Below are 44,079 nucleotides of genomic sequence, written 5' to 3'. Positions count from 1 at the left end.
TCGTCGAGGGTCCCGACGTCGAGGGCCAGGACGTCGAGGGCCAGGACGCCGAGGCTCAGGACGTCGAAGGTCAGGACGTCGAAGGTCAGGACGTGGATGGCCAGAAGCTGGACGGCCGGAGTGCCCACCAGCTGAGCGAGGACGGCCGGCTCTCGCTGGCGTCGCTCCTCGGTTTCTCGCCGGCCCAGCAGTTCTTCCTGCCGTACAGGAACATGCAGCAGACGGCGTGCGCGGTCGCGGGCGGCAACTCCCTGCCGGCCAGCTGCCCGTCCCTCGTCCACAGCGCGTAGCGGATCACCGCTGACGGATCACCAACCCTCCAGCCCGGGCGGGCGCCGCGTTCAGCGCGGCGTCCGCCCGCAGGCGTTCCGGGCCGCTCCAGGACGAGGTAGGCACCTGCGGCGGCAGGTGTTCGGGTTGTCCCACATACGGGAAACCGAACGGACCGGAAACCGAACGACCGTTGCCCACCCGGCACGTGATCCGGTCCGATCACAGGTCATACTTCCGGCATGGCGCCGCGTATCCCCTCCCCGGTCGACTGGCTCGTAGCGGGAGTCGTCGGACTGTTCGCGGTGGCCGAAGAGATCGGCGAGCGCACCGCCGCCCCCGACCGGCAGGAGGCGGCGTGGTGGATCGCCGCCGGGGTCGCCGCGGCGGTGCTCGTGCTGTTCCGCAGGCAGGCGCCGTTCGGGGTGCTCTCCGCGTACACGATCGCGAACGTCGCCGGGTTCCTGCTGGTCGCCGACGTGGCGGCGGCGTGGCAGTACTACACGCAGCTGCTCCTGCTGTTCACGCTGCTGAGCGAGGTCCGCCCGCGTGACCGGCGGGCGGTGACGGGGCTGGCGATGACCGGCGTCTTCGTGGCGGCGATGCTGGCCGCGTCCTCGAACTCGCCCGGGTGGGGCGACGTCGCGGTGGCCGTCGTCATGAGCACCGTCGCGGCGGGCGCGGGCATCGCGGTGCGCCGCTACCGGGCGCTGGCCGTGCGGGCGGCGGAGCGCGGCGAGCTGCTCGCCCGCGAGGCCGTCTCCGCCGAGCGCGCCCGCATCGCCCGCGAGCTGCACGACATCGTGGTCCACAGCGTGAGCGTGATGACCATGCGCACCGGCGGGGTCCGGCTGATGCTGGGGCAGGAGCGGGCGCCCGAGCGGGAGATCCTGGCCACCGTCGAGGCGACCGGCCGGGAGGCGGTGGAGGAGCTGCGGCTCATGCTCAACCTGCTGCGCGGGCCCGAGAGCGACGGGACCGTGCCGATCGCGGGGCTCGACCGGCTGGACGAACTGGTGGACCAGGTACGCGCCGCCGGCCTGACGGTGAAGACGGAGATCCACGGCGAACCGGTGCCGCTGCCGCCCGCGCTGGACCTGTCGGCCTACCGGATCCTGCAGGAGGCGCTGACGAACACGCTCAAGCACGCCGGGCCGGCCGACGTGACGGTGACGGTCGGTTACCGGCCGCGCGAGCTCACGCTGGAGGTGGTGGACCGGGGGCCGTCCGGCCCGCCGCCCCGGCCGGGTGAGAGCGGCTACGGGCTGGTCGGGATGCGCGAGCGGGTGGCGATGTTCGGCGGGACTCTCGCCGCGGGGCCGGTCCCGGAGGGCGGGTTCCGGGTGCGGGCAGTGCTGCCGGTGTGAGCGTCCCGTGCCGGAAAACTTCTGGCGGCCGTGTCGATCCGGCGCGGAGGCGTTCGACGCGTCGGTGAGACGAAAGAACGGCACCCTGAAAGGACGCTGTCATGCAGAAGATCACCACCTACCTGTGGTTCGACCACCAGGCCGAGGAAGCCGCCACCTTCTACACCTCGCTCTTCGCCGGCTCCCGGGTGCTGGGGGTCCAGCCGGGGCCGGACGGCAGGGCGATGATGGTCACGTTCGAGCTGGCGGGGCAGCGCTATCTGGCGCTCAACGGCGGTCCGGCCCACACCTTCAACGAGGCGATCTCGCTGCTCGTCGACTGCGAGTCGCAGGAGGAGGTCGACGAGCTGTGGGGCCGGCTCACCGAGGGCGGCGAGGAAGGTCGGTGCGGGTGGCTGAAGGACCGCTACGGCCTGTCCTGGCAGATCATCCCGAGGGAGCTGCCCGAGCTGCTGAGCCACCCCGATCCCGAGGTCGCGGGGAAGGTGGCGCAGGCGATGATGGGCATGAGCAAGATCGACGTGCGGGCGCTGCGCGACGCGGCCAAGTCCTGACCCTCGGGGGGCCGGCGGGCGAGCCGCCGGCCCCGCGCCGGGTCAGTCGACCGCCATCTCGCCCAGCAGCGACCAGTCGTCCTGCGGGATCGTGGTGTTGACGATCCGCGGCGTCTCGGCCAGGTGCGGCGGCAGGTCCTGCTGGGCCTTCCTGAAATGGTCCGACTGGACGTGCGCGGCGCCCGCGTCGGCGTCCTTGAACGCCTCCACCAGCACGTACTCGTTGGGGTCGTCCAGGCTGCGCGACCAGTCGAACCACAGGCAGCCGGGCTCGGCGCGGGTGGCCCGGGTGAACTCGGCGGTGACCTCGGCGAACCGGTCGGCGGACTCGGGCCGGACGCGGAACTTCGCGGTGATGAAGATCATTTGGTCTCTCTCGTTACGGTACGGGGTCCTCACCGATGGTAGGGCGGGCGAGCCTGATCAGCCCGGCTCGCGGGTGGCGTGCTCCGGCGGGACGGTCGGCTTCGGCGTCGGGCCGGACCGCTTGGGCGACGGGGTCGACGTGGGCGTCGGCGTGCCGACCGGCGACGACGGCAGGCCGGAGAACCTGCCCTGCCGCGCCATCACGGGCACCGCCATCCGCACCGCGCCCGCGTCGCGGAACGTGAACGTCATCGGCACGTAGTTGCCGAGGATGCCGCTGGCCATGCCGATGGGCTGGTCGGGCCGGGTGGCGGCCTCGTAGGGGCGCAGCTCGACCGGCCCCACCAGCCGGACGGTCCCGCCGCCCTCCACGGTGACCCGCTCCAGCAGGTCGGGCCGGTCGCGGTTGCTGATCAGCACCGCGTACAGGGCCTGCTGGCCCGCGGGCGACGCGGTGGGCGACGCGGTGGACATCTCGCCGAGCAGGAACGCGTCGCGTACGTGCACCCCCTGCACGTCGCCGTTCGCCCCGTCGTTCCCCGGGCGGTTCAGGCGGGCGGGGTCATCGGGGTCGACCGAGCTGGAACAGCCGGTCGCCGCCAGGACCAGTGCGGCGGCGCAGGCGAGCAGCCGCGCTGACATGCCAGTGGACATGATTGGCCGCTACCCGGGCCCTCCTCGGTGAACCGCGCCCCGGCACGATCATGACGGAAACCGGGGACAACCGGGAGCCGCCGCCTACCGCGCCGCCGCCGCCCCGCCGCGAGGTTTCGCGTCACGCCGGGACGGGCACGCGTCGTCTACGCTCGGCTCACGAGCCGGACCGAGGTTGAGGGGGAATCTCCGTGACTGGCGAACTCGCGGGAGTGGCGGGGCTGCTGTACGAGTTCGGGCTGCTCAAACGCTACAAACGCACCGGCTGGCTGGTGGCCGGGGTGCGCGATCCGGAGAGCATCGCCGACCACTCCTTCCGCACCGCCGTCATCGCCGGGATGATCGCCAAGCTGGAGGGCGGCAACCCGGAACGGGCCGCGTTCATGAGTCTCTTCCATGACACGCAGGAGACCCGCATCACCGACATCCCGTACATCGGCAAGCGCTACCTCAAGCCCGCCTCCAACGAGGAGGTCACGGCCGACCAGACGCGCGGCCTGCCCGGCGAGGTGGCGGAGATGGTGAGCGGCGCGGTCCGGGAGTACGAGGAGAAGGACAGCCTGGAGGCGGTGTGCGCGCGTGACGCCGACAAGCTTGAGTGCCTGATCCAGGCGGTCGAGTACCGCGAGCAGGGCAACCAGAACGTGCAGCCGTGGATCGACAGCTCGCTGGCCGCGCTCAGGACCGTCACCGGCAAGCGCCTGGCGGAAGAGGCGCTGCGCACCGGCACGCTGAAGTGGATCACGCCGGTGCTCAACGGCGACTGATCGCGACACGCGAAAGGCCCCGGTCCTTGCTCACTGACCGGGGCCCTGTCGCGCTTGATCTCCCAGGATCTCCATGACACTTCATATCACGAAATTTCTTCGTACGAGTCAGAATGCGGGATATGAGGTGAAACTCCCGAAATTAAATCGGTTGTGATCGCGCGCGCCGGTCTGCTGAGCTGAGCGGCGGAACGGCATCCCGCGAGCGAGGAGCAGAAATGCGAGCGACTTTCATGTCCACCCAGCTGAAGACTTCCTTCTACGCACAGGACATGACGCTCCGTGAAAACACTCAACCTCGGGATCCTCGCGCATGTCGACGCCGGTAAGACGAGCCTGACCGAGCGGCTGCTGCACGCCGCCGGGGTCATCGACGAGCTCGGCAGCGTCGACCAGGGCAGCACCCGCACCGACACCCTCGCGCTCGAACGCCGGCGCGGCATCACGATCAGATCCGCCGTCGTCTCCTTCCCCATCGGCGACGTGACGGTCAACCTGATCGACACGCCGGGCCACCCCGACTTCATCGCCGAGGTCGAGCGCGTGCTGGACGTGCTCGACGGTGCCGTTCTGGTGGTCTCCGCCGTCGAGGGAGTGCAGGCCCAGACGCGCGTGCTCATGCGTACGCTGCGGCGGCTCGGCATCCCCGCGCTGATCTTCGTCAACAAGATCGACCGGCGCGGCGCCGCGTACGGTGAGGTGCTGGACGCCGTCAGGGCCCGGCTGGCCCCGTCGGGCGTCGCCATGTCGGCCGTCACCGGCCTCGGCACCCGCGCCGCCGCCGTCACCCCCGCCGCCGACCCGCGCCTGGCCGAGCTGCTCGCCGACCACGACGAGACCCTGCTCGCCGCGTACGTGGACGACCGGCCCATCACGGACCGGCGGCTGCGCCAGGCGCTCACCCGGCAGGCGCGCGACGGTCTGGCGCATCCGGTGTTCTTCGGCTCGGCCATCACCGGGGCGGGCGTGCCCGCGCTCATGGACGGCATCCGCGACCTGCTGCCCGCCGCCGAAGGTGACGCGTCGGGGCCGCCGTCCGGCGCCGTGTTCAAAGTCGAGCGCGGGCCCGCGGGGGAGCGGCTCGCCTACGTCCGCATGTTCTCCGGCACGCTCCGGGTCCGCGACACCGTCCCCGGCCACGGCAAGGTGACGGCGATCGGGGTGTTCGACCGCGGCACCGCCGTGCGCGCGGACGCGGTCGGCGCCGGGCGGATCGGCCTGCTGTCGGGGCTCGGCGGCATCCGCGTCGGCGACTACATAGGCGACTACATCGGCGACCAGTTCGCCGATCAGCACGCCGACCACGCCGCCGACCACGCCGCCGACCACGTCATCGATCACCACGCCGATCGTGTCGCCGATCGCGTCGGCATTCGCGTCGGACCGGCTCGCGGCCGGGTGCGCCGCCACTTCGCGCCGCCGTCGCTGGAGACCGTCGTCACGCCCGTCCGGGCCGCCGACCGGGGTGCCCTGCACGCCGCGCTCACCCAGCTCGCCGAGCAGGACCCGCTGATCGGCCTGCGGCAGGACGACGTCCGGCAGGAGACCTACGTCTCCCTGTACGGGGAGGTGCAGAAGGAGGTCATCCAGCAGACGCTGGCCGAGGAGTTCGGGCTGGACGTGACGTTCGAGGAGACCACCACGATCTGCGTCGAACGCCCGGCAGGCACCGGCGCGGCGGCCGAGTTCATCGCCCAGGGCGGCAACCCGTTCCTCGGCACGGTCGGGCTGCGCGTCGAACCCGGGCCGATCGGGTCGGGGGTGACGTTCCGGCTGGCGGTCGAGCTGGGGTCGATGCCGTACACGTTCATGCGCGCCGTCGAGGAGACGGCGCGGCAGACGCTCCAGCAGGGCCTGCACGGCTGGGAGGTGATCGACTGCGCGGTCACCCTCACCCACACCGGCTACTGGGCGCGGCAGAGCCACTCCCACGGCGTGTTCGACAAGAGCATGTCCAGCACCGCCGGCGACTTCCGCAACCTGACGCCGCTGGTGCTGATGGACGCGCTCAAGCAGGCCGGCACCCGCGTGCACGAGCCGTTGCACCGCTTCCATCTGGAGATCCCCGCCGACCTGCTGGGCGGGGTGCTGCCGGTGCTGTCGCGGCTGCGCGCCGTCCCGACGGGCTCGCGGCCGCACGGCGACACGTACCGGATCGAGGGGACGGTGCCGGCGGCGCTGGTGCACGGGCTGGAGCGGGCGCTGCCGTCGCTGACCCGCGGCGAAGGCGTCCTGGAGACCGCCTTCGACCGCTACCAGCGGGTGCCGGGGCCGCCGCCCGCCCGCCGCCGCATCGGCCACGACCCGCGTAACCGGAAGGAGTACCTGCTGCACGTGGTGCGCATGGTCTAGGCGGACCCGGAGCGCGCGGGGGCCGGTGTGGACCGCCACGGCAGCTGGTACGCCCACTGCCACGCGGCCTCGATCGGCCCCCGGCTGAACCGCCGCAGCCAGAGCGTGGACAGGGCCATGAACAGCGCGCAGATGGCCAGCCACGCCACCGGCACCCACCAGGGCCGCAGCCAGTCGAGCCGGGCGGCCAGCCCGAGCCCCCAGCCGTAGCAGAGGGCCGAGGCGACCACGTTCTGGAAGACGTAGCAGCTCAGAGCGGTCCTGCCCACGTTGGACAGGCCGCGGCGCAGCGGCCCCGGCGCGGCGTCCCGGCGCACCAGCGAGGTGATCAGGGCGAGCAGGCCCAGCGCCACCAGGGGCGGCAGCAGGTACCGGTCCACCAGGAACCAGCCGGAGCCGGCGAACGTGGTGACCAGGTTGAGCGGCAGCCCTGCGCCCAGGCCGATCGCCATGAGCCTGCGCCGCAGCGCCGCGCCGCGCTCGGTGCCGTCGAACACGCCCGCCCGCAGCAGCCGGGCCCCCAGCAGGAACAGCACGACGCCCAGCGGCACGATGAACACCGCCTCCGCCCGGTACACCCCGGCCAGCTCGATCCGGGACGCCACCTGGTCCAGGTAGGACCCCTCGGTGAACAGCGACCCCGGCGAGGATCCGGCAAGTGAGGCGCCGCTGTTGAGGAGCGCGGCCGTGGCCAGCCCCACGAACAGCACGAACAGCGACCCGACGGCCGCCATCCAGGCGGTCACCACCCGGTCGCTCCGCCCGATCAGGTAGGCGACCACGATCGCGGTCACCCCGTACCCCATGAGCACGTCGTACTCGAAGACCAGCACGTAGTGCAGCAGCCCCTCGGCGAACAGCAACGCCGCCCGCCACAGGTAGCGCCCCGGCCAGCGCAGCCCGCGCCGCCGGGCCGAGCGGTACTGCAGCTCCAGCCCGACGCCGAACAGCAGGGTCAGCAGCGCCAGGAACTTGCCGTTGGCGAGGAAGCGCAGGAACGACTCCACCGCCCCCGCCTGCCCCAGCGCCCCCGCCAGATCGGCGGGCCCGCCCGGGCTGGTGAAGATCCAGATGTTCGTGCCCAGCGTGCCCGCGATCGCCGCGCCCCTGAGCACGTCCAGTGCTTCGATCCTGTTGCCTGTCACCTTTCCACGATGCCGTCGCCCAGCGGGGAGAAGGTCCTCACATGGGCTGATCTCGGATACATCGATGGATGTATCCGGGGCAGCCGTCAGGCATGAGACTCGGGAACCGGGACATCCGGCCGGCCGGCGGCGGGCTGGGCTGCCTGATCATGATCATCGTGTCGGTCGTGCTGTCGGTGCTGCTGACGCTGATCCTGAATCTGCTGCTCTAGTGGATATGTCCTAATCTGTGTGCGTGATTCGCTCTGCCACCCCTGCCGACGTGCCCGCCATCCACCAGCTGATCCGTGAGCTGGCCGCATACGAGAAGTCGCTCGACGAGGTCGAGGCCACCGAGGAGCAGCTGCGCCAGGCGCTGTTCGGCCCCGAGCCCAAGGTGTTCGCCCACATGGCCGAGAACGACGACGGCGAGGTGGTCGGCTTCGCCATGTGGTTCCTCAGCTTCTCCACCTGGACCGGCACCCACGGCCTCTACCTGGAGGACATCTACGTGCGCCCCCAGCATCGGGGCGGCGGCCACGGCAAGGCTCTCATGACCGAGCTGGCCCGGATCTGCCTCGAGCGCGGGTACGGGCGCTTCGAATGGTCCGTGCTCGACTGGAACGAACCAACGATCAACTTCTACAAGTCCATCGGCGCCATCCCCTGCGACGAGTGGATCCGCTACCGGCTCAGCGGCGACGCCCTGGAGCGGTTCGGCAAGTCGTAGCTACCGGCCCGTGGACGGCGAGGCGTACAGGTTGTCGAGGCCGAGCGGGGGCGGGGGCGGCAGCGGTCCGGCGTGGCCGGCCTGGAAGGCCTGGAGCTGGTAGGCGACGAAGCGGCGGGAGGCGGCCATCGCGGCCTCGGACGACTCGGTGACGATGCCGTTGTTGGCCAGGAGCAGCAGCACGAGGTCGGCCAGGTCGAAGTCGGGACGCAGCCGTCCGGCGGCCTTGGCGCGACGGGTGAGCTCGACGAAGCCCCGCTCGGCGCGGGCGCGTTTGTCCTCGTAGTCCAGGGCCTCGGGGAACGCGGTCAGGAAGGCGGCGGTGAACCCCCGGTCGGCGGCCTGCATGGCGCAGAGCGTCTCGATGACCGTGCGGAAGGCGCGCCACGGGTCGGGGTCCTCCAGGGCGTCGTCGACGGTCGAGGCGCAGGCGGAGAGCTGGTCGGCGAACACCTCCGCGACCAGCGACTCGCGGGTGGGGAAGCGCCGGTAGAGGGTCGCGACGCCGACCCCGGCGCGGCGCTCGATCGCCGCCGTCGGCACGTCGAGCCCGCGGGCGGCGAACGCCTCGCGGGCCGCCTGGAGGATGCGGTCGCGGTTGTGCCGCGCGTCGGCGCGCAGCGTTATCCGAGAGGAACGGGCAGGCACTCTTCTCACATTAGCGCCAAATGGAGCACCCCCTCCGGTTGCGGCCTAGTGTCGGGCCTGACACCCGAGGAGGACCAGTGAGCGAGATGCGCGCCGCCCGTTACGACAGGTACGGGCCCCCGGAAGTGCTGTACGAGGCCATGGTGCCGAAACCGGTCGCCGGGCCGGGCGAGGTGCTGGTGCGGGTGCACGCCGGCAGCGTCAACGGGGGCGAACTTGCGGCCCGCGCCGGACGGCTCCGCCCGCTGACCGGCCTGATGAGCCGGGGCTTCCCGAAGACCCTCGGCATGGACTTCGCCGGAGAGGTCGCCGCCCTGGGCTCGCCCATGCGCGGCCTCGCGGTGGGCGACCGGGTGTGGGGCGGAGGCCGGGCGATCAGCTCCGCGGCGGCCGAGTACGTCGTCGTCCGCCCGCGCCACCTGGCCCTCGCGCCCGCAGGGACGGACCTGGTCGAGGCCGCCTCCCTGCCCGGCGTGGGCACGACCGCGATCACCGCGCTGCGCGACCGGGCCGGGCTCAGGGCGGGGGAGCGGCTGCTGGTGCGCGGCGCGAGCGGCGGCGTCGGCAGCGTCGCCGTCCAGCTCGGCCGGGCGTACGGCGCGCACGTCACGGGGCTGGCCAGGAAGGGCAACCTCGACTTCGTACGGGACCTCGGCGCCGACGAAGCCGTCGACTACGCGACCACGAGCCCCGGCGACCTCGGCCGGTTCGACGTGATCCTCGACACCGCAGGCACCGCCCTGAGCGCCTACCGCCGGCTCCTCACACCCGGCGGACGCATGGTGACGATCAGCTTCGACCTCGGCCGCCTCGTCCCGTCCCTGGCCTCCATCCTGGTCTCCACCGTGTACGGCTCGCGACGCGTACGGTTCTTCAGCGGGAACCCCACCCACGAGCTCTTCGCCGACCTGACGCGGCTCGTGGAGAGCGGGGCGATCCGGCCGGTGGTGGACACCGTCCATCCGCTGGCGGACATCGCCGAGGCGCACCGCGCGCTGGAAGCCGGCGGCGTCCGCGGGAAAGTCGTCGTCCGGACCGTGGGCGCGGCCGGCTCCCAGACCTGAACCACGAGCCGGGGATCCAGGGCGGGACGCGAGAAGGCCCGCAGACCTGGCGGGCTGCGGGCCTTCTCGGAAGTCACATGCCGGTGCCCGCGTGCACCCGTTCCGGCTGGCGGCCGGTCTGGTACATCTCCTCCGGCCCCTCACCCAGCTCGCGGTGCGTCTCCTCGATGCGGAGCGCCACGCCCATGGCGAAGAACGTGGGCGCCCACTCGCCGATGAAGATCCCCCAGCGGTCGGCGCGAGCCAGATCCGCGCCTTCGTAGTTCTTCGACATCATCCAGCTGGCCAGGGCCAGGCCGACGGAGCCGATTCCTGCCAGATACATGTGATTTGACTTGATGCCCATCTTGTGGAGCATTTTGATCATGATGTCCCCCCTTGCTGTGAATGCTGTTCCCCTGTCCCGAGCGCCGTAACCTCGGCCCGCGCCGAGAGGGTGCGCAGGGCTTCCAGCAGCTCAGGGGGGTCGTCGACGGTGAAATCGGCGTCGAGCGCGAGGATGTGCAGCGCCAGCCGCATCGGGGTCTCGCCGCCCGCGTGCACGACGCACGTACGGTCGCCGGCGCTCTCGACGAGCACCGATTCCGGCAGGTGCGGGGCGATGGCGGAGGCGGGGGCGTGCACCGTGACCCGCGCCCGGTGCCGCATCAGCGCCGTGTCGACCCCCTTAGGCACCATCGACGCGGGCGGCGCCTCCCGGGGGGTGAAGCGAGGGCCGCCGGGTGTCCGGAGCGCGATCCGGTCCACCCTGAAGGTGCGCCAGTCGTCCCGCTCCACGTCCCAGCCGATCAGGTACCACCGCCGCCCGGTGTGCACCAGCCGGTACGGTTCCACGTCCCGCATTCGTACGGACCCGTCGTGCGTCCGGTAGTCGAACCGCAGCCGGTGCCGGTCGCGGCAGGCGGTGGCGACGGCGGTCAGCGTCTCGGCGGGGACGGCCGGCCCGCCCGGCGCCAGGGACACGGTGGCCGCGTGCAGCGCCCGGACCCGGCGGCGCAGCCGGTCGGGCAGCACCTGCTCCAGCTTGGCCAGGGCGCGCAGGGACGTCTCCTCGATGCCCTCCACCGCACCGGCGGTGCGCAGCCCCACCGCGACCGCCACCGCCTCCTCGTCGTCCAGCAGCAGCGGCGGCAGCTCGGCCCCGGCGCCCAGCCGGTAACCCCCGGCCAATCCGGGCGTGGCGTGGACCGGATAGCCGAGGCCGCGCAGCTTGCCGATGTCGTAGCGGACGGTCCGGGGGCTGACCTGGAGGCGTTCGGCCAGCTCGGCGCCGGTCCAGGCGGGCCGGGTCTGCAGGAGCGACAGCAGGCGCAGCAGCCGCGCGGAGGTTTCCAGCATTTGGCGATTTTCCCGGAAAAAGCGGCAAAAAGCTTGCCACAATCCTTGGGACGGTTCATCTATGACCATCAGGGAGTTCCACCTCGACATCCCCCAGGCCGACCTCGACGACCTGCGCGAGCGGCTGAGCCGGACCCGTTACCCCGTACAGACCCCGGGCGCCGGCAGCGAGCGCGGCGTCACCGTGGCGGAGCTGCGCGAGCTGGCCGGCTACTGGGCCACCGGCTACGACTGGCGGGCGCACGAGGCCGAGCTCAACGCCCACCCGCAGTACGTCACCGAGATCGACGGCCAGGACATCCACTTCCTGCACGTGCGCTCGCCCGAGCCGGACGCCACCCCGCTGATCCTCACCCACGGCTGGCCGGGCTCGGTCGTCGAGTTCCTCGACGTGATCGGGCCGCTGACCGACCCGGAGGCGCACGGCGGGGACCCGGCCGACGCCTTCCACCTGGTCATCCCGTCCGTCCCGGGCTTCGGACTCTCCGCCCCGCTGACCGGCACCGGCTGGACGCTCGGCCGGATCGCCCGCGCCTGGGCCACGCTGATGGCCAGGCTCGGGTACGAGCGGTACGGGGCGCAGGGCGGCGACTGGGGATCCGGGATCTCCCGCGAGCTGGGGCTGACCGACGCCGAGCACGTGATCGGCGTGCACGTGAACTACCTCATGACGTTCCCGTCGGGCGACCTGGGCGAGGTGAGCGAGTCCGACAAGGCGCGGCTCGCCAAGCTGGAGGAGTTCACCGGGGACATGGGCGGCTACATGGCGATCCAGTCGAGCCGGCCGCACACGCTCGGGTTCGGGCTGGCCGACTCGCCGGCGGGGCAGCTCGCCTGGATCGCGGAGAAGTTCCGCGAGTGGACCGACCGGCCGGTGGACCGCGACCGGCTGCTCACCAACGTCAGCCTCTACTGGCTGACGAACACGGCCGACTCGGCGGCGCAGATCTACTGGGAGTTCTCCCACGCCTGGTCCATGCCGCAGCCGTCGCCCACCCCGCTCGGCGTCGCGGTGTTCCCGCACGACATCGTGCTGCCGATCAGGAGGCTGGCCGAGCGGACGGACAAGGTGGTCCACTGGACCGAGTTCGAGACCGGCGGCCACTTCGCCGCGATGGAGGAGCCGGAGCTGCTGGTCCGCGACATCCGGGCCTTCTTCAGGAGCGTTCGTTAACGGCGTGTTTCCGGCGTGACGCTTGTGTATCGCCTGTTGCCCGGGTGAGTCACCCGTAACGAACGCACAGCGCCGATCCGCCTCTGTGCGTAACCCCGGGTTCCTACGTTCGAGTCAGCTCAGAACGTAGGAGGAATGATGGCGCGCTGGATCGCCGAGTGGCATCCCGACGACGCGGCCTTCTGGCGGACCACCGGCCGGAAGGTCGCCCGGCGCAACCTGGTCTTCTCGATCCTGGCCGAGCATCTCGGTTTCACCGTCTGGACGCTGTGGAGCATCGTGGCCGCCCGGATGGGCGCCTATGAGTTCACCACCGACCAGCTGTTCTGGCTGGTCGCGCTGCCGAACCTGATCGGCTCCGTGCTGCGGGTGCCGTACACGTTCGGGCCGGCCAGGTTCGGCGGACGCAACTTCACCGTCGTCAGCGCGCTGCTGCTGGTCGTGCCCGCCGTGCTGCTCGGGGTCGCGGTGAGCAGCCCGGACACCCCGTACTGGATGTTCCTGCTGATCGCGGCCACGGCCGGGGTGGGCGGCGGCAACTTCGCCTCCAGCATGGCCAACATCACCTACTTCTACCCGCGGAGCAAGCAGGGCGTCGCGCTCGGCCTGAACGCCGCCGGGGGCAACATCGGCGTCAGCTCGGTGCAGCTCGTCATGCCGCTGGTGATCGGCGCGTTCGGGCTGGCCGCCGCCGGGTGGTTCTGGCTGCCGTTCGTCGTGGTCGCCGCCGTCTGCGCCTGGTTCTTCATGGACAACCTCACCAGCGCCAAGGCCAGCCCGCGCGAGCAGCTCGCGGTGGCCGGCAAGGCACAGACGTGGGTGATGTCGTTCCTGTACGTGGGCACGTTCGGCTCGTTCATCGGCTACTCGACCGCCTTCCCCCTGCTCAGCACGAGCCTGTTCCCGGACGCGCCGTGGGCCGCGGTGGCGTTCGCCGGGCCGCTGATCGGGTCGCTGATCCGGCCGGTGGGCGGGTGGCTGGCCGACCGGCTCGGCGGGGCCCCGGTGACGTTGTGGAACTTCGCGGCCATGGGCGGCGGCGTCCTGCTCGTCTGGGCGGCGTCGGGATCGGGCAGTTTCTGGCTGTTCTTCCTCGCCTTCCAGACGCTGTTCCTGACCGCCGGGATCGGCAACGGCTCCACCTACCGGATGATCCCCGCGATCTTCCAGGCCAAGGCGGTGGCGGAGAAGGGCGACGACGAGGCGGCGCTGCTGCACGGCAAGCGGCAGGCGTCCGCGGCCATCGGCATCATCTCCGCCGTCGGGGCGCTCGGCGGCTTCCTCATCAACCGGGCGTTCGGCATGTCGTTCGCCGCCACCGGCAGTCCGGCGGGCGCGTTCCTCGCCTTCGGCCTCTTCTACGCGAGCTGCGCCGCCCTGACCTGGTGGTGCTACCTGCGCACCGTCGGCGTCTCGCGGGTGGCCAGCCTCGCCCACGCGAGGGTCTGACCGGATGGCCGAGCCGGTGAAGACCCACTGCCCGTACTGCGCGCTGCAGTGCGGGATGGCGATCAGCGCCACCGCGTCCGGGATCACGATCACGCCGCGGACCGACGTCCCTGCCAACGCGGCCGGAGCCCTGTGCCAGAAGGGCTGGACCGCCGCCGACCTGCTCACCAACGGCGCCCGCCTGACCAGCCCGCTCCTGCACGGGCGGCCGGTGGACTGGGACGTGGCGCTCGGCCACGTCGCCGACCGGCTGTCCGCCATCAGGCTCGAACACGGCCCCGACGGCGTGGCCGTGTTCGGCGGGGGCGGGCTCACCAACGAGAAGGCGTACCTGCTGGGCAAGCTCGCCAGGGTCGCCCTCGGCACCAGCCAGATCGACTACAACGGCCGCTTCTGCATGTCGTCGGCCGCCGCCGCCTCGATCAGGGCGTTCGGCATGGACCGCGGCATGCCCTTCCCCGTCACCGACCTGGCCGGGGCCGACGTGGTGCTGCTGGCGGGCGCCAACCCGGCCGAGACCATGCCGCCGTTCGTCCGCCACCTGGACGGGCCCCGGCTCATCGTCGTCGACCCGCGCCGCACCGCCACGGCCAGGCTCGCCTGGCTGCACCTGCGGCCCGCGCCCGGCACCGACCTGGCGCTCGCGCTCGGCCTGCTGCACCTGGCCGTCGCCGAGGACCTGGTCGACGCCGCGTACGTCGAGGAGCGCACGAGCGGGTTCGACGCCGTACGGACCTCGCTCGCCGCCTGGTGGCCGGAGCGCGTCGAGCGGATCACCGGCGTGCCGGTGCCGCGGATGCGCGAGGCCGTGCGCGCGCTCGCGTACGCGAAGAAGGCGTACGTGCTCACCGGGCGCGGCGCCGAGCAGCACGCCCAGGGCACCGACACCGTCACCGCGTTCGTCAACCTGGCGCTCGCGCTGGGCCTGCCCGGACGGCTCGGCTCCGGGTACGGGTGCCTCACCGGGCAGGGCAACGGCCAGGGCGGCAGGGAGCACGGGCAGAAGGCCGACCAGCTCCCCGGCTACCGCAGGATCGACGACCCGGCGGCCCGCGAGCACGTCGCCGGCGTGTGGGGCGTCGACCCCGGCGACCTGCCGGGTCCTGGGCGGTCGGCGTTCGAGCTGCTGGAGGCGCTCGGCACGCCGGCGGGGCCGAAGGCGATGCTGCTGTTCGGCTCCAACCCGGTCGTGTCCGCGCCCGACTCCGCCCGGGTCGCCGAGCGGATCCGGTCGCTGGACCTGCTCGTCGTCTGCGACGTGGTCATGTCGGAGACGGCGGCGCTGGCCGACGTGGTGTTCCCCGTCACCCAGTGGGCCGAGGAGACGGGCACCATGACCAACCTGGAGGGCCGCGTGCTGCTGCGCCGGCAGGCGGTCCGGCCGCCGCCCGGGGTGCGGAGCGACCTGGAGGTCATCGCCGGGCTGGCCCGCAGGCTCGGCCACGACTTCGCCGACGAGCCGGGCAAGGTGTTCGAGGAACTGCGCCGCGCCAGCGCGGGCGGCCCCGCCGACTACTCGGGCATCACGTACGACCGCATCACGGGAGAAACGGAAGACCCCCGGGAAACCCGCGATGAGGGAGACATCCCGTACGGAGGAGAGGTCCGGGACCGCGCGGATGTTCGGAGTGGCGCGGACGTGCCGGGCGGCGGGGAGGTCCGGGACCGCGCGGATGTTCGGAGTGGCGCGGGCGTGCCGGGCGGCGGGGAGGTCGGGGACCGCGCGGATGTTCGGAGTGGCGCGGGCGTGCCGGGCGGCGGGGAGGTCGGGGACCGCGCGGATGTTCGGAGTGGCGCGGGCGTGCCGGACGAAGGAGAGGTCCGGGACCGCGCGGGGGTTCGAGGTGGCGGGGAGACCGGGCAGGGCCGGGAAGTCGGGGTTTTCTGGCCGTGTCCCGCGCCGGGGCACCCCGGGACGCCGCGGCCGTTCCTCGGCTCGTTCGCCACCCCCGGCGGGCGGGCCAGGTTCGTGCCGGTCGAGCACCGGGGCCCGGCCGAGGAGATCGACGACGACTACCCCGTCTATCTCACCACGGGCCGCGTGCTCGCGCACTACCAGAGCGGCGCGCAGACCCGCAGGATCGCCGCCCTCGCCGCCGCCGTGCCCGAACCGTACGTGGAGCTCCACCCCGATCTGGCCGGGCGGCTGGACATCGGGGCGGGGGACCTGGTGCGGGTCACCAGCAGGCGCGGCCAGGGACAGGGCGTGGCCAGGATCAGCGACGCGATCAGGAGCGACACCGTGTTCATGCCGTTTCACTGGGAGGGGGCGAACCGGCTGACCAATCCGGCGCTCGACCCCACGTCCCGGATGCCGGAGTTCAAGGTCTGCGCCGTACGGGTGGAGCGGGTCACATGAGGCTCGTCGTCGTCGGCAACGGGATGGCGGGCGCGCGCCTGGTCAGCGAGGTACGGGCGCGCGACCCGCGGATGCCGGTCACCGTGTTCGGGGCCGAGCAGGGCAGCCCCTACAACCGGGTGCTGCTGTCGAACGTGCTCGCCGGGCAGGCCAGGCCCGAGCAGCTCGGCCTGCACGACCTGTCCTGGTACGACACGCACCGGGTGGAGGCGGTGCTCGGGAGCGCCGTGGCCTGGATCGACCGCGAGTCGCGCGCCGTGCACACCGCCGACGGCCGGCGCGCGCCGTACGACCTGCTCGTGCTGGCCACCGGCAGCGAGGCGATCGTGCCGCCCATCCCCGGCGTGGGGCGCGCCATCCCGTTCCGGACGCTCGACGACTGCGACCGCATCGTCAAGGCCGCCGCCGACAGCCGCCGCGCGGTGGTGATCGGCGGCGGGCTGCTCGGCGTCGAGGCCGCCCGCGGGCTGGCCGGGCGCGGGCTGCCCGTGACGCTGCTGCACCTGGCCGGCCACCTGATGGAACGGCAGCTCGACCCCGAGGCGGGCCTGGTGCTGGGCGAGACGCTGGCCGGGCTCGGCGTCGCGATCAGGACCGGCGCCAGCGCCGTCGCCGTCGAGGACGGCGGCGTCCGGCTGGCCGGCGGCGAGCTGGTCGAGGGCGACCTGGTGGTGCTCGCCTGCGGCGTCCGCCCGCTCACCGCGCTGGCCGCCGAGGCCGGGCTGGAAGTGCGGCGCGGCATCGTGGTCGACGACGAGCTGCGCACCGACGACCCGTCCATCCTGGCCATCGGCGAGTGCGCCGAGCACGACGGCACCGTGTACGGGCTGGTCGCGCCCGCCTGGGAGCAGGCCGCCGTGGCCGCCGACGTGATCACCGGCGGCGCGTCGCGCTACCGCGGTTCCCGGCTGGTCACCCGGCTCAAGGCGAGCAGCGTCGAGCTGGCCGCGATGGGCGAGACGCACCTCACCGACGAGCAGGCCGAGGTGGTGCGCTTCAGCCACCGGGCCCGGGGCACCTACCGCAAGCTCGTCATCCGCGACGACCGGCTCGTCGGCGCGATCCTGCTGGGCGACACCGACGCCGTCGGCACCCTCACCCAGCTCTACGACCGCGGCGGGCCGCTGCCGGGGGACCGGGCCGGGCTGCTGTTCCCCGGGCCGGCGCCGGCGGCGAGGGCCGACAGCCCGACGCTGATGCCCGACGCGGCCAAGGTGTGCCACTGCAACGACGTGACCAAGGGACAGATCAGGGCGTGCTGGGAGGCGGGCGCCAGGGACGTGGCCGGCGTGGCCGCCGCCACCAGGGCCACGACCGGCTGCGGCACCTGCCGTGACGCCGTGGCGGGCATCGTCGGCTGGCTGTGCGAACAGGAAGGGGTTCCCGCATGAGGAAGATCGTCGTGGCCGGGTACGGGCCGGCCGCCCACCGGTTCGTGGAGGCCCTGCTGGAGCGGGGCTTCGACGGGACGATCACGGTCATCGGCGAGGAGCCCAGGCCCGCCTACGACCGGGTGGCGCTCACCTCGTACCTGGACGGCGTCTCGGCCGAGGAGCTGTCCTACCCGGTGCCGCCCGGCGTGGTGACCAGGCTGAACAGCCGCGTCACCGGCATCGACCGGCGGGCCCGCCGGGTGACCGTCGAGGGCGGCGAGCCGGAGCCGTACGACGTGCTGGTGCTCGCCACCGGGTCCAGGCCGTTCGTGCCGCCGGTGCCGGGGGCCGGGCACGCGCACGTCTACCGCACCATCGACGACCTGGACGCGATCAGGGCGGCGGCCGAGGGGGCCACCGACGGCGTCGTGGTCGGCGGCGGGCTGCTCGGCCTGGAGGCCGCCGACGCGCTGCGCGGGCTCGGGCTGCGCACCCACATCGTGGAGATGAGCCCGTGGCTGATGCCCCGCCAGGTGGACGAGGGCGGCGGCGCGGTGCTCAAGGGCCACATCGAGGCGCTCGGGCTGAGCGTGCACGCGGGCTCCGGCGTACAGGAGATCGTCACCGACGGCCAGGGGCGCGTCACCGGCCTCCGCACGCCGGACGGGACCCTCGTCGAGGCCCAGATCGTGGTCTTCTCCGCCGGGGTCAGGCCGCGCGACGAGCTGGCCAGGGAGTGCGGGCTGGCGGTGGGGGAGCGCGGCGGCGTCGTCGTCGACTCCGCCATGCGCACCTCCGACCCGCACATCTACGCCGTCGGCGAGTGCGCCCTGCACGACGGCATGGTGTACGGGCTCGCCGGGCCGTGCTTCACCATGGCCGAGGTCGCCGCCGAGCGGATCACGGGCGGCGCAGCGGCGTTCGGCGGCGCCGACCTGTCCACCAAGCTGAAGCTGCTCGGCGTCGAGGTGGCCCAGTTCGGGGCCATGGAAGGGGCGCTCGACGTCACCTACATGGACCCGGTGGGCGGCGTCTACAAGAAGCTGTTCATCAGCGACGACGCCACCACCCTGCTCGGCGGCATCTGCGTCGGCGACGCCTCCCCGTACGGCACGCTGCGCTCCTACGTCGGCAAGCCGCTGCCCGCACCCCCCGCGGACCTGCTGTTCGCCGGCGGCGGGGTCCAGTTCGACCTGCCCGACGACGCGCAGGTGTGCTCCTGCAACAACGTCAGCGCCGGCGCCGTCCGCGCCGCCATCCACGACCAGGGCTGCGCCGACGTGCCCGGCGTCAAGGCGTGCACCCGCGCCGGCACCACCTGCGGCAGCTGCGTGCCGATGCTCAAGCAACTGCTGGAGAAGGCCGGCGTGGACACCGGCAAGGGGCTGTGCGAGCACTTCGCCCACTCCAGGGCGGAGCTGTTCGACATCGTACGGGTGCGCGGCATCCGCACGTTCTCCCAGCTCATCGCCGAGCACGGGGAGGGCCGCGGCTGCGACGTGTGCAAGCCCGCCGTGGCCTCCATCCTCGCCTCGCTGCACAACGGGCACGTGCTGGAGGGCGAGAACGCCGCCCTGCAGGACACCAACGACCACTTCCTCGCCAACATCCAGAAGAACGGGACGTACTCGGTCGTGCCGCGCATCCCCGGCGGCGAGATCACCCCCGGCAAGCTCATCGTCATCGGCGAGGTGGCCCGCGACTTCGGCCTCTACACGAAGATCACCGGCGGGCAGCGGATCGACCTGTTCGGCGCCCGCGTCGACCAGCTCCCGGAGATCTGGCGCAGGCTCGTCGACGCCGGGTTCGAGTCCGGCCACGCCTACGGCAAGGCGCTGCGCACGGTCAAGTCGTGCGTCGGCTCGGCCTGGTGCCGGTACGGGGTGCAGGACTCGGTGGGCATGGCCATCGCGCTGGAGCTGCGCTACCGGGGGCTGCGCTCGCCGCACAAGCTCAAGTCGGCCGTCTCCGGCTGCGCCCGCGAGTGCGCCGAGGCCAGGTCCAAGGACTTCGGCGTCATCGCCACCGAGCAGGGCTGGAACCTGTACGTGGGCGGCAACGGCGGCTTCAAGCCCCGCCACGCCGACCTGCTCGCCGCCGACCTGACCGGCGAGGAGCTGATCAGGACCATCGACCGGTTCCTGATGTTCTACATCCGCACCGCCGACCGGCTGCAGCGCACCTCCGCGTGGCTGGAGTCGCTCGACGGCGGGCTCGGCTACCTCCGCTCGGTCATCATGGACGACTCGCTCGGCATCTGCGCCGACCTCGACGCGCACATGGAGCGGCACGTCGCCACCTACGCCGACGAGTGGCGGGCCACGCTGGAGGACCCGGACAAGCTCGGCCGGTTCGTCAGCTTCGTCAACGCACCAGGGGTCCCCGACCCGTCCATCGTCTTCGCGACAGAGCGAGACCAGATCAAACCGGTGGTGATGTCATGAACTGGATCGGCATCTGCGGCTACGACCTCCTGCTGCCCGAGCGCGGCGTGTGCGCGCTGGTGGACGGCGAGCAGGTGGCGCTCTTCCGCACCTACGACGGCACGGTGCACGCGCTGGGCAACCGCGACCCGTTCAGCGGGGCGTACGTGCTCTCACGCGGGATCGTCGGCACCAGGAAGGGCGAGGCGACCGTCGCCTCGCCGCTGCACAAGCAGGTGTTCTCGCTGGTCACGGGGCGCTGCCTGGACGAGCCCGCGGTCGCGGTCCCCGTCTACCGGGCGCGCGTCCGCGACGGCGCGGTGCAGGTGTCCGTAGGTGTCCTGCCGTCCGGCACGCGCGCTCAGGATCGCGGGCTCGTGTCGGTGGGCGGGTAGACGTGGGCGCCCGGGTGAGTCGCCGGGAGCACGCAGCGTCGGCCGGCGTCGACCGCGGCACAGCGCTCGGCCTCCTCACGCAGGGGCAGGGGCTCGGGCTCCGTGCTTAGGTTCGCCTTAATTTGCGGCACTGAAGGGACGCTATAGGCGACGCCTCGCCAAATTGGTATCGAGGTGGCAACGATCGCACCTCTGAACGATCTCGACAAATCGGGTGAACCATTCGTGTGAGTAATCCGCAGCCGGTAAAGGACTCGTCCGGACTGGATCAAGCGCGCATTCCCGGACGACCGGGGCGGGCATCACTGCGGCCATGAGCATGAAATTCCTGCGCAGGGGCGTCCTGCTGGCCATGGTCGTTCCTGCCCTCCTCACCGCCGGCTGCGCCGCGGGCGGCACCGGACAAGCGATGAAGGGCGCGGCGAGCCCCGCCTCGCCGACGGGCACCGAGCCCGGCATGACCGAAAGCCCGATGCCCGGCGAAACGGGCACGGCGACACCGACCGAGACCGGCAAGGGCTCGCCCCGGTCGGTGGTGGAGAAGTTCTACCAGGCGCTCGCCTCGGGCAACGGCGAGCAGGCCGCCAAGATGTTCACCTCGGACGGCGTGGCGGCGGTGCAGGGACACGAGACGGCGGAGGGCACGCAGGCGCTGACCGAGCTCTTCAAGGGTCAGCAGGGCGCCGGCGGCACGCCGAGCATCGAGGAGTCGGAGACCATGGGCAAGAGCGCCTTCGTCTTCGCGTCCTCCGGCCAGGGCGCCGAGGCGACCCGCGGGTTCTTCCTGCTGATGAAGGACAACGACTCCTGGAAGATCGACCGCTACATGAGCAACAGCGCGTCCTGAACGAGGCGTCGGCGCCCGGTACGCCGGGCGCCGTCGCCCGGCTTGTCCGCATACGGTGGGAGCCATGCAGGATCTCTCGCGGTTCCAGCATCCCCGGTTCGCCCGCGCGTACGACCGGATGAGCCGGCGGGCCGAGCCCGTCACGGGCGAGCTGCGCACCCGCCTGCTGGACGGGCTGAGCGGCCGCGTCCTGGAGGTCGGCGCCGGCAACGGGCTCAGTTTCCCCCACTACCCGCGGGGCGTGCGCGAGGTCGTCGCGGTCGAGCCCGACGACGTGCTCCGCGCCGCCGCCGAGCGGGCCGCGGCCACCGCCCCCGTGCCGGTACGCGTCGTGCCCGGCCACGCCGGGGCGCTGCCGTCCGGGCCGGCCGAGTTCGACGCGGTGGTGGTCTCGCTCGTGCTCTGCTCGGTCCCCGACCCGGCAGGCGCGCTCGCCGAGCTGCGCAGGGTGCTCAAGCCCGGCGGCGAGCTGCGCTTCTTCGAGCACGTGCGCTCCGACCGGCCCGTCCGCGGGCTGCTGCAGGACCTGGTCACCCCGGTGTGGTCGCGGGTGGCCGGCGGCTGCCATCCCAACCGCGACACGGCGGCGGCCATCGGCGCCGCGGGCCTGGTCATCGAGGAGCACGACCGGTTCACCCACCGGATCCCCGGCGCGCCCCCGCTCGCCCACATCCTCGGCCGGGCACGCAACCCCTGATCACGTGCCGCCCGGCAGCCGCGGGCTGATGCGGCCCTGGTCGACCAGGGCCAGATAGGCGGCGAACGCGCCGTGCGTCCACATCGCGGCCTGCGACGACGTCAGCGTGACCTCCTCGCCCTCATGCGTGCGGAGCACGTAGCCGTCGGGCGACTCGCGCCGCCACTCGGCCAGCATCCCCTCGTGCACGAGGACGTCGAGCATCCCCGTCAGGTATTCGCGTCCGGTGGCGAACACGGCGCGGGCCTCCTCGCATCTCGCCGGATCCCCCGCATGGCCCCTCAATTCTGCGTCGCGCGGGCGGGAAACGCACCGCCCTCGGGAACCTGGGACCGCCGGGCGGTGTATCACGGCCGGAGGTGTGACATGAGAAGGTTGATGGTCATCCTGGCCGCCGCTGCCGCGCTGATCGCGGGCGCGCCCCCGGCCTCGGCGTCCGGCGGGTGGGCGCTCACGTATCTCGATCCGGTGCCGTCCTCGCTGGCTCCCGGCACGTCGTACACGATCGGGTTCTGGGTCCTGCAGCACGGCACCCACCCGTTCGAGGGCGAGCTGGGCCCGACCGCGCTGCGGCTGACCGGCGCCGACGGCCTCGTCCGCGAGTTCCCCGGCAGCCCCTTGCCCGAGCCCGGCCACTACGCGGCCGCCGTCAACGTGCCCGAAGGCGTCCACAAGCTCACCGGCGTGCAGGGGATGTTCCAGCCGTACGAGATCGGGACCCTCACCGTGCCGGGCAGGATCGAGATCAACCCCCTCGACCCGGACCTGGTCAAGGCCCTTCGTGAGCCGACCGTGGACTACTGGGGCGTGATCCGTCCCCCGGGCATCCCCGACCTCGAAGGCGTACCGGACGCCTCCCCAGCCCCTCCCACCGCGGCATCCGCCCCCACCGCCTCCGCTGCACCCGCCGCCTCTGCCGCGCCCGCCCCAGTAACATCCACCGTCGGCGTCCCCCCGTACACACTCCTGCTCGCCGCAGCAGGCGGCGCGCTGCTGGCGGTGGCGGCACTGCGGTTGCCGCGCCGAGGACGCGAACCGGACCCGCCAGTCGACGACAAGGCGGAGACGATCGTCATCTCGGGGTAGGCGCACGCCGCGCTTCAGGGGTGATCACGGGCGTTCCCCGTACGGACTGCTGGCGGCTGCGGCGGGTGGCGGGTTGCTGGCGGTGGTGGCGTCGGGCGGGAGCTGGTCCGCAGGTTGAGGACAAGGCGGAGACGATCGTCATCTCCGGGGAGCGCCCGCCCGCTCTGGAGGTGATGTTCCGCGCACGTCGTCGCTGTGGGCGGCGGGCTGCTCGTGTCGGCCCGCGCTGCGGTGGTCGCGGCGACGCGCGCGGCCGTGCGGGTGTGTGGCGTGGTGCGGGCTGCGCCTTGTGCGGCCTTGTGACCTGCGGTGGTGGGCACACTTCGCCTCGCGTGGTGGTGCGGTGCGGGCGGTGTTTCGGCTCGCGGGGTGCGTAACGGGTGTGGCAAAAGGGCTCGGACAGGGGGCTGGACGGCGGTGGGTAGATCTTGTCAGGGCGTCGGGGGTCTGAGAGATTGCTCGTACTTTGTCAGCCCCCCGGAGGTCACGCGTGCCACCCTTACGCCCGGCCCTCATCGCCGCCGCCCTCATCGTGGGGACGGCCACCCCCGTCCAGGCGGCAACCGCTCCAGAGATCACCGTCGAGAACGGCCGCACGCAGCCGGTCTTCTCCTACGCCGACGCCATCCGCGAACACGTGTACGTCGAGTCGACCGTCGACAGCGATGCCGACGGCAGGCTCGACCGGGTGCGTGTCGACATCATCAGGCCCAAGGAGTCCGGCCCCGGCCTCAGGGTGCCCGTCATCATCGACGAGAGCCCGTACTACGACAACTCCGGTCGAGGCAACGAAGGCGAGCGGAAGGTCTACGACGACGCCGGCAACGTCGTGAAGTTCCCGCTCTTCTACGACAACTACTTCGTGCCGCGCGGCTACGGCGTGCTCAACGTCGACATGCTCGGCACCACCAAGTCCGACGGTTGCCCCGACGTCGGGGGCAAGGCCGACGTGCTGGGCGGCAAGGCCGTCATCGACTGGCTCAACGGCCGCGCCAAGGCCTACCGCGCCGACGGCAGCCCCGCCGTCGCCGACTGGACCACCGGCAAGTCGGCCATGATCGGCAAGTCGTACGACGGCACGCTCGCCAACGCCGTCGCCGCCACCGGCGTGCGCGGCCTGGAGACGATCGTGCCCATCTCCGCGATCAGCTCCTGGTACAAGTACCAGCGCTCCAACGGCGTCATCTACAACTACGACTACGCCTCCTGGCTGGCCAACTACATCGACACCGACCCCGAGCCCAAGTGTCAGGCCGTGCGCGACCGGATGGACGCCGAGGACGGCGACGACACCGGCGACCACAACGCCTTCTGGGCCGAGCGCGACTACATCAACGGCCTGCTCGGCGACGTCTCCAAGGTACGGGCGAGCGTGTTCGTCGCGCACACCGTCAACGACCTCAACGTCAAGCCCGACAACTTCTCCGAGTGGTGGGAGGCGCTGGCCAAGCGCGGCGTGCCCCGCAAGATCTGGCTCGGCCAGACCGCGCACGTGGACCCGTTCGACTTCGAGGGCCGCAGGGGGCTCTGGGTGGACACGCTGCACCGGTGGTTCGACCACTGGCTGCACGGCGTGCGCAACGACATCATGCGCGAGCCCCGCGCCGACGTCGAGGTCGCTCCCGCCCAGTGGATCACCGAGCGCGACTGGCCGGCGCCCCGCGGCCACAAGCTGACCCTGCGCCCGGCCGCCGACGGCTCGCTCCGCCTCCTGCCCGGCAAGAAGGCGACCGCGAGCTTCACCGACGTACGCATGACCGAGTCCGACATGGTGTCCGACGTCGGCACCGCCAAGCCGGGCCGGATCGCGTACACCACCGGTGAGCTGCCCCTCGACCTGCGCCTGTCCGGCACCCCGGTCGCCGACCTGCGGGTCAAGCTCGACAAGCCGACCGCCAACCTGACCGCGCTGCTCGTCGACTTCGGCGACGACACCCGCGTCGACTGGCGGCGCGGCGGGGGCATCACCACCCTGACCGAGGAGGACTGCTGGGGCGACAGCACCGCCGGGGACGACGCCTGCTACCGCAAGGTCGTCACCAATACGGTCAACCGGCCGGTCGAGATCGTCGCGCGCGGCTGGATCGACGTGCAGAACCGCCTCTCGCTCAGCCGCTCCGCACCGCTGCCCGTGGGCACGTACGGGAGCGTCAAGTGGGAGACCCTGCCGCAGGACTACATCTTCAAGAAGGGACACCGGATCGGCCTGGTGATCGCCGGCACCGACTCGAACTACAGCAACGAGACGGGCACCGGGGCGAACGTCACCGTCGACCTGTCCAAGAGCTCGATCGCGTTCCCGGTGGTGCTCGGGACGCCGCTGGAGAGCGTGCCGCAGGACAGGGCGAGGTTCATCGGACCGCGGGAGGTGACCCTGCCGGAGCCGGAGCGGGAGTTCTCGTTCTTCTGACCTGACCTGCCGCAGTGACCGGGCCTCGGGCGGATCGCCGCCCGAGGCCCTCTTGCTCGTGTGTGCATCTTCGCCTTGGTCATTCACGTGTTCGTGGGCAGTTGCTCCAATAGCCGCCTCCGTTCGTGTCGGGGATGAGGGCGCCTCTGTCATGGGTGACGGTCCACGACACCATGAGCGTGAGGGTTCCGTCCGCCGTGGTCGTGCCTTCGGTGGTCTCGCCGTCACCCTTGGCGGTGCCGGTCCAGTGGACGGTGACGACGCCGGACTCGGTGACGGGCGGGCCCGCGCAGCCGGGGCGGGCGGCCGGGGCGGCGACGGTGAAGGCGTTGCCGGAGACGGCGATACCGTTCGTGCCGGAGAACGAGGTGACGCGGCAGTCCCCGGTGCACGTCAGCCTGAACGTCCCGGACCGCTTCTCGCCCAGCTTCACGGACGTGGGCGAGATCGCCGCCACGGGCGCCGGGGGAGACGCCTTTCCCCGCGCTGCCGCGTCCACCGGGGCTGCGGTGTCCGCGGGGTCGGCGGGTGAGCCGGTGTCCGCGGGCGTCTGGGCGCCTCCGGGGTCATCGGACGTACGGGCGTCGGCTAGCGCGTTGCCGGATGGGCCGGTGTCCGCGGGCGCCTGGGTGTCTTCCGAGTCCGCTGGCGCGCTGGTGTCCGCCGGTACCTGGGTACTTCTGGGGTCGGCGGGTACTTGATCCTGGTCTGTCGTGGCCTGGGGGTCGGCCGGTGCCTGTTCCGTTCCCGCCGTGGCTCCTGGATCCGCCGGGGACTGGCCGGTCGCCGGGTCCGGTGTGGCCGGGGCCTGGCGCTGGCGGCTCTGGATCCCGGCCCAGACCAGGCCCGCCACCAGCATCACCACACCGACGATCAGCGCGGCCCGTACGAGCCACTGCAGCGAGATCCTGGCCTCCGGGTCGTCCTCGTCCGGCCGCTCCCGCCAGAACTCGTCCCACGTCTCCCCGTGGCCCCCGGCAGGACTCTCCACGGGCGGGTTCGCGAACACCAGTTTGTCCCCGTACTGGGTCACCGGCGTCCTGCCGCTCCGCCACCCGGGATCCAGCGTCCGCATCGGCGCGTGCTGCCGCGGCGGGTCGTCACTCCGCCTCGGCAACGGCACACTGATCCACCCGTCCACCCCGCCCTCACCCAACCGAGGCGGCGTCTCATCCCCGAACCCGCCAGAACTCCGGGAGTGCGGCTTCTCGGGGCCGAGCCCGTCGGGAGTTGGTGTCTCGTCCCCGGGCTCGCCTGAACCCCAGTTCTTGGTCCCGAGTCCGTCAGGGCTCAAGCGAGGTGGCGTCTCATCCCCGAGTCGGCCGGAACTCCAGGGAGGTGGCTTGTTGGTTCCGAGCCCGTCGGGGCTCAAGCGGAGTGGTGTCTCGTCCCCGAACCCGCCAGAACTCCAGGAGTGCGGCTTCTTGGGGCCGAGCCCGCCAGAGCTCAAATGCCTTTTGTCCCCGGCCCCGTCAGGGGCCAAGCGCGGTGGTGTCTTGTCACCGAGTCCGGGGAGTCTCCGGCGGGGGACTGTGTCGCCTCCGTGCTCGCCATCGCCCGAGCGGGCCCGCGTGCCGGGTTCGGTCGCGTCCCACCGAGGTGGTGTCTCGTTCCCGCGTCGGAGGGTCGTGGGGTCGATTCCGCGTTCGCCTCGGGGAGGCGCGGGGGCGTTCGGCGGAGCTTTCTCGTCACCCGTATTCGGCGCGCTCCCGTCGTCCCGTGTCCCGTCCGTGTCACCGCTCACCTCGGCGGCTTCCGCGTTCTCGTCCGTACCGTCTCGCGGTTCGTCCGGCGGGGCGGCGGAGTCGCCCCGGTCCGGTGACGCGCCGGTGTCGAAAGGGTCTTCCCCGAAGGGCGCCTCGGCGGGACGTTCCTCCTGCGCCGTGCCCCAGTGCGGCGGCGCGGTCTTCTTCTCGGTGGGGACGCGCATCGGGGGGAAGTCGCCGCGTTTGCGGTACGGGATGGTGTCGCCCGAGGAGGAGTCGTGGCCCGCGGGCGGCGTGGGAAGCCCCGTGGTGCCGGTGGGCACCAGGCGCTCGCCCGTCTGGTGGGCCGCCCGCAGCAGAGCCTCGGCCGTGCCCGGCGAAGCGGACGGCCCCCGGCGCGCCCGGGAGCCGGGCTCGTCGGGCTCCGGCGGGCCGCCGCCGGAGGGTTCCTGGCCGGTGGCGGCCGCGCCCGCCACCGGCCAGGAGTTTTCCCTGGTGCCCGTCGTGGGGCCGGGGACCAGGGAGATCAGCGCGGGCGGCGGCTCCATCAGACCGCGCGCCTGCGCCGGGAACCCGTCGGAGCGCCACGCCGCCGGATCGCCGGGCAGCGGGTCACCCCAGGCGGGCTGGTCGCGTAACGTGTCAGGGATCGCGGCCAGCGGCAGGCCGAGCAGCAGCACACCGGCCCGCACCCCCTCGCGGGGCGCGGCCTGGCAGGCCTGGCAGGAGCGGACGTGCCGGGCGATCCGGGTGCGGTTGCGCCGGCCGGGCGCCCTCGCCCAGTCCGTCACCCGTACCGCCAGCCGCGCGCACCCGTCGCGGGTCCGCGCCGCGCGCACCGCCGCGACCCACTCCTCCAGCCGGTCGGCGGCCTCCGCGATCATGGTGTTCACCTCGATCGCGGAGACGTCGAAGATCATGGCGATGTCCGCGCTCGCCAGCTCGTGCCGTACCGAGAGGTCGAGCAGTTCCCGGTGCGGCGGGTCGAGCGCCCGCAGCGCGTCGGCCACCTCGCCCGGCGCGCCCGGCCGGGTCCACGAGCCGGGGCTGGCCGGCCTGGACGCCGCCACGGCCGCGCGATGGCACCGCGCGAGCGCGTACAGCCACGGACGCAGCCGCTTCCGATCGCGCAGCCGCTCCCCGTGCACGTGCGCCGACAGCAGCGCCCCGGCGACGGCCAGCTCCGCGTCGGAGGCCGACAGGCCCGTGCGGCAGTAGTCGTACAGGTGCCTTCCATGCTGCTCGCACAGCCTGCCGATGGCCTCGCGCGCCTCGTTGGACAGCGTCCGCCACATGATCGACTACTCCTCCAGCTAGCACGGCGTCCCTCGCCCGGCCCCTGGCTACGTCAGGGGGCCCGCTAGACGGCCTCCGGCAGGGTGGGTTCGGGGTCGCCGGCGCCGGATCGGGCACCGTCCACGCCGGCCGCGGGCGTGGTGCCGGCGACCCCCGTCCAAGGAGCGGGGAAGGCGGTCATGACGCCCTCCCGTGCGCGGCCGCCCGCGAGGGCGGCCGGTTCAGCGTGACCGGGCGGCCCGTCGCCCGCGACAGCGCCCACCACGCGCTGCACAGGTTCGAGGTGAGCAGCGTCCGGTCGTTGCCCGCGCCGAGCGTGCCCAGCACCGGCAGCGTCGCCATTCCGCTGCAGGCGAACAGCAGCACCGCGTCGACGGGCAGGTCCGCCTGCTTAACCTGGTCGACCAGTTCCGAAGGGGTGATGTCGTACGGGGAGAAACCGCCCTGCGCCCGCACCGGCACGACCCCGGCGATCCGCATGCCCGCGGCCTTCCAGAACCGCTCGGCCAGCTCCGTCAGCCACGGCTGGTACGGCGAGACGATGTGCACCTCCTCCACCCCGAGGTGCCCGATCGCCTCCATGATGGCCACCGTCGCGGTCGCGAACGGCACCCCGAACCGCTCGCTCATCCGCTCGCACTCGTCCTGGTCCTCGTCCGGGTCGAGCAGGTAGCGGGGGCCGTCGCAGGCCATGACGAGCGCGTCGAGCGCCAGGTCGCCGAACGAGCAGGCCATCGCGGGCAGCGCCGCGTTGTAGCTCTCCAGACGCTCGGCCATCGCCAGCCCCGGGCGTACCGGGAACCGGCTGACATGCATGTCGGCGCGGGAGCCGAGCAGGCGGGTCAGCTCGGGCTCCGCCGACGGGTTGGCGGGCGGCACCAGCACGCCCACCCTGCCGCGGTTCATGCCGCCCTCCCGCCGGGTTCCTCGGGCGGCACGTCAGGCGTTCTGTCCGGGAAGCCGTCGGCCGGGGCGACCGTCCGTCCGGACACGTGCCGGATGCCGTGCAGCCGGTGTGCCGTCCTCGCGGAGCGCTGATCGGCCGGCCGGGTCCCGCGTACGGGAACGCCGTGGTGCCGCGGGCCGCGGACCTCGTCGGTGAGCATGATCACTCCTGTCCATGGGGGTTGCCCCAAGGGGCTGGAACGTCCTGGAGGCCGAGGCGGACCAGCTCTCGATCGGCCTGGCCACGTACTTCCGTGAAGGTGGCGCGGAGCTCCAGCAGGAGCCCGCGCAGTGACTCGGCCTCCTGCCGCGCCGCGCGCAGAGAGGCCTGTACGGCGCGGTGCCGTCGTGCCGTCACCATCCGCCACGACGCGGCGGCGGCCGTCAGGACCGCCACCGCCACGCAGGCGAGCAGGACGGCGTCCGGCCCGGCACCGGTGATCCCGGGGACGCCGCTCGTCGTCAGGACCGCCGCGCCCGCCAGCCCGGCCGCCGCGCCCACCACGCGGGCGGTTTCGACCGCGCCCACCCCGGCCGAGAGGTTCCCCCGCCCGGCCGCGGCCGTGCCCGTCGTCAGCGCGCCGGTGGCCAGCGCGCCCAGCCCCGCCCCCGCCAGCAGTGCGCCGGCGAGGACCAGGAGCGGGTACGGACCAGCCAGCAACGATCCGCACCCGGAGGCCAGCGCCACCGCGCCGCCGAGCGCGACCCCGTTCATCCCGTGACGCCGGCCCACCCGGGCCGCGAACGGAGCCGCCGCGGCCATCCCCACCAGAACGGGCACCAGCCAGAGCCACCCGGGCCCGGCACCGGAACTCCCGTCCAGCACGGGAACTCCCGCCACGTAGGCCGGCCCGGTCGCCAGCAGAGCGAAGAACACACCACCGAACGCCCCGGACACGCCCGCCGCCCACCCGAGCCCAGCCTGCGTGTCCGGAGAGTTAGCCGCCCGTCCGAGACCTGCCCGCGCCTCTGCGGAGCCTGTGGCCCAGCCGAGGTCAGACCAAGGGTCCGCTGAAGCTGCGGCCCGTCCGCGCCCAGCCTGCCCTGTCGCCCGCGTAAGCACGGTGTCCGGAGAGTCTGCCGTCCGTCCGAGCCCTGCCCGTGCCTCCGCGGAGCTTGCGGTCCAGCCGAGGTCGGTTCGTGTGGTCGCGGAGTCTGTGGCTTCGGGGTCGGGTGTGTGTCTCAGGGTCAGTGTCGCCGTCAGGAGGAGCAGCGTCGCCGCGCTCGCGCAGCCGAGTGTCAGCACGGATGTCCAGCCCCACACGCCGCCCCTGGCCAGGGTCAGCACCGCTGCCGCGATCCCCGTGACGAGCAGGACCGCGCCCGCCAGGGCACGCGGGGCCGAGGCGTGGCCCGGAGCACCGAGAGACCGGGGCAGCGCGGGGGCGAACAGCAACAGCGCCGCCGCCAGCACCGCCCCCGGCAGGAAGAGCCCGCGCCATCCGAACGTGGCCAGCAGCCATCCACCGCCCGCCTGCATCCCCAGCACCCCGGCCGCGCAGGCCGCGGTCCACAGCGCCACCCCGCCGGGCCGCCGCCGCTCCGGCAGCGCGGCGAGAAGCATCGCCAGCGCGGCGGGGACCATGAGCGCGATACCCGCCCCCTGCCCCAGCCGGGCCCCGACGAGCACCGGCCACGACGGTGCGACGATCACCGCCGAGGCTCCCAGCACGTACAGGGCCAGTCCGACGGCCAGCACGCCCCGCCGTCCCGCCAGGTCGGCCATCCGCCCGGCGACGGCCGGCAGCGCCGCCATCGCGACCAGGTTCACGGTGACCGCCCACGCGACCCCGGCCACCGGAAGCGCCACCGCCAGCGGATCGAGGTCCAGCATCGGCGCGGCCAGCATCCCGGCCACCCAATCCCCCATGACGACACCGGCCACCCCTGCGGCCACCACCCGCAACCCCACGAACCCCCGCCGGCGCGGAGCGGACACCCGCCGCACGCCCACCCGCACGTCAGAACGCCGCTGCCCGGGTGCGGAGGTCCGCCGGGGAACACCTCTCCTCCCTGGTTCGCTCCGGCGGGCCCGTCCGGAGACGGGGGAGCCGGGGCTTCCCGCCTGGATGCGCTTCCCGGCCGAGACGGGGGAGGGCACACGGGGCACGCCGCCGGGCTGTGCGGCGTCCCGGTGATGGTGCGCGGGTTCCGGCTCGTACGGGGTCACGGGGGTGTACGTGGGCCGGTGAGGTTCGCCTGGCGGCCGTGCGGGCGCGGGGCGACGGTCCGGGCCGGGGGCCGGGCCGGGGGAGTGGTGCGCCGGGGGGCGGGTCATCGCGACGGCGCGCAGGCGTCCGGGAGGGGAGGGACGGAGAGGCCGGGCGGCCGGTTGGGCACGCTGGCCGCGACCACGCGCTCGGACAGGCAGGTCGTCAGCCGGGCCGGGCGGACGCGCGGCGGCACCCGGCCACCGGCCACCGTCGTCGCCACGCGGACGGCCAGCGACAGGTGCTCGGCGCAGCGCCGGCGCACCTTCGCCTCCAGGCCCACGACCTGGGCCAGCCGGAGCCGCAGCGGCTCCAGGGTGGCGGTCCGCTGCAGGCCGTCGAGGTCCTCCAGGCGGTCCGGCCAGCGCAGGTCCTCGCGCAGCCGTGCCTCCACCTCGGCGACGATGCTCCCGGCCCGCCGCCCTTCCTGGCGCAGCCGGGTGGCGATGGTGACCGCCGTGAAGATGGTGAGGTCGTAGTCGGCGAGCCGGCCCGCGAGCGCGGCGGCGAGCACCTGGACGCGGTGCGTCAGGCCGTCGGCGCTCCAGCCGAGCACCAGCAGCCGGTCGGCGGCCGGCTCGACATGCCAGCCCGCGAGCCGCAGTTCGCGGGCCATCCGGTGGTACAGGCTCCACCTGTCACCGTCGCCGTCGATCCAGATCTGGACGCCGCCGAAGGGCAGGTCTGACACGTTGACCGGCTCGCCGTCGGGGGCTGACCGCGCGCAGATGCGCTGGATCACCCGCTCCTGCACTGGCGAGACCGGGGTTCTGGTGAACCAGGGACTGACCTGGTGATCGATGGTCACGTCCGGCCACCTCCCTGCCGAGCGGCTCCGTTGAGCGTCCGGCTGTCAGGTAACAGTTTCCACGTGTCGTACGATACTGGCTAGATGCGGGATAGTGTGTCAACTCTCAGTTTTCGCCGAAAGAAGATGCCCCGGGTGCGGGAAGGGTGACCTGTCCGGTCAGGACGTCCCGCCGAGGGGTCAGGTCTACGCTTGATTGCGTATTACGGGTAGCAGGAGGCATGCGTGGCGAAGTTCGCCGAGCGACTCGACCTGGCGCTGGCCAAGCGCGGTTTCACGGGTGCTCAGGTCGCCGCAGCGCTCACCGAGGCCGGAATCCCCATCACCCGCGCCTACGTCAGCCAGTTGCGCACGGGAAAGCAGACCAACCCCACGCTCCAGGTGCTGCGGGCGCTGGCCGCGTGCCTCCAGGTGAGCGTGGGCTGGCTGGTGGGCGAGGATCACGTCGAGGCCGGCACGGTCGAGGACCTGCAGCTCCGGGCGGCCGGCATCGGCCTGTCCGCGTCCGGGCTCTCCGAGAGCTCGCTGTCCGTCCTGCGGGGGGTGATCGAGCTGGCCCGCAAGGCGGAGGACCTGCCCGCGGACCCGGAGCCCGCCATGGAGATCCCCGACGCGGCCGCGCCGCTGGAGGAGTCCGTGCGCCGCGCGCTCGGCGAGCGGCTCCACTCGCTGCGCCTGGCCGCGCAGCTGTCGCCGGAGAAGGTGGAGGCCGTGCTCGGCAAGGGCGCCATCGCGGTCGAGGCGGTCGAGCAGGGCCGCATCGCCCCGGCCCCCGCCACGGTCGAGCGCCTGCTCACCCTGTACGGCGTCACCGCCATGCCCGCCCGCGAGTACGTCCTGTCGATCGCGCGCGGCGAGCGCGAGCTCGAATGGTACGACTCGAGCAACTTCCCCGTATGGCTGGCCACGACCTGCTCCATCGACAGCAGGGCGTCGGTGATCCGCACCTATCACACCCACTTCGTGCCGCCGCTGCTGCAGACCGAGGACTACGCGCTCGCGGCGATCGCGGCGGCCGACATGGGATCTTTCCGGCACACCACGGCCGACTCGGCGGTGGACATCCTGGCCGCCCGCCAGCGGCTCATCCTGGGGCCGAACGGACCGGTCGTGTGGGCGGTCATGGACGAGGGCGTGCTCCTCCGCTCGATCACCGAGACCCCCGTGCTGCTCGATCAGCTCAACCGGCTGATCGAGTTCGCCAAACGCCCCAATATCTCTCTGCATATCGTGCCGATGGAAGATCCCGCTTACGTCCCGCGTACCGGCCCGTTCACGCTCTGGCGTTTCGACGAGGCGTTCGAGCCCGACATCGCGTGCGCGCACGCGCTGGAGGCGGACGAACTGATCACGGACGCCGTTCAGGTGGAGGCCTATCACCAGGCCTTCACCAAGCTGTCGGTGACCACGACCACCCGCGACGAGACCCTTGAGACGCTGTGCGCCCACCGCGACAGGCTCGCCCGCGCCGTGGGGAATTGATCGTTCCACCACACCCGATAGAACGAAAGAGCATAAATCCCAAAAAATCTAGGGCTGGGTGCTTGGATAAAGGGATTTTTCCACCATTATGAATTTGGGCAACCGAGTGGGGTCAGCAACCGGAACTTTCCCAACAGAAAGTGGGCGAGGGGAAAGGGGCGACACCCAATGCGCCAGCGGGCTATCCGAAACCTGGCCAATCTCGACACTACCCATGCACGGGTTACCCGCATACTCGACGCGGCGACGGGAGGAAAGAACAACTTCAGAGCCGACAGGGAGGCGGTCAACCGCTACGACGTGGCCGCCGAGATCACCACTGCTGCCGCACAAGCCATTCTCGGGTATTTATCACGGGTCGTACGCCACCTGGCGCTGGAGGGCGTCGACCAGTTCCTGATCGTGGGCAGCGGGGTGCCGAGCGGCCTGCCACCGGGCCGCAGACTGCACGACATCGCACGCGAGACGCCGCGCACGGCGTCCGCCCGGGTCGTGTACATCGAGAACGACCCGATGGTGCTGGCCAACGCGCAAGCCACCATCGAGCCGATCACCGATCTCGTGCGGGTGGTCGAGGGTGACATCCCGCAGATCGACGAGATCCTGGACGACCGTGTCGTGCGCACGTTCGTGGACTGGAACCGGCCCATGGCCTGGGTCGTGGTCTCGGGCCACAACGTGAGCGACGACGAGCAGGCCCGTCACGTCATCAAGCGGCTGCGGGAGAACGCGCCGCGGGGCAGCTACCTGGCCCTGCTGCAGACCACGTTCGACGGCATCCCGCGGGAGTTGCTGCCGGCGATCAACGATCTGCTGGCGATGACGCTGCCGGGACACGCGGTCCGTACCCGCAAGGAGCTCGAAGCCCTGCTGGAAGGGCTGGAACTGCTGGAACCGGGGCTGGTGTGGGTCCCGGAGTGGCGGCCGGACGGCGACGACGACGCCTGCGCCGACCAGCCCGGCAGTTCGGGCAACTACGGGGCGGTGGCGCTGCTGCCATGATCCGCGGAACACCGCCGTCCGGGCCGAGGGCACCGCCCCGGCCCGGGGCGGCGGCGCCCGCGCGTCAGTCCCACCAGAAGGACCAGGCGTGCGAGCCGATCAACTGCCCGGCGTACCCGTGCAGGTCGCCGGGACCCTGGAGCACGTTGTCAGGGCAGAACGTCCAGTGTTCGGCCGCCACGTGCAGCGCGTGCTCCTGATCGGCCGGAGGCGCGGCCACGCTGATCTCCAGCGTGTTGAACCCGACGCCGACCACCCGCGCCCCGAAGCGGTCCTCCCAGCTGCGCACCACGGCGGCCAGCGGCACCATCCACTCGTTGTGGTGCAGCGCGCCCTGCCAGCCCATCGCGGCCAGCGCGTCGGCGCCCCTCTCCGCGGCCACGAGCCCCAGCGGCATGCCCTTGACCGCCAGCTCGTCCGCGTACCAGGCGGCCACCACGTCCGGATCGGCGACCGGCCGGCCCGCGGGCGCGAGCCCCGGGCAGATCGCCCCGTACGGCTCCAGCTCGGCCAGCGCGTCGGCCGGCATCTGCGCCACCCATTCCTCCCAGACCTCCGCCATGAAGCCCTCGGCGGTGAAGTGGTCGATCTGCACCGGATCGTCCGGCACCACCTGCCCCACCGACCACGGCTGGGCGGACTCGTCCAGCAGGACCGGCCACAGCCCGCTGCGCGGATGCTCCTCGCGGAAGCGCCGCCAGTCGTCGCCCGTCGCGGGCTCGTCGCTCATCCAGAACGCGGGCCTGACGGGCTCACCCTGGCCGGTGTAGCCCGGATCGGGCCAGATCACCTCGCCCTCGGGCAGCCCGGCCGACAGGCCGCGCCCCCTGCCGCCGTCGGCGAAGAGCCGGCACAGCTCGCCCGGCAGCCGATGATCGTTCATGCCCTACCATTCCGAGACGGAATCCTGCCTCCGAGATGGTAGTGCCGCCACTCGCTTCAGGACTTTTGTCCTGGGCGATCCCGTATCAACGAATCCCGCGCACCGTCATCGGCCGGGCTTCCGGCGTTCGGCCACAATGGGGGTCGTGACGACCTTCGACGCCATCCTGTGCGACCTCGACGGCGTGCTGCGCCAGTTCGACCATGCCGTCCAAGCCGACATCGAGGCCCGCTACGGGCTGCCGCTGGCGTCCACCGCCTTCGACCCGGCGCTCATCATGCCCGCGACGCTCGGCCACATCACCGAGGCGCAGTGGGCCGAGTCGATCGTCGCCGCGCTGGGCGGGGGAGAGCAGGCCGAGAAGGCGGTCGAGGAGTTCATGGCGGTGCCGTTCCGGGTGGACGAGGAGGTGCGGGCGCTGCTGGCGGCGGCGCGGGCGCGGATGCCCCTGGTGCTCGTCACCAACGCCATGGACACCCTGGAGGATCATCTCGAACGGCTGGAGCTGACGGCCTTCGCCGACGCCGTGGTCAGCAGCGCGCGGGTCGGCCTGGCCAAGCCCGACCGGCGCATCTACGAGCTCGCCGCCGACCTGGCCGGGGTCGCGCCCGCACGCTGCCTGTTCGTGGACGACCGGCTGGAGAACGTGGTGGCCGCCAGGGCGCTCGGCATGACCGGCGTGCACTTCCGGAGCGTCGCGGACCTCGCGGCCGTGCTGCCGCCGTCGTGACCCCCTTCCCGGCACGGCCCGGGCCCGCCGTGCCGGAAAGGCGGGGGTCAGTAGCCGCGGTACGGCGACTTCGACTGGTTGCCGCTGTCGGTGGTCGGCGTCGCCGCCGGCGTCGGGGCCTTCGTCCCGGTCGGCCTGATCATGCCGAGCAGCCCGTGCTTGCCGCCGTCCGAGCCGGCCGAGAACCAGAGCGTGTTCTCGCCGCCGATGGCGGCCGTGCCGGGCTCCAGGTCCCACAGTCCCGGCAGCGTGATCGGCCGGTTGTCCGCCGCGCGCAGGGCGCCCAGGTGGCGGTTGCCGCGGTAGGCGTGGATGGTGCCGTCGCCGAAGTTGCCGACCAGCAGCGCGCCCGCGTACCTGCCCATGCCGCGCGGCGCCTTGGTGATCGCCCACGGCGCGTTCAGGCCGACCCGGGCGATGCGGCCGGTCAGGCGGCCGTTCAGGTCGAAGCGGCTGACGAAGCCCTTGCCGCTGCCGGCCACGGACTTGCCGGTCTCCGAGTCGCGCAGGGCGTAGGCGACCCAGACGTTCCCGTTCACGACCTCCACGTTGAACGGGTGGTAGTTGGCCGGGACCGTGCGGTCCCTGAACTGCGAGCGCGACAGCCTGATGCGACGGAAGTCCTCGTCGAAGGCGTGCAGGCGGCCGCCCGCGAAGTCCGCGGCGAGCAGGAACGCGCCGTCGTCGGTCTCGGCCATGGCCAGGCCCTTGTAGTCGGCGCCGCGGGTGAAGGCGCCGATGATCGCGTTCTTCGGGTCCACCTCGGCGTTCCAGCCGGTGATCGCGCCGCTGGGGCTGGAGAAGATGAAGGTGGCGGGCTTGCCCTTGACGGTGAAGCCCTCACCGCCGTTGAACACCTGCCCCGTCGGGGCGCCGCCGGGGATGGCGACCTCGGTCCGCTCCTTCTTGCCCTGGCCGGAGTAGACGGTGGCGGTGCCCGTCCCGGCGTTGGAGACCCACAGGGTCTTGCCCATGGCCAGCCCCCACGGGTTGACCAGCTTGGGATCGGTGACGGCCGCCTTCCCGCGGACATCGGACACCAGGCCGACGACGTCGAACCGGTTCTGCTTCGGTGTGGTGGCCTGCGCGGGAATGGTGAGGGTGGCTGCCGTCGAGACGGCGACAGCGCAGGCCGTGATGATGCGTAACCGCATCCGTGCCTCCTTGTTAGCGCTTGTGACGCGAGATACGCGAGATCCGGGATTCCGGTTCAGTACGGTCTCGAAGCAGGTTTTCGCGCTGTCTGAAGGGGAGTGAAGGGGAATGGACGCGTTGGGCATCGACATCGGCGGCTCCGGGATCAAGGGCGCGCCCGTCGACGTGCGGGCCGGCGAGCTGACCGCGGAGCGGCTGCGCATCCCCACCCCGCACCCCGCCGAGCCGGGTGCCGTCGCGGACGCGGTGGCGCGGATCGTCCGGCACTTCGACTGGACGGGCCCGGTCGGCGTGACGTTCCCCGGGGTGGTCGTGGACGGCGTGGTGAGGACCGCGGTCAACCTGAAAGGCTCGTGGGCGGGCGTGCACGCGGGCGAGCTGTTCGGGGGCGCGACCGTGCTCAACGACGCCGACGCCGCCGGCATGGCCGAGATGACGTACGGCAAGGGGCAGGGGCAGCCCGGCGTCGTGCTCATGCTGACGTTCGGCACCGGGATCGGCAGCGCGTTGTTCGCGGACGGCGTGCTCGTGCCCAACACCGAGCTGGGTCACCTGCAGTTGCACGGCACGGACGCCGAGCACCGGGCCTCCGACCGGGCGCGCGAGGAGCACGGCCTGGGCTGGCACAAGTGGGCAGAGCGGGTGGAGGAGTACCTCAGGCACGTCGAGATGCTGTTCACCCCCTCCCTGATCGTCATCGGCGGCGGCGTGAGCAAGAAGGCCGGCAAGTTCCTGCCGCACATCAGCCTCGACACGCCCGTCGTCCCGGCCGCCCTGCTGAACCAGGCGGGCATCATCGGCGCCGCCCGGGCGGCGGCCCAGGCCGGCGCGCACGCTGGGTGACGGACCGCCCACACCACGGGCCAAAACGTGACCATGACTCATGGCAACCGATCTCCGCTTAGGGGAGTCTCATCTATGACCGTGGTCGCCCACGATGCAACTCTGGGGAGAGTGGGCCGGTCGCGGGCGATCACGGTCAACGGAATTCGAGATGCGCGCGACGCGCCCGTCGGGCACGATGGGCCGTTGGCTCCCGGCACGCGGGGCCCGAATATCCTGAAAGCAGTATGGGAACTCCTGCGTTGTCCTCTCCGTCCTCCTCTCTCACAGAGCTTCAGGCCCGCCTGCCCGACCTGATGCCGCGCGACCAGCGGCGGCTGCGGCGCAGGCTCGACGGCGTGCGCCGGGTGCGCTCCCGCGAAGCGCGGGAGAAGATCGCCGCGGAGATCCTCGCCGACGTGGAACGTGCCGAGCGTCGCCTTCAGCGCCGCCGCGAGAGCGTGCCGGAGATCGGCTATCCGGAGGCGCTGCCCGTCTCCCAGCGCAGGGACGACATCCTCGAAGCCATCCGCGACAACCAGGTCGTCATCATCGCCGGTGAGACCGGGTCCGGCAAGACGACCCAGATCCCCAAGATCTGCCTGGAGCTGGGCCGGGGCGTGCGCGGCCTCATCGGCCACACCCAGCCGCGCCGCATCGCCGCCCGCACCGTCGCCGAGCGCGTCGCCGAGGAGCTCCACACCGAGCTGGGCGAGGTCGTCGGCTACAAGGTCCGCTTCACCGACCAGGCGAGCGACCGCACCCTCGTCAAGCTGATGACCGACGGCATCCTCCTCGCCGAGCTCCAGCACGACCGCATGCTGGAGCAGTACGACACGCTCATCATCGACGAGGCCCACGAGCGCAGCCTCAACATCGACTTCATCCTCGGCTACCTGAAGCAGCTGCTGCCCAAACGCCCCGACCTCAAGGTCATCATCACCAGCGCCACCATCGACCCCGAGCGGTTCTCGCGCCACTTCGGCGACGCGCCGATCATCGAGGTGTCCGGCCGCACCTACCCCGTCGAGGTCCGCTACCGCCCGCTGGGCGAGGACGACGACCAGACCCAGGGCATCGTCGAGGCCTGCCGCGAGCTGACCGGCGAGGGGCCCGGCGACATCCTCGTCTTCCTCAGCGGCGAGCGCGAGATCCGCGACGCCGCCGACGCCCTGGCCAAGGCCGACTTCCGCAACACCGAGATCCTGCCGCTCTACTCCCGGCTCAGCGCCGCCGAGCAGCACCGCGTCTTCCAGCGCCACACCGGCCGCCGCGTCGTCCTGGCCACCAACGTGGCCGAGACGTCGCTGACCGTGCCCGGCATCAAGTACGTCGTCGACCCCGGCTACGCCCGCCTGTCCCGCTACAGCCACCGCACCAAGGTGCAGCGCCTGCCCATCGAGGCGATCTCGCAGGCCAGCGCCAACCAGCGCAAGGGCCGCTGCGGCCGGACCTCCGACGGCGTCTGCGTCCGCCTCTACGAGGAGGACGACTTCCTCGCCAGGCCGGAGTTCACCGACCCGGAGATCCTGCGCACCAACCTGGCCTCGGTCATCCTCCAGATGACCTCGATCGGGCTGGGCGACATCGAGGCGTTCCCGTTCGTCGAGCCGCCCGACCGCCGCCAGGTCAAGGACGGCGTCAACCTGCTCCACGAGCTCGGCGCGTTCGACGCCCACGGCAAGCTCACCCCGATCGGCCGCAAGCTCGCCACCCTGCCCGTCGACCCCCGGCTCGGCCGCATGGTGCTGGAGGCGGAGAAGAACGGCTGCGTGCGCGAGGTCATGGTGATCGCCGCCGCGCTGTCCATCCAGGACCCGCGCGAGCGCCCCGCCGACAAGCAGCAGCAGGCCGACGAGAAGCACCGCCGCTTCGCCGACCCCGAGTCCGACTTCCTCACCTACCTCAACCTGTGGAACCACCTGCGCGACAAGCAGCAGGAGCTCTCCTCCAGCGCCTTCCGCCGCCTGTGCAAGTCCGAGTTCCTCAACTACCTGCGGGTACGCGAGTGGCAGGACATCTACAGCCAGATCCGCCAGTCGCTCGGCGCGCACCCCAACAGCAACCCGGCCGACCCCGAGCTGGTCCACAAGTCGCTCCTGGTCGGCCTGCTGTCGCACGTCGGCGTCAAGGACGTGATGGACCGCCAGCGCGCCTCCGACGGCCGCCGCCCCATCCAGGAGTACCTCGGCGCCCGCAACGCCCGCTTCGCCGTCTTCCCCGGCTCCGCGCTGGCCAAGAAGCAGCCCCAGTGGGTGATGTCCGCCGAGCTCGTGGAGACCTCCCGGCTGTGGGCCAGGGTCAACGCCAAGATCGAGCCCGACTGGGTGGAGCCGCTCGCGCAGCACCTCGTCAAGCGCACTTACTCGGAGCCCCACTGGGAGAAGAACCAAGGGGCGGTGATCGCGTACGAGAAGGTCACGCTGTACGGGGTGCCGCTGGTCGTCGGGCGCAAGGTCAACTACGGGCGCATCGATCCCGAGCTGTCGCGCGAGCTGTTCATCCGACACGCGCTCGTCGAGGGCGACTGGGACAGCCACCACAAGTTCCTCAAGGACAACCGGCGGCTGCTCGGCGAGGTCGAGGAGCTGGAGAACCGCGCCCGCCGCCGCGACATCCTCGTCGGCGACGAGGCCCTGTTCGACTTCTACGACCAGCGCCTGCCCGCCGACGTGGTCTCCGCCCGCCACTTCGACTCCTGGTGGAAGAAAGCCCGCGCCGACCAGCCCGACCTGCTCACCTTCTCGCCGGAGATGCTGGTCAACGAGGGCGCCGACGTCAGCGCCCGCGACTATCCCGACACCTGGCGGCAGCTCGGCCAGCGGATGAAGCTGACCTACCGGTTCGCGCCCGACCCGGACGATCAGCAGGGCGCCGACGGCGTCACCGTCCACGTGCCGCTGCACCTCCTCAACCAGGTGACCTCCGACGGCTTCGACTGGCAGATCCCCGGCCTGCGCGAGGAGCTCGTCACCGCGCTGATCAGGTCGCTGCCCAAGCAGCTGCGCCGCAACTTCGTGCCCGCCCCCGACTACGCCAGGCAGGTGCTGGCCAACGCCGAGCCGGGCGCCGAGCCGATGCTGGAGGCCGTCGAGCGCGAGCTGATGAGGCTGACCGGCGTGCGGGTGCCGCGCGACGCCTGGCAGCTCGACCAGGTTCCCGACCACCTGCGCATCACGTACCGGGTGATCGACGAGCGCAGGCGCGCCATCGCCGAGGACAAGGACCTCGCGGCGCTCAAGCGCCGCCTCGCCCCGCGCCTGCGCAAGACCCTCTCGGAGGCCGGCGACGGCCTCGAACGCACCGGGCTGCGCACGTGGAGCTTCGGCACCCTGCCGAAAGTGTTCGAGCAGGGCCGGATGAAGGGCTATCCGGCGCTGGCCGACGCCGGCGACTCGGTCTCGATCAAGATCTTCGAGACGGAGGCCGAGCAGCGCCGCTCCCACTGGGCCGGCACCCGCCGCCTGCTCCTGCTGAACGTCGCCAACCCCGCCAAGCCGCTGCTGTCGGGGCTGTCGAACCAAGCCAAGCTGGCCCTGTCACGCAGTCCGCACGGCGGCGCCGTGGCCCTCTTCGAGGACGTGGTCGACGCCGCGGCCGACAAGCTCATGCGCGACCTCGGCGGCCCCGTCTGGGACCCCGCCGCCTACGACCGCCTCTACCAGCACGTCCGCGCCGAGTTGTACGACACGGCGGCCGGCATCCTGGGCCGGGTGGAGCAGATCCTGACGGTGTGGCACGCCGCCGGGATCCAGCTCGACGCCATGCGCTCCAGCGCCTCCGCCGACGACGTCCGCGACCAGCTCGGCAGGCTCGTCTACCCGGGCTTCGTCACCGCCACCGGCCACGCCCGCCTGCCCGACGTGCTGCGCTACCTGCGCGCCGTCGACCGCCGGCTCACCAAGCTGCCGGAGGACCCGTGGCGTGACGAGGAGTGGATGGACCGCGTCCACAAGGTCGAGGACGACTACCACGACCTGCTGGAACGCCTGCCCCCTGGCCGGCGCGCGGACCCGGACGTGGCGGAGATCCGCTGGATGATCGAGGAACTGCGGGTCAGCTTCTTCGCCCAGACACTCGGCACCCCGACCCCGGTGTCGGAGAAGCGCATCGCCAAGGCGATGGACCGCCTCAGGCCTTGAAGATCGACGTGTCGAGCTCCAAGTCGATCGGCGCGGGCAGTCGCAAGGGCGTGCCGATGGGGACGGTGGCGCGGGCGAGATACCCGCTGTCGCCGATCTCGCTGTAGACGGTGACGGAGGGAGTCTTGGCGACGAGGTCGATCAGCAGGTAGATCGGGATGCCGCCGGTGGCGTAGAGGGGCGGCTTCTCCTCACGGTCCCTGATCGCGCTACCGGTCGAGACGACCTCGGCGACCATGATCAGCCCGGACGACCGCAGCTCGCGCTCGCCCCAGAGCGGGCAGTTGAGCGGTGCCAGCACGAAGTCCGGCTCCACAGGCTCACGTGGGCCTTCGACGCACACATCGACGTTTCCGACCCACGACTCCCATCCCCGCTCATCCATGAGAGGGGCCAGAGCTCGGTTGAGGCGCATGGCGGAGCGGCCATGGGCGGGGGTTCCGACAGGGCTCACGATGAGGTTTCCTTCGATGACGTCGGCCCGGAAACCGGGGAGTTCGGGGAGTGCGTCGAACAGCTCTCGCGCGGTCTCCGGCATCCGCTTCTCGCTGGTGGGGGCGAGCTTCGCGTACTCGTCGTGCCGGATCGCCATGGCAACCATCAGATCTGTCCCTCCGTACTCGAACGGGCACGCTCAGTATTCCACGAATCTGGGCGTCGGGGCGGGCTCGTACAGTGGAGGGAAAATTCCAGATGACGGATGGGTTTTGATGATCAAGGCTGTGGTGCTGGACGTCGGCGAGACCGTGATCGACGAGACGCGGATCTGGTCGCGGTGGGCCGACCGGCTCGGGGTGCCGAGGTTCGTGCTGATGGGCGTCCTCGGCGGGATGGCCGCGCTGGACCAGTCCTTCAGCGAGGGGTTCGAGCTGGTGCGGCCCGGGTTCGACGTCGAGGCCGAGATCGCGGCCTGGGAGCGTGACGAGCCTGACAGCCTGCGCAACCACTTCGACGCCGACGACCTCTACCCCGACGTGCGCGAGGCGCTCGGCGGGCTGCGGGAGGCGGGCTACCAGGTGATCCTGGCGGGCAACCAGCCGGTGCGGGCCTACGACGCGCTGGTCGCGATGGAGCTGCCCGTCGACTCGGTGCACACCTCCGACGGGTGGGGGGTGTCCAAGCCGGCGCCCGGGTTCTTCGCCAAGGTGGCCGCGGTCGCCGGGCGCGAGCCGGGGGAGATCCTCTACGTGGGGGACCGGCTCGACAACGACGTGCGCCCCGCCGCCGCGGCCGGGATGCGGACCGCCCTGCTGCGCCGCGGCCCGTGGGGCTACCTGCACGCGGCGCGGCCGGAGGCGCGCGAGGCCGCCGACGTGATCGCCGACGACCTGCACGCGCTGCTCCCGGCGCTGCGCCGCCTGGCCTGACCCGCCTTGCCGGTCGGGTTCAAGACGTGGTCCGCCTGGCCTGACCCGCCTTGCCGGTCGGGTTCAAGACGTGGTCCGCCTGGC

Annotated in this window: 38 protein-coding genes; 23 read left to right on the top strand and 15 right to left on the bottom strand. The window is 72.2% G+C overall.

The features are described from left to right. The 3 genes from AB0K05_RS17820 to AB0K05_RS17810 form a co-directional block, all read left to right on the top strand. A partial coding sequence (locus AB0K05_RS17820) for a hypothetical protein (protein WP_364230136.1) occupies window positions 1–290 on the top strand: 290 nt, incomplete at its 5' end. A gap of 222 nt (window positions 291–512) precedes the next feature. Beyond that, window positions 513–1,637: a sensor histidine kinase gene (locus AB0K05_RS17815; protein WP_364230134.1), complete on the top strand. Its 1,125-nt coding sequence runs from the start codon at window positions 513–515 to the stop codon at window positions 1,635–1,637. A 101-nt stretch (window positions 1,638–1,738) separates the two neighbouring features. Next, entirely contained in the window at window positions 1,739–2,191 is a 453-nt protein-coding gene (locus tag AB0K05_RS17810; RefSeq protein ID WP_364230132.1) for a VOC family protein, read from the top strand. Window positions 2,192–2,233: 42 nt separating this feature from the next. Here the strand turns inward: AB0K05_RS17810 and AB0K05_RS17805 are convergent, their stop codons facing one another. Then, window positions 2,234–2,557 carry a putative quinol monooxygenase gene (locus AB0K05_RS17805; protein ID WP_148030224.1) on the bottom strand — a complete coding sequence of 108 codons (324 nt, stop codon included), beginning with the start codon at window positions 2,555–2,557 and terminating at the stop codon, window positions 2,234–2,236. 57 nt (window positions 2,558–2,614) lie between these two features. Beyond that, window positions 2,615–3,199, bottom strand: coding sequence for a hypothetical protein (locus tag AB0K05_RS17800; protein WP_364230130.1), 585 nt, complete (start codon window positions 3,197–3,199; stop codon window positions 2,615–2,617). Between the two features lie 203 nt (window positions 3,200–3,402). Here AB0K05_RS17800 and AB0K05_RS17795 point away from each other — a divergent pair, with 203 nt between their 5' ends. After that, window positions 3,403–3,978 carry an HD domain-containing protein gene (locus tag AB0K05_RS17795; RefSeq protein ID WP_148030226.1) on the top strand — a complete coding sequence of 192 codons (576 nt, stop codon included), beginning with the start codon at window positions 3,403–3,405 and terminating at the stop codon, window positions 3,976–3,978. Between the two features lie 282 nt (window positions 3,979–4,260). Beyond that, window positions 4,261–6,330, top strand: a complete 2,070-nt coding sequence (locus AB0K05_RS17790; protein WP_364230128.1) for a translation factor GTPase family protein — start codon at window positions 4,261–4,263, stop codon at window positions 6,328–6,330. On the opposite strand, the gene AB0K05_RS17785 is transcribed toward AB0K05_RS17790, so the two are convergent. Further along, the gene (locus AB0K05_RS17785) at window positions 6,327–7,475 is read right to left on the bottom strand and encodes a DUF418 domain-containing protein (RefSeq protein ID WP_364230126.1); all 1,149 of its coding nucleotides are present in this window, start codon (window positions 7,473–7,475) and stop codon (window positions 6,327–6,329) included. The genes AB0K05_RS17790 and AB0K05_RS17785 overlap by 4 nt on opposite strands. Window positions 7,476–7,710: 235 nt before the next feature. Between AB0K05_RS17785 and AB0K05_RS17780 the strand changes: the two genes are divergently transcribed. Continuing rightward, window positions 7,711–8,184 (top strand): GNAT family N-acetyltransferase, encoded by a 474-nt coding sequence (locus AB0K05_RS17780; protein ID WP_364230124.1) that lies wholly within the window; start codon window positions 7,711–7,713, stop codon window positions 8,182–8,184. Here AB0K05_RS17780 and AB0K05_RS17775 read toward each other — a convergent pair whose 3' ends face one another. Further along, the gene (locus AB0K05_RS17775) at window positions 8,185–8,832 is read right to left on the bottom strand and encodes a helix-turn-helix domain-containing protein (protein ID WP_364230122.1); all 648 of its coding nucleotides are present in this window, start codon (window positions 8,830–8,832) and stop codon (window positions 8,185–8,187) included. It abuts the gene before it with no gap. An 86-nt stretch (window positions 8,833–8,918) separates the two neighbouring features. Between AB0K05_RS17775 and AB0K05_RS17770 the strand changes: the two genes are divergently transcribed. Then, window positions 8,919–9,896, top strand: coding sequence for an NAD(P)-dependent alcohol dehydrogenase (locus AB0K05_RS17770; protein WP_364230422.1), 978 nt, complete (start codon window positions 8,919–8,921; stop codon window positions 9,894–9,896). Window positions 9,897–9,969: 73 nt separating this feature from the next. Here the strand turns inward: AB0K05_RS17770 and AB0K05_RS17765 are convergent, their stop codons facing one another. Together AB0K05_RS17765 and AB0K05_RS17760 are read right to left on the bottom strand one after the other, a co-directional pair. Further along, window positions 9,970–10,221 carry a hypothetical protein gene (locus AB0K05_RS17765; RefSeq protein ID WP_345482496.1) on the bottom strand — a complete coding sequence of 84 codons (252 nt, stop codon included), beginning with the start codon at window positions 10,219–10,221 and terminating at the stop codon, window positions 9,970–9,972. 38 nt (window positions 10,222–10,259) lie between these two features. Further along, window positions 10,260–11,234 (bottom strand): YafY family protein, encoded by a 975-nt coding sequence (locus AB0K05_RS17760; protein WP_364230119.1) that lies wholly within the window; start codon window positions 11,232–11,234, stop codon window positions 10,260–10,262. Window positions 11,235–11,295: 61 nt separating this feature from the next. On the opposite strand from AB0K05_RS17760, the gene AB0K05_RS17755 reads away from it, so the two are divergent. The 8 genes from AB0K05_RS17755 (at window position 11,296) to AB0K05_RS17720 (ending at window position 21,951) form a co-directional block, all read left to right on the top strand. After that, window positions 11,296–12,408, top strand: coding sequence for an epoxide hydrolase family protein (locus AB0K05_RS17755; RefSeq protein WP_364230117.1), 1,113 nt, complete (start codon window positions 11,296–11,298; stop codon window positions 12,406–12,408). A gap of 138 nt (window positions 12,409–12,546) precedes the next feature. Next, window positions 12,547–13,857, top strand: a complete 1,311-nt coding sequence (locus tag AB0K05_RS17750) for an MFS transporter (protein ID WP_219550404.1) — start codon at window positions 12,547–12,549, stop codon at window positions 13,855–13,857. A 4-nt stretch (window positions 13,858–13,861) separates the two neighbouring features. Then, window positions 13,862–16,216, top strand: coding sequence for a molybdopterin-dependent oxidoreductase (locus AB0K05_RS17745; RefSeq protein ID WP_364230115.1), 2,355 nt, complete (start codon window positions 13,862–13,864; stop codon window positions 16,214–16,216). Next, the gene (locus tag AB0K05_RS17740; RefSeq protein WP_271277875.1) at window positions 16,213–17,607 is read left to right on the top strand and encodes an FAD-dependent oxidoreductase; all 1,395 of its coding nucleotides are present in this window, start codon (window positions 16,213–16,215) and stop codon (window positions 17,605–17,607) included. Before AB0K05_RS17745 ends, AB0K05_RS17740 begins: the two co-directional genes overlap by 4 nt. Continuing rightward, on the top strand, window positions 17,604–20,033 hold the full coding sequence (nirB, locus tag AB0K05_RS17735) for a nitrite reductase large subunit NirB (RefSeq protein ID WP_364230113.1): 2,430 nt from the start codon (window positions 17,604–17,606) through the stop codon (window positions 20,031–20,033). The genes AB0K05_RS17740 and nirB overlap by 4 nt, the downstream gene beginning before the upstream one ends. Beyond that, on the top strand, window positions 20,030–20,407 hold the full coding sequence (nirD, locus tag AB0K05_RS17730; RefSeq protein WP_364230111.1) for a nitrite reductase small subunit NirD: 378 nt from the start codon (window positions 20,030–20,032) through the stop codon (window positions 20,405–20,407). The genes nirB and nirD overlap by 4 nt, the downstream gene beginning before the upstream one ends. A 313-nt stretch (window positions 20,408–20,720) precedes the next feature. Further along, complete coding sequence (locus tag AB0K05_RS17725) at window positions 20,721–21,254, top strand: hypothetical protein (protein WP_364230109.1); 534 nt, start codon at window positions 20,721–20,723, stop codon at window positions 21,252–21,254. Between the two features lie 64 nt (window positions 21,255–21,318). Then, on the top strand, window positions 21,319–21,951 hold the full coding sequence (locus AB0K05_RS17720) for a methyltransferase domain-containing protein (protein WP_271277878.1): 633 nt from the start codon (window positions 21,319–21,321) through the stop codon (window positions 21,949–21,951). On the opposite strand, the gene AB0K05_RS17715 is transcribed toward AB0K05_RS17720, so the two are convergent. Then, on the bottom strand, window positions 21,952–22,188 hold the full coding sequence (locus tag AB0K05_RS17715; protein ID WP_148030238.1) for a hypothetical protein: 237 nt from the start codon (window positions 22,186–22,188) through the stop codon (window positions 21,952–21,954). It abuts the gene before it with no gap. A gap of 129 nt (window positions 22,189–22,317) precedes the next feature. Between AB0K05_RS17715 and AB0K05_RS17710 the strand changes: the two genes are divergently transcribed. Continuing rightward, the gene (locus AB0K05_RS17710; RefSeq protein ID WP_364230106.1) at window positions 22,318–23,037 is read left to right on the top strand and encodes a hypothetical protein; all 720 of its coding nucleotides are present in this window, start codon (window positions 22,318–22,320) and stop codon (window positions 23,035–23,037) included. Between the two features lie 490 nt (window positions 23,038–23,527). Further along, window positions 23,528–25,447, top strand: a complete 1,920-nt coding sequence (locus AB0K05_RS17705; protein WP_271277880.1) for a Xaa-Pro dipeptidyl-peptidase — start codon at window positions 23,528–23,530, stop codon at window positions 25,445–25,447. A 79-nt stretch (window positions 25,448–25,526) separates the two neighbouring features. Here the strand turns inward: AB0K05_RS17705 and AB0K05_RS17700 are convergent, their stop codons facing one another. From AB0K05_RS17700 to AB0K05_RS17680, 5 genes are all read right to left on the bottom strand, one after another. Further along, entirely contained in the window at window positions 25,527–28,448 is a 2,922-nt protein-coding gene (locus AB0K05_RS17700) for a hypothetical protein (RefSeq protein WP_364230104.1), read from the bottom strand. Window positions 28,449–28,626: 178 nt separating this feature from the next. Further along, window positions 28,627–29,355 (bottom strand): arylmalonate decarboxylase, encoded by a 729-nt coding sequence (locus AB0K05_RS17695; protein WP_148030242.1) that lies wholly within the window; start codon window positions 29,353–29,355, stop codon window positions 28,627–28,629. Then, window positions 29,352–29,555 carry a hypothetical protein gene (locus AB0K05_RS17690; protein ID WP_148030243.1) on the bottom strand — a complete coding sequence of 68 codons (204 nt, stop codon included), beginning with the start codon at window positions 29,553–29,555 and terminating at the stop codon, window positions 29,352–29,354. Before AB0K05_RS17690 ends, AB0K05_RS17695 begins: the two co-directional genes overlap by 4 nt. Window positions 29,556–29,557: 2 nt before the next feature. Then, entirely contained in the window at window positions 29,558–31,354 is a 1,797-nt protein-coding gene (locus AB0K05_RS17685; protein WP_364230101.1) for an MFS transporter, read from the bottom strand. Window positions 31,355–31,668: 314 nt separating this feature from the next. Then, window positions 31,669–32,412: a hypothetical protein gene (locus AB0K05_RS17680; protein ID WP_219543082.1), complete on the bottom strand. Its 744-nt coding sequence runs from the start codon at window positions 32,410–32,412 to the stop codon at window positions 31,669–31,671. Between the two features lie 225 nt (window positions 32,413–32,637). On the opposite strand from AB0K05_RS17680, the gene AB0K05_RS17675 reads away from it, so the two are divergent. Continuing rightward, window positions 32,638–33,894 (top strand): helix-turn-helix transcriptional regulator, encoded by a 1,257-nt coding sequence (locus AB0K05_RS17675; RefSeq protein ID WP_148030246.1) that lies wholly within the window; start codon window positions 32,638–32,640, stop codon window positions 33,892–33,894. A 168-nt stretch (window positions 33,895–34,062) separates the two neighbouring features. Then, window positions 34,063–34,896, top strand: coding sequence for an SAM-dependent methyltransferase (locus AB0K05_RS17670; RefSeq protein WP_148030247.1), 834 nt, complete (start codon window positions 34,063–34,065; stop codon window positions 34,894–34,896). Between the two features lie 64 nt (window positions 34,897–34,960). Here the strand turns inward: AB0K05_RS17670 and AB0K05_RS17665 are convergent, their stop codons facing one another. Beyond that, window positions 34,961–35,779 (bottom strand): DUF4253 domain-containing protein, encoded by an 819-nt coding sequence (locus AB0K05_RS17665; protein WP_148030248.1) that lies wholly within the window; start codon window positions 35,777–35,779, stop codon window positions 34,961–34,963. Window positions 35,780–35,924: 145 nt separating this feature from the next. On the opposite strand from AB0K05_RS17665, the gene AB0K05_RS17660 reads away from it, so the two are divergent. After that, the gene (locus AB0K05_RS17660; protein WP_364230098.1) at window positions 35,925–36,509 is read left to right on the top strand and encodes an HAD-IA family hydrolase; all 585 of its coding nucleotides are present in this window, start codon (window positions 35,925–35,927) and stop codon (window positions 36,507–36,509) included. Window positions 36,510–36,556: 47 nt separating this feature from the next. Here the strand turns inward: AB0K05_RS17660 and AB0K05_RS17655 are convergent, their stop codons facing one another. Then, window positions 36,557–37,663: a TIGR03118 family protein gene (locus AB0K05_RS17655; RefSeq protein WP_364230096.1), complete on the bottom strand. Its 1,107-nt coding sequence runs from the start codon at window positions 37,661–37,663 to the stop codon at window positions 36,557–36,559. A 109-nt stretch (window positions 37,664–37,772) separates the two neighbouring features. On the opposite strand from AB0K05_RS17655, the gene ppgK reads away from it, so the two are divergent. Continuing rightward, complete coding sequence (ppgK, locus tag AB0K05_RS17650) at window positions 37,773–38,507, top strand: polyphosphate--glucose phosphotransferase (RefSeq protein WP_364230094.1); 735 nt, start codon at window positions 37,773–37,775, stop codon at window positions 38,505–38,507. Between the two features lie 227 nt (window positions 38,508–38,734). Beyond that, window positions 38,735–42,628 (top strand): ATP-dependent RNA helicase HrpA, encoded by a 3,894-nt coding sequence (hrpA, locus tag AB0K05_RS17645; RefSeq protein ID WP_271275945.1) that lies wholly within the window; start codon window positions 38,735–38,737, stop codon window positions 42,626–42,628. Here hrpA and AB0K05_RS17640 read toward each other — a convergent pair. After that, window positions 42,618–43,220 (bottom strand): Uma2 family endonuclease, encoded by a 603-nt coding sequence (locus AB0K05_RS17640; RefSeq protein WP_364230092.1) that lies wholly within the window; start codon window positions 43,218–43,220, stop codon window positions 42,618–42,620. The two genes, hrpA and AB0K05_RS17640, sit on opposite strands and share 11 nt — an antisense overlap. A gap of 118 nt (window positions 43,221–43,338) precedes the next feature. Here AB0K05_RS17640 and AB0K05_RS17635 point away from each other — a divergent pair, with 118 nt between their 5' ends. Beyond that, the gene (locus tag AB0K05_RS17635; RefSeq protein ID WP_271275943.1) at window positions 43,339–43,995 is read left to right on the top strand and encodes an HAD family hydrolase; all 657 of its coding nucleotides are present in this window, start codon (window positions 43,339–43,341) and stop codon (window positions 43,993–43,995) included. Window positions 43,996–44,079 lie beyond the last annotated feature (84 nt).

This window comes from Nonomuraea sp. NPDC049486, from assembly GCF_040676925.1.
In the GTDB taxonomy this organism is placed as follows: domain Bacteria; phylum Actinomycetota; class Actinomycetes; order Streptosporangiales; family Streptosporangiaceae; genus Nonomuraea; species Nonomuraea ferruginea.
The sequence above is the reverse complement of the archived record's forward strand: the minus strand, read 5'-3'. Positions and strand labels throughout refer to the sequence as shown.

Excerpts from the sequence above, each read along its gene's own strand:
- AB0K05_RS17655 (WP_364230096.1), bottom strand. The coding sequence starts at position 37,663 with ATGCGGTTACGCATCATCACGGCCTGCGCTGTCGCCGTCTCGACGGCA.
- AB0K05_RS17700 (WP_364230104.1), bottom strand. The coding sequence starts at position 28,448 with ATGTGGCGGACGCTGTCCAACGAGGCGCGCGAGGCCATCGGCAGGCTG.
- AB0K05_RS17805 (WP_148030224.1), bottom strand. The coding sequence starts at position 2,557 with ATGATCTTCATCACCGCGAAGTTCCGCGTCCGGCCCGAGTCCGCCGAC.
- nirD (WP_364230111.1), top strand. The coding sequence starts at position 20,030 with ATGAACTGGATCGGCATCTGCGGCTACGACCTCCTGCTGCCCGAGCGC.
- AB0K05_RS17665 (WP_148030248.1), bottom strand. The coding sequence starts at position 35,779 with ATGAACGATCATCGGCTGCCGGGCGAGCTGTGCCGGCTCTTCGCCGAC.
- AB0K05_RS17720 (WP_271277878.1), top strand. The coding sequence starts at position 21,319 with ATGCAGGATCTCTCGCGGTTCCAGCATCCCCGGTTCGCCCGCGCGTAC.
- AB0K05_RS17755 (WP_364230117.1), top strand. The coding sequence starts at position 11,296 with ATGACCATCAGGGAGTTCCACCTCGACATCCCCCAGGCCGACCTCGAC.
- AB0K05_RS17725 (WP_364230109.1), top strand. The coding sequence starts at position 20,721 with ATGAGCATGAAATTCCTGCGCAGGGGCGTCCTGCTGGCCATGGTCGTT.
- AB0K05_RS17765 (WP_345482496.1), bottom strand. The coding sequence starts at position 10,221 with ATGTATCTGGCAGGAATCGGCTCCGTCGGCCTGGCCCTGGCCAGCTGG.
- AB0K05_RS17690 (WP_148030243.1), bottom strand. The coding sequence starts at position 29,555 with ATGCTCACCGACGAGGTCCGCGGCCCGCGGCACCACGGCGTTCCCGTA.
- AB0K05_RS17635 (WP_271275943.1), top strand. The coding sequence starts at position 43,339 with ATGATCAAGGCTGTGGTGCTGGACGTCGGCGAGACCGTGATCGACGAG.
- ppgK (WP_364230094.1), top strand. The coding sequence starts at position 37,773 with ATGGACGCGTTGGGCATCGACATCGGCGGCTCCGGGATCAAGGGCGCG.
- AB0K05_RS17745 (WP_364230115.1), top strand. The coding sequence starts at position 13,862 with ATGGCCGAGCCGGTGAAGACCCACTGCCCGTACTGCGCGCTGCAGTGC.
- AB0K05_RS17810 (WP_364230132.1), top strand. The coding sequence starts at position 1,739 with ATGCAGAAGATCACCACCTACCTGTGGTTCGACCACCAGGCCGAGGAA.
- AB0K05_RS17640 (WP_364230092.1), bottom strand. The coding sequence starts at position 43,220 with ATGGCGATCCGGCACGACGAGTACGCGAAGCTCGCCCCCACCAGCGAG.
- AB0K05_RS17710 (WP_364230106.1), top strand. The coding sequence starts at position 22,318 with ATGAGAAGGTTGATGGTCATCCTGGCCGCCGCTGCCGCGCTGATCGCG.
- AB0K05_RS17670 (WP_148030247.1), top strand. The coding sequence starts at position 34,063 with ATGCGCCAGCGGGCTATCCGAAACCTGGCCAATCTCGACACTACCCAT.
- AB0K05_RS17770 (WP_364230422.1), top strand. The coding sequence starts at position 8,919 with ATGCGCGCCGCCCGTTACGACAGGTACGGGCCCCCGGAAGTGCTGTAC.
- AB0K05_RS17800 (WP_364230130.1), bottom strand. The coding sequence starts at position 3,199 with ATGTCAGCGCGGCTGCTCGCCTGCGCCGCCGCACTGGTCCTGGCGGCG.
- AB0K05_RS17815 (WP_364230134.1), top strand. The coding sequence starts at position 513 with ATGGCGCCGCGTATCCCCTCCCCGGTCGACTGGCTCGTAGCGGGAGTC.
- AB0K05_RS17695 (WP_148030242.1), bottom strand. The coding sequence starts at position 29,355 with ATGAACCGCGGCAGGGTGGGCGTGCTGGTGCCGCCCGCCAACCCGTCG.
- AB0K05_RS17760 (WP_364230119.1), bottom strand. The coding sequence starts at position 11,234 with ATGCTGGAAACCTCCGCGCGGCTGCTGCGCCTGCTGTCGCTCCTGCAG.
- AB0K05_RS17750 (WP_219550404.1), top strand. The coding sequence starts at position 12,547 with ATGGCGCGCTGGATCGCCGAGTGGCATCCCGACGACGCGGCCTTCTGG.
- hrpA (WP_271275945.1), top strand. The coding sequence starts at position 38,735 with ATGGGAACTCCTGCGTTGTCCTCTCCGTCCTCCTCTCTCACAGAGCTT.
- AB0K05_RS17740 (WP_271277875.1), top strand. The coding sequence starts at position 16,213 with ATGAGGCTCGTCGTCGTCGGCAACGGGATGGCGGGCGCGCGCCTGGTC.
- nirB (WP_364230113.1), top strand. The coding sequence starts at position 17,604 with ATGAGGAAGATCGTCGTGGCCGGGTACGGGCCGGCCGCCCACCGGTTC.